43 protein-coding genes are annotated in these 47,705 nt (G+C 69.0%); 33 read left to right on the top strand and 10 right to left on the bottom strand.

All coding sequences use genetic code 11. From position 1 onward, the window contains the following. On the top strand, positions 1–851 hold an 851-nt coding region (locus VLG41_RS03015), incomplete at its 5' end, for a Gfo/Idh/MocA family oxidoreductase (protein WP_325347919.1). Positions 852–949: 98 nt separating this feature from the next. Then, the gene (locus VLG41_RS03010; protein WP_325347918.1) at positions 950–1,957 is read left to right on the top strand and encodes an aldo/keto reductase; all 1,008 of its coding nucleotides are present in this window, start codon (positions 950–952) and stop codon (positions 1,955–1,957) included. A gap of 41 nt (positions 1,958–1,998) precedes the next feature. Here VLG41_RS03010 and VLG41_RS03005 read toward each other — a convergent pair whose 3' ends face one another. Next, on the bottom strand, positions 1,999–3,108 hold the full coding sequence (locus tag VLG41_RS03005; protein WP_325347917.1) for a DUF418 domain-containing protein: 1,110 nt from the start codon (positions 3,106–3,108) through the stop codon (positions 1,999–2,001). A gap of 52 nt (positions 3,109–3,160) precedes the next feature. Beyond that, positions 3,161–3,577, bottom strand: coding sequence for a lysozyme inhibitor LprI family protein (locus VLG41_RS03000; protein WP_325347916.1), 417 nt, complete (start codon positions 3,575–3,577; stop codon positions 3,161–3,163). Positions 3,578–3,722: 145 nt separating this feature from the next. On the opposite strand from VLG41_RS03000, the gene VLG41_RS02995 reads away from it, so the two are divergent. Genes VLG41_RS02995 through VLG41_RS02980 form a run of 4 tightly spaced genes read left to right on the top strand, consistent with a single transcriptional unit; the run spans position 3,723 to position 6,553 of the window. After that, entirely contained in the window at positions 3,723–4,193 is a 471-nt protein-coding gene (locus VLG41_RS02995) for a Spy/CpxP family protein refolding chaperone (RefSeq protein WP_291020776.1), read from the top strand. An 11-nt stretch (positions 4,194–4,204) separates the two neighbouring features. Further along, positions 4,205–4,507, top strand: a complete 303-nt coding sequence (locus tag VLG41_RS02990) for a hypothetical protein (protein ID WP_325347915.1) — start codon at positions 4,205–4,207, stop codon at positions 4,505–4,507. A 10-nt stretch (positions 4,508–4,517) separates the two neighbouring features. Continuing rightward, the gene (locus tag VLG41_RS02985) at positions 4,518–5,213 is read left to right on the top strand and encodes a response regulator transcription factor (protein ID WP_325347914.1); all 696 of its coding nucleotides are present in this window, start codon (positions 4,518–4,520) and stop codon (positions 5,211–5,213) included. Beyond that, a complete protein-coding gene (locus VLG41_RS02980) occupies positions 5,210–6,553 on the top strand; it encodes a HAMP domain-containing sensor histidine kinase (RefSeq protein WP_325347913.1) in 1,344 nt (447 codons plus the stop codon). Before VLG41_RS02985 ends, VLG41_RS02980 begins: the two co-directional genes overlap by 4 nt. A 77-nt stretch (positions 6,554–6,630) precedes the next feature. Here the strand turns inward: VLG41_RS02980 and VLG41_RS02975 are convergent, their stop codons facing one another. Together VLG41_RS02975 and VLG41_RS02970 are read right to left on the bottom strand one after the other, a co-directional pair. Continuing rightward, complete coding sequence (locus VLG41_RS02975; protein WP_325347912.1) at positions 6,631–7,512, bottom strand: hypothetical protein; 882 nt, start codon at positions 7,510–7,512, stop codon at positions 6,631–6,633. A 17-nt stretch (positions 7,513–7,529) separates the two neighbouring features. Further along, entirely contained in the window at positions 7,530–7,988 is a 459-nt protein-coding gene (locus VLG41_RS02970; protein ID WP_325347911.1) for a type III secretion system chaperone, read from the bottom strand. Between the two features lie 178 nt (positions 7,989–8,166). Between VLG41_RS02970 and VLG41_RS02965 the strand changes: the two genes are divergently transcribed. After that, positions 8,167–9,339 (top strand): HD-GYP domain-containing protein, encoded by a 1,173-nt coding sequence (locus VLG41_RS02965; RefSeq protein ID WP_325347910.1) that lies wholly within the window; start codon positions 8,167–8,169, stop codon positions 9,337–9,339. A gap of 59 nt (positions 9,340–9,398) precedes the next feature. Beyond that, complete coding sequence (gene dusA, locus VLG41_RS02960; protein ID WP_325347909.1) at positions 9,399–10,406, top strand: tRNA dihydrouridine(20/20a) synthase DusA; 1,008 nt, start codon at positions 9,399–9,401, stop codon at positions 10,404–10,406. Positions 10,407–10,452: 46 nt separating this feature from the next. On the opposite strand, the gene VLG41_RS02955 is transcribed toward dusA, so the two are convergent. Then, complete coding sequence (locus VLG41_RS02955) at positions 10,453–11,331, bottom strand: TauD/TfdA family dioxygenase (RefSeq protein ID WP_325347908.1); 879 nt, start codon at positions 11,329–11,331, stop codon at positions 10,453–10,455. Positions 11,332–11,350: 19 nt separating this feature from the next. Then, positions 11,351–12,313 (bottom strand): tripartite tricarboxylate transporter substrate binding protein, encoded by a 963-nt coding sequence (locus VLG41_RS02950; RefSeq protein ID WP_325347907.1) that lies wholly within the window; start codon positions 12,311–12,313, stop codon positions 11,351–11,353. A gap of 101 nt (positions 12,314–12,414) precedes the next feature. Between VLG41_RS02950 and VLG41_RS02945 the strand changes: the two genes are divergently transcribed. Further along, a complete protein-coding gene (locus tag VLG41_RS02945) occupies positions 12,415–13,200 on the top strand; it encodes an IclR family transcriptional regulator (protein WP_325347906.1) in 786 nt (261 codons plus the stop codon). A 12-nt stretch (positions 13,201–13,212) separates the two neighbouring features. Here VLG41_RS02945 and VLG41_RS02940 read toward each other — a convergent pair whose 3' ends face one another. Next, positions 13,213–13,869 (bottom strand): GntR family transcriptional regulator, encoded by a 657-nt coding sequence (locus VLG41_RS02940; RefSeq protein ID WP_325347905.1) that lies wholly within the window; start codon positions 13,867–13,869, stop codon positions 13,213–13,215. A 149-nt stretch (positions 13,870–14,018) separates the two neighbouring features. On the opposite strand from VLG41_RS02940, the gene scpA reads away from it, so the two are divergent. From scpA to VLG41_RS02895, 9 genes are all read left to right on the top strand, one after another. Further along, a complete protein-coding gene (scpA, locus tag VLG41_RS02935; RefSeq protein WP_325347904.1) occupies positions 14,019–16,211 on the top strand; it encodes a methylmalonyl-CoA mutase in 2,193 nt (730 codons plus the stop codon). Between the two features lie 33 nt (positions 16,212–16,244). Beyond that, positions 16,245–16,532, top strand: a complete 288-nt coding sequence (locus VLG41_RS02930; protein ID WP_325347903.1) for a hypothetical protein — start codon at positions 16,245–16,247, stop codon at positions 16,530–16,532. After that, a complete protein-coding gene (locus VLG41_RS02925) occupies positions 16,513–16,932 on the top strand; it encodes a hypothetical protein (RefSeq protein ID WP_325347902.1) in 420 nt (139 codons plus the stop codon). The genes VLG41_RS02930 and VLG41_RS02925 overlap by 20 nt, the downstream gene beginning before the upstream one ends. Then, positions 16,929–17,948 carry a methylmalonyl Co-A mutase-associated GTPase MeaB gene (meaB, locus tag VLG41_RS02920; RefSeq protein WP_414652427.1) on the top strand — a complete coding sequence of 340 codons (1,020 nt, stop codon included), beginning with the start codon at positions 16,929–16,931 and terminating at the stop codon, positions 17,946–17,948. Before VLG41_RS02925 ends, meaB begins: the two co-directional genes overlap by 4 nt. A gap of 18 nt (positions 17,949–17,966) precedes the next feature. Then, entirely contained in the window at positions 17,967–19,499 is a 1,533-nt protein-coding gene (locus tag VLG41_RS02915) for an acyl-CoA carboxylase subunit beta (RefSeq protein ID WP_325347901.1), read from the top strand. A 20-nt stretch (positions 19,500–19,519) separates the two neighbouring features. Next, on the top strand, positions 19,520–21,568 hold the full coding sequence (locus tag VLG41_RS02910) for an acetyl/propionyl/methylcrotonyl-CoA carboxylase subunit alpha (protein ID WP_325347900.1): 2,049 nt from the start codon (positions 19,520–19,522) through the stop codon (positions 21,566–21,568). Positions 21,569–21,657: 89 nt separating this feature from the next. Beyond that, a complete protein-coding gene (locus tag VLG41_RS02905; RefSeq protein WP_325347899.1) occupies positions 21,658–22,266 on the top strand; it encodes a methyltransferase in 609 nt (202 codons plus the stop codon). 2 nt (positions 22,267–22,268) lie between these two features. Then, entirely contained in the window at positions 22,269–22,757 is a 489-nt protein-coding gene (locus VLG41_RS02900; protein WP_325347898.1) for a VOC family protein, read from the top strand. Positions 22,758–22,958: 201 nt separating this feature from the next. Further along, the gene (locus VLG41_RS02895; protein ID WP_325347897.1) at positions 22,959–24,473 is read left to right on the top strand and encodes a methyl-accepting chemotaxis protein; all 1,515 of its coding nucleotides are present in this window, start codon (positions 22,959–22,961) and stop codon (positions 24,471–24,473) included. A 13-nt stretch (positions 24,474–24,486) separates the two neighbouring features. Here VLG41_RS02895 and rsxB read toward each other — a convergent pair whose 3' ends face one another. Together rsxB and VLG41_RS02885 are read right to left on the bottom strand one after the other, a co-directional pair. Beyond that, positions 24,487–25,146 (bottom strand): electron transport complex subunit RsxB, encoded by a 660-nt coding sequence (rsxB, locus tag VLG41_RS02890; RefSeq protein ID WP_325347896.1) that lies wholly within the window; start codon positions 25,144–25,146, stop codon positions 24,487–24,489. After that, positions 25,143–26,489 carry a polyhydroxyalkanoate depolymerase gene (locus VLG41_RS02885; protein ID WP_325347895.1) on the bottom strand — a complete coding sequence of 449 codons (1,347 nt, stop codon included), beginning with the start codon at positions 26,487–26,489 and terminating at the stop codon, positions 25,143–25,145. Before VLG41_RS02885 ends, rsxB begins: the two co-directional genes overlap by 4 nt. A 128-nt stretch (positions 26,490–26,617) precedes the next feature. Here VLG41_RS02885 and ygiD point away from each other — a divergent pair, with 128 nt between their 5' ends. Further along, the gene (ygiD, locus tag VLG41_RS02880; RefSeq protein WP_325347894.1) at positions 26,618–27,430 is read left to right on the top strand and encodes a 4,5-DOPA dioxygenase extradiol; all 813 of its coding nucleotides are present in this window, start codon (positions 26,618–26,620) and stop codon (positions 27,428–27,430) included. Between the two features lie 101 nt (positions 27,431–27,531). Here ygiD and VLG41_RS02875 read toward each other — a convergent pair whose 3' ends face one another. Beyond that, complete coding sequence (locus VLG41_RS02875; RefSeq protein ID WP_325347893.1) at positions 27,532–28,728, bottom strand: amino acid aminotransferase; 1,197 nt, start codon at positions 28,726–28,728, stop codon at positions 27,532–27,534. Positions 28,729–28,989: 261 nt separating this feature from the next. On the opposite strand from VLG41_RS02875, the gene VLG41_RS02870 reads away from it, so the two are divergent. The 14 genes from VLG41_RS02870 to VLG41_RS02805 form a co-directional block, all read left to right on the top strand. Beyond that, positions 28,990–29,613 carry an XrtA/PEP-CTERM system exopolysaccharide export protein gene (locus VLG41_RS02870; RefSeq protein ID WP_291020798.1) on the top strand — a complete coding sequence of 208 codons (624 nt, stop codon included), beginning with the start codon at positions 28,990–28,992 and terminating at the stop codon, positions 29,611–29,613. A gap of 68 nt (positions 29,614–29,681) precedes the next feature. After that, on the top strand, positions 29,682–31,250 hold the full coding sequence (locus VLG41_RS02865) for an XrtA system polysaccharide chain length determinant (protein ID WP_325347892.1): 1,569 nt from the start codon (positions 29,682–29,684) through the stop codon (positions 31,248–31,250). A 15-nt stretch (positions 31,251–31,265) separates the two neighbouring features. After that, positions 31,266–32,195, top strand: coding sequence for an XrtA-associated tyrosine autokinase (locus VLG41_RS02860; RefSeq protein ID WP_325347891.1), 930 nt, complete (start codon positions 31,266–31,268; stop codon positions 32,193–32,195). Between the two features lie 18 nt (positions 32,196–32,213). Next, positions 32,214–33,797, top strand: coding sequence for a TIGR03016 family PEP-CTERM system-associated outer membrane protein (locus VLG41_RS02855; protein WP_325347890.1), 1,584 nt, complete (start codon positions 32,214–32,216; stop codon positions 33,795–33,797). Positions 33,798–33,800: 3 nt separating this feature from the next. Next, positions 33,801–34,934 (top strand): XrtA/PEP-CTERM system-associated ATPase, encoded by a 1,134-nt coding sequence (locus tag VLG41_RS02850; RefSeq protein WP_325347889.1) that lies wholly within the window; start codon positions 33,801–33,803, stop codon positions 34,932–34,934. A gap of 22 nt (positions 34,935–34,956) precedes the next feature. Beyond that, on the top strand, positions 34,957–35,823 hold the full coding sequence (locus tag VLG41_RS02845) for an XrtA system polysaccharide deacetylase (protein WP_325347888.1): 867 nt from the start codon (positions 34,957–34,959) through the stop codon (positions 35,821–35,823). Further along, complete coding sequence (locus VLG41_RS02840; protein WP_325347887.1) at positions 35,816–36,871, top strand: FemAB family XrtA/PEP-CTERM system-associated protein; 1,056 nt, start codon at positions 35,816–35,818, stop codon at positions 36,869–36,871. Before VLG41_RS02845 ends, VLG41_RS02840 begins: the two co-directional genes overlap by 8 nt. Positions 36,872–36,881: 10 nt before the next feature. Beyond that, complete coding sequence (locus VLG41_RS02835) at positions 36,882–38,090, top strand: TIGR03087 family PEP-CTERM/XrtA system glycosyltransferase (protein WP_325347886.1); 1,209 nt, start codon at positions 36,882–36,884, stop codon at positions 38,088–38,090. Between the two features lies 1 nt (position 38,091). Further along, a complete protein-coding gene (locus VLG41_RS02830) occupies positions 38,092–40,023 on the top strand; it encodes an XrtA/PEP-CTERM system amidotransferase (RefSeq protein WP_325347885.1) in 1,932 nt (643 codons plus the stop codon). After that, a complete protein-coding gene (locus tag VLG41_RS02825; RefSeq protein ID WP_325347884.1) occupies positions 40,020–41,180 on the top strand; it encodes a TIGR03088 family PEP-CTERM/XrtA system glycosyltransferase in 1,161 nt (386 codons plus the stop codon). Before VLG41_RS02830 ends, VLG41_RS02825 begins: the two co-directional genes overlap by 4 nt. Positions 41,181–41,239: 59 nt before the next feature. Next, positions 41,240–42,559, top strand: a complete 1,320-nt coding sequence (locus tag VLG41_RS02820) for a nucleotide sugar dehydrogenase (RefSeq protein WP_325347883.1) — start codon at positions 41,240–41,242, stop codon at positions 42,557–42,559. Then, complete coding sequence (locus VLG41_RS02815) at positions 42,556–45,009, top strand: glycosyltransferase (protein ID WP_325347882.1); 2,454 nt, start codon at positions 42,556–42,558, stop codon at positions 45,007–45,009. The genes VLG41_RS02820 and VLG41_RS02815 overlap by 4 nt, the downstream gene beginning before the upstream one ends. Next, positions 45,006–46,229, top strand: a complete 1,224-nt coding sequence (locus tag VLG41_RS02810; RefSeq protein ID WP_414652426.1) for a glycosyltransferase family 4 protein — start codon at positions 45,006–45,008, stop codon at positions 46,227–46,229. The genes VLG41_RS02815 and VLG41_RS02810 overlap by 4 nt, the downstream gene beginning before the upstream one ends. Then, a partial coding sequence (locus tag VLG41_RS02805; RefSeq protein ID WP_325347881.1) for a glycosyltransferase family 39 protein occupies positions 46,216–47,705 on the top strand: 1,490 nt, incomplete at its 3' end. The genes VLG41_RS02810 and VLG41_RS02805, both read left to right, overlap by 14 nt.

Genomic DNA, 47,705 nt, shown 5'->3' with positions numbered 1-47,705 from the left:
ACCTCGACAAGACCAAGGAGGTCGCCGCCAAGTACGGGATCGGCCACGTCACGACGAAGCTGGAAGACAGCCTGGCGCTCAAGGAAGTCGACGCCGTGATCCTGTGCACGCCCACGCAGATGCACGCTTCGCAGACCCTGGCCTGCCTGAAGGCCGGCAAGCACGTGCAGGTGGAGATCCCGCTGTGCGACGTGCTCAAGGACGGTGAAGAGGTCGTCGACGTGGCCAAGACCAGCGGACTGGTGGCGATGTGCGGCCACACGCGGCGCTTCAACCCCAGCCACCAGTATGTGCACAAGAAGATCGCGGCCGGCGAGTTCAACATCCAGCAGATGGACGTGCAGACCTACTTCTTCCGCCGCACCAACATGAACGCGCTGGGCCAGCCGCGCAGCTGGACCGACCACCTGCTGTGGCACCACGCCGCCCACACCGTGGACCTGTTCGCCTACCAGGCCGGCAGCCCCATCGTGAAGGCCAACGCGATCCAGGGCCCGATCCACAAGGACCTGGGCATCGCCATGGACATGAGCATCCAGCTCAAGGCCGCCAACGGCGCCATCTGCACGCTCTCGCTGTCCTTCAACAACGACGGCCCGCTGGGCACCTTCTTCCGCTACATCGGCGACACGGCGACCTACATCGCGCGCTACGACGACCTGTTCAACGGCAAGGAAGAGAAGATCGATGTGTCGAAGGTGGACGTGAGCATGAACGGCATCGAACTGCAGGACCGCGAGTTCTTCGCCGCCATCCGCGAAGGCCGTGAGCCCAACGCCAGCGTGGCGCGCGTGTTCGCCTGCTACCAGGTGCTGCACGACCTGGAACAGAAGCTCAACGCCCAGGGCTGATCGGCCGGGGCGAGCACCAACAGCCAATGGGGTCAGATCACTCGCCGCTCGCGGCGATGTGCTCTGACCCCATTGGCGCTGCAACGAGGAAACCACCCATGCAACAACGTCAACTCGGCCCCTTCAAAGTCTCGGCCATCGGCCTGGGCTGCATGAACATCTGCCACGCCTACGGCCCGCCCGTGCCCGAGGCACAGGCCGAGCGCCTGCTGCTCACCGCGCTGGACGAGGGCGTGACGCACTTCGACACCGCGGCGCTCTATGGCTTTGGCGCCAGCGAGACCATCGTCGGCAAGGTGCTGGCCAAGCACCGCAACCGCTTCACCCTGGCCAGCAAATGCGGCATGCAGGGCGTGGACGTGAAGGGCGATGGCCAGCTCGTGCGCGTGATCGACGGCCGCCCCGAAACGCTGCGCGCCACTTGCGAGGCCTCGCTGCGCCGCCTGCGCACGGACGTCATCGACCTGTACTACCTGCACCGCTGGGACAAGCAGGTGCCGGTGGAGGAGAGCGTGGGCGCCTTGGGCGACCTGGTGCGCGCGGGCAAGATCCGCGCGGTCGGCCTGTCGGAGGTGTCGGCTGCCACCCTGCGCAAGGCGCACGCCGAGTACCCCATCAGCGCGGTGCAGACCGAGTACTCGCTGTGGACGCGCAACCCGGAGATCGCGGTCTTGGATGCCTGCCGCGAGATCGGCGCCGCCTTCGTGGCCTTCAGCCCCACGGCGCGCGGCTTCCTCGCGATCGACCTGGACCCCGAGGCCTTCGACGCCAAGGACATCCGCCGCGCCATGCCGCGCTTCACGCCGCCGCACTGGGCAGCCAACCAGCGCCTGCTGCCCGGCTACCGGGCCATTGCGGCCGAAGTGGGCTGCACGCCCGCGCAGTTGTCCATTGCCTGGCTGCTGCACAAGGCGCCGCACATCCTGCCGCTGCCTGGCACCGGCAACGTGGACCACCTGCGCGAGAACAACGGCGCCGATGGCGTGAAGCTGAGCAGCGACGTGATGCAGCGACTGGACGCGCTGATCAACCAGCGGACGGTGAGCGGCAACCGCTACAGCGAGCAGTCCAACCGCGAGGTGGACACCGAGGTGTTCGCGGGATGAGTGCGAGCGCCCCGTCCTGATCGGGGCCGCTGGCCGGCGCGTCAACGGCGGCCGATCCACGCCTCCAGCGGCCACCGGCGATCACCACTCGCCGCAGCGGCGGCCAATGCCAGCAGCCACAGGCTCACACAGAAAAGCAGCATCTGTGCCGTGGTCAGCGCAAGCGCCAGACCAGCCCCCGAGAACAGCAGCAAGCCGATCAGCCCATGCCCCACGTAGAGCGTCAGTGTGCGCTGCCCGAGCGGGACGAACCATCGGCACCAGGCCGCCGTGCCCCCGCGCGATGCCAGTGACGCGGCCGCGAGGTAGACGGCCACCACAGGGATGGCCACCAGGTCGCCGAGCACGTCGATCCAGGGGCGAAGGGCATCGGTGGGCAGCGTCAAGGCACAGCCCAGGCCGTACGCGGCGGTCAGCACCAGCAGGGGCGGGGCCCAACGCCGCAGGCCGCGTTGCAGGGCTGCGCGCCACCGACGGTGCGTCAGCAGCCTCAGGCGCGCTGCCGCCACGCCGCAGGCCATGCACAGGTACATCACCGGCCCGGCCAGGACGATGGCCACGATCTGGGCGACGGCGTAGGTGCTGGCGTTGAGCGCCAGGAAATCCCACACGCCCTGCACGCGAGAGAGCGGCGGTCCATAGGCGGCATCGGGTTGCTCGGGGTACGCCAGCATGGACGCCGCCAGCACCAGCTTCGCCAGCACGGCCCAGACCAGCGCACGCCGCAGGTGGCGGCGCATGGCGCCCCAGGGCTGTTGCAAGCGGCCCAGCAGTCGCCGTCCCACCAGCGCGTACAGCGTCAGGATGTCACCGAAGTAGACGAAGACGCCGTGCACGATGCCCAGCCCCAGCAGGCGGCGATGGCGTACCACGCCGCGCCGCAGGGCGTCGAGCCGGGAGCGGCCACGGGTGGACAGCCACAGCGCCATGCCGAACACGAACGCCAGCATCGGGTAGCCCTTTCCGTGCAGCACGGCGGCCACGATGCCCTCGATCGCCGCCGCCCAGGCGCTGTCGGGCGGCGTGCGCAGGCCAAGGGGCGGGCCCCAGGGCGCGACGGCGTAGCCAATGGCGTTCACCACCAGGACGGAGATCATGGCGAGGGCGCGCAACACGTCCGGCAGCGCCTCGCGGGAGCGCCGCACCGTCATGGGGCGGCCATGCGGGATGTCGTCATCGTCGCTTCGTTGATGTCATGCCTTGTCATGGCCGCACCGGCCGCAGGCAGGTCAGGTCACCCTCCGGGCAGTTGAGCTGGCGGCGCAGCTCATTGGTGCGCTCGCGCGTCACGCGCGTCTGGCATTGCAGGCGCGTCATCGGTTCGGCGCTGCCGCCGCGCACCGCACTGGCCTCGAACTCGCAGGTCGAGGTGCGGTACTCCAGCCAGTCCTTCTGCGCGGTGCGCAGCAAGGTGCGGCGCGCGGTGTCCAGCCCGGCGGCCAGGTCGCGGAACACCGCCGCGTAGGCCGCCTGAGCGTGCTCGAAGTCGCGGTAGGCGCAGGCGGTGAGCTGGCGCTGTGTCTCGGCCTTGGCGCAGTCGGCCGGCAGCTCGCTCGTGGACTGCGCGGCGGACGCGGTGACCACCAGCGTGAGGCAGAGCAGGGCGGCGAGACGGCGCATGGGGTGGTCCTTCCTGGCGTAGCGAAACGAAAGGCCATTCTCCGCCGAAACAAAACGACAAGAAGCGATACCGCCGCGAGACCCGGTGTCGGCGCCCGCCGCGCACCATCACGGCCATGTTCCACCCCCTGTGAAAGGTCCCGTCATGAACCCCTGGATCAAGCGAACCCTCATCGGCCTCACCAGCGTCACCGTGCTGGCGGGCGGCTTGGCCGCCTGCGGCCACCGCGGCCAGCATGCGCAAGGCCCGGCCTCCGCCGAGCAGGTCGCCGAATGGCGCGGCAAAGCTGTGGACCGCGTCACCCGCAAGCTCGACCTCACGGCCGAGCAGCGCCAGAAGTTCGAGGTGCTGGCCGACAAGCTGATCGCGCAACGCGCCGCCATGATCGGCCAGAGCCAGGGCCCGCGCACCGAAATGAAGGCGCTGGTGGCGGGCGAGAAGTTCGACCGCGCGCGCGCCCTGAACCTGCTCGACGAGAAGACCCGCGTGTTGCAGATGAGCACGCCCGAGGTCATCACGGCCCTGGCCGATTTCTACGACAGCCTCAACCCCGCCCAGCAGGCCGAGGTGCGCGAATTCCTGGAGAAGCGCCGCGGCTGGTTTCGCCGCGGCTGATGGGGACCACCATGTCGCCCGCGCTGCAAGGCTTCGCCCGCCCCTTGCGTGAGCACGGCCCCGCCCTGCTCGCCGAGGTGAACAACCCGCACGACGAGATGCTGGCCCTGGTCTGGGGCCCGCGCTTCGACCGCGAGCATGCGATGTGGCTGTGGTCGCGCCTGTCGCGGCGTGCGCCGCAGCAGGCTGTGCCGGTGCTGCCCGCGCTCATGAACGCGGCCGAGCATTTCGACGCGCTCGACGGCAGCGACCAGCGCAGGGTGCGCCGGCTCATCCTGCGCCACCGCGCGCTGACCGGCGCGGTGGCGGTGTGAGAATGCGCGAATGCCCCGCATCCTGCTGATCGACGACGACACCCAGTTGGGCGCCCCCCTGGCGAGTTACTTCCAGCGCTTCGACCTGTCGCTGGTGCAGGCGCACAAGCCCAGTGAAGGCCTGGAGTGGCTGCGCCGGGGCGGCTTCGACGCCGCCATTCTGGACGTGATGCTGCCCGAGATGGACGGCTTCGAGCTGTGCCGCACCATCCGCAAGGACAGCGACATTCCCATCGTGATGCTCACCGCGCGCGGTGACGTGATGGACCGGGTGGTGGGCCTGGAACTCGGCGCCGACGACTACCTGCCCAAACCCTTCGAGCCGCGCGAGCTGGTGGCGCGCGTGCAGACCGTGTTGCGCCGCCGCCAGCCCGCCGCGGCGGCGGCAGACCCTGGCGTGCTGGCTTTCGAGGGCCTGAGCATCGACCCGGCCCGGCGCCAGGTGCTGCGCCAGGGCGAGGCGGTGGAGCTCACCGGCACCGAGTTCGAATTGCTGCACCTGCTGGCGCGTGAGGCGGGGCGCGTGCTCAGCCGAGACGACATCCTCAATCACTTGCGCGGGCACGAGGCCGAACTGCTCACGCGCGCGGTGGACATCGTGGTCAGTCGCCTGCGCCGCAAGCTCGAGCCGCTGGACTGCATCAAGACGCTGCGCAACGCGGGCTACTCGCTCGCGTTGCGCCGTGCGCCGTTGCCGCGCCCATGAGAAAGCCCACCGACCCGCGCCCAGGCTGGCGGCACTCGCTCAAGCTGCGCCTGCTCGGCGTGTTCCTGGTGCTGGCCTTTCTGGTGGCCTTCATCTTCATTGGTGGCGCGCAGAAGGCCTTCACCCTGGGCTGGAAGGAGGCCGGGCGCCCGCTGCTGATGGACTACGTGAGCCGCCTGGCGACCGACATCGCACCTCAGGGCCGGCCCGACATCGACAAGGCCCGTGCGCTGGTGGAGCGCCTGCCCATCATCACCATCGACATCACCGGACCCGCGGTGCAGTGGCGCTCGCACCCGGACACGCCGCGGCCGCACTGGCGGCAAGAGCCTGGCGCCGACGACTGGGGCGATGATCAGAACTGGCGCGCGCTGGTGCAGCGGCGCACGGCGGACGGACACGTCATCGAGTTCGGCTTGAACGACGCCGCCGTCGAACGCCGCCCGCGCATGTTCCTGTTCGCGCTGGTGGCGCTGCTGGTGGTCACCACGCTGGCCTTCTGGTACGTGCGCCGCCTGCTGCGCCCCCTGGACGCCATCCGGGCGGGCGCCATGCGTTTCGGCGCGGGCGATTTCTCGCAGCCCATCACGGTGCGCACGCACCACTGCGACGAGCTGGGCCAACTCGCCCAGACCGTGAACACCATGGGTCGCGACATCGAGCAGATGCTGCAGGCCCAGCGCGCGCTGCTGCTGGCCATCAGCCACGAGCTGCGCAGCCCGCTCACCCGCGCGCGCCTGAACACCGAGTTGCTGCCCGAATCACCCGAGGTGAATCCGCAGCGCGAGGCGCTGCTGCGCGACCTGAACGAAATGGCGCGCCTCATCAGCGACCTGCTGGAGAGCGAGCGCCTGGCCAGCCGCCACGCGGCGCTCAACCGCGAAGCCACCGAACCCGTCACGCTGGCGCGCGAGGTGATCGACGAACTCGCGGCCACGCGAGCCGAGGCGCGGCGCATCGCCTTGCGGGTTGATGACGACCTGCCCGACGTCTCGCTAGATCGCGTGCGGGTGCGCCTGCTGCTGCGCAACCTGCTGGACAACGCCTTGCGCCATGGCGCCGATGCTCAGACGCCGCCAGAGTTGCGCGTGGAACGCGCGGGCGAAGAGGGGATTCGTTTCGTGGTGCGCGACCACGGCCCCGGCGTACCCGAGGACCAGATCGCGCAACTGGCCCAGGCCTTCTACCGCCCCGACAGCGCCCGCACCCGGCACGCGGGCGGGGTGGGGCTGGGGTTGTATCTGTGCCGCCTGGTGGCACAGGCGCACGGTGGGCGCTGCGAGATCCGCAACGCCCACCCGGGGCTGGTGGTGAGCGTCACGCTGCTGGTGGGCCATTAGGCCGCCTCAGGTCAGGCGGCCGCTGGCGCTTCCGGTGCCCCTGGTGCGGGCTCAACGTTCAGGTTCTGCCGTTGCCACTAGGCCTGGCTCGGTTCGGGAACTGGCTCCGTCGGTGCCGATACGGCAACCTTGGGGTTCCGCAGTTCCTCCAGATATTGCCGGTGCCACGCGTCTTCGATGGCGGAGGGCGTTCCATCCGTCGATGCCGCCACGCGAGCTTTCAGGCGCTCCACTTCCTGCCGGTATCCCTCCGCAACGGTGTCGACGGGAGGTTCGTTCAAGGCTGCTTGATACGCCTGAAAGTCGTAGGGCACCGCGGCGGCGACGGAGTCGTGCGGCGCTTCTCGTCGATGCTCCGCCTGGAGGCCGGCTTCCTCGGCAAGGTGCTCGGGCGTCGGGGCCGCGACTGTTTCGGTTGACGCCAACCGTTCCTTTCGAAGCTTCTTCAGCTCATCATCGATTGACTGCCGCGGGGAGAGGGGAATGCCCGAAGCCTCTTGACCGGCGCGTGACGGCAGGTGGGACCACGATGGGCCGCTACGGGAGGCGTGGGCTTTTTCCCCAGACGGTGCTTGCTCGACGGTCGAGCGCGAAGGGCTTGGGACGGGTTGGGCTCGCTCGGTGAAGTGGAGGACGAAGGGGCCGTCGAAGCGGAACAGGGTGAGCAGGGTGCCCATCACGATCGCAGCCTCGTGCTCGCGCTGGGTGCCGGAGAACTTGACCTCGATGCCGCGAGACGAGTGGCTTGGCCCCTGTGGCGCCGGGAATCGCGGCTCCGGGGAAGCGTCGAGGGGCGGAAAGCCCAATAGGAAGCCGATGAAGGCCTTGACGGCAGCGATCGCAGGATCGGTTTTCACGACGAAGGACGGCTTCGTGTCCTGATCGTCGACGGGCTTTTTCTCGAACTTGACGATGGCCGTCTTGACTCCGGTTTGCTTCCAGCTGGTGTGAACGCTCATGCGGGGACTCCTTGGGGTTACGAAGGGAAAGTGGAAGAAGTGGTCTGGCGGGCTTCCTGCGCGGTCAATGCCTCGCGCCATGAGCCGGACACCGCCGCCAGCGAGCGCAAGGCATCGCGCAGGCCGTCCAAGTGCAGGGACTCCAGCGGCAGGTCGCGCAGCAGGTACAGCGCGCGGTCCGAAGCGCTGAGGGCCATGCGCGCCCCGCGGCTGTCGGCCGACAGCAGGTTGAACATGAGCAGGCCTTCCAACACCTCGCGCGCCACCAGCGGGTCCAGTCGGGTGATGCGGGCCAGCAGCTCCAGCCGCGGCGGGCTTTCGAGCCAGGTGACCTGGAGCAGCGAATCGTCGCGGAAGCTGACGGTCCAGGCGTTGGTGTCGTTCTGGACCACGGAGGCGACGTCGGCGCTTTGCGGACCGAGGTCCTGCAGCAGCCAGGTCACCGCGTCAGGCGGGGTGGGGGTGGGGAGGGGCATGGGGCTGGTCTGCAGTGGATGACGCGGCTGAGTGGCTGTGTGGTGGGGCGGGTTCCGCAACGGCCCGCCATGGGCCGTTCTGCGGCGGTTTTCCACCGGTTTTCGACCGATTGGCCGACACGCTCACCGCCTAGAGTCGGGGGCTATGTATCGGCCACTGCCTCTGGACTCCTTTGCCTTGCATGAACCCGTTCCGGTCAACATCTGGGACGCCAAGGGCGTGCTGCTGCTGCGCAAGGGCGAGGCGATCACCTCGGAGCAGCATCGCGGCGTGCTGATGCTGCATGCACCGCTGGTGCTGGCCGCCGACTGGCAGGCGCTGAACTACGGCTACACCACCTCGCTGGACCGCATGGTGCGCGGCAACGAATCGCTCATCCGCATCGCGGGACTCAATGCCCTGTCGGCGGCGCCGGCTTCGCCCGAGTGGCGCGACGAGACACCCGCACCCGACGCCTGGGCCGACCTGCACGCCACGCTGGCGGCGCTGCTGCACCAGGGGCCGGAGGCCGGCCAGTTCCTCGAACGCCTGCTGCGGGTGCAGGCGCGTGGCGATCAGCTGTGGGACGAGCAACCAGACAACAGCCTGCTGGTGCTCGTGCAACTGCTGTTCGACACGCGCGTGTCCTACAGCGCCACACACGCACTGCTGGCCGCCGGCCTGTGCGCCATGGTGGCGCCCCTGGCGGGCATGGACGAGGCGCAGCGGCGCGCGCTGGTGCTGGCCGCGCTGACCATGAACCTGGGCATGACCCGCGAGCACGACGAGATGGCGCGCCAGCCCGGGCCGCTCACCTCGGCGCAGCGCAAGATGGTGCGCGAGCACCCGCAGCGCAGCGTGGCTTTGCTGCGCCAGCTCGGCGTGATGGACGCCGAGTGGATCCGCCTGGTGGCCCAGCACCACGAGAAACCCGACGGCACGGGCTACCCCAAGGGCGAGCGCGTCGACCGCATCACGCACCGCCTGCTGCAGATGGCCGACGTGTACGTGGCCTGCATCAGTCCGCGCAAGAGCCGCGGCGGGCTGCTGTCGCAGCAGGTTGCGCGCGAGCTGTACATGGGAGGCCACCGCACGCCCGACCAGCTGGGCGCGCTGTTCGTCAAGAGCGTGGGCTTCTACCCGCCGGGCAGTTGCGTGCGCCTGGCCAGCGGAGAACTGGGCGTGGTGGTGCGCCGCGGGGCCAAGGCCAATGAGCCCAAGGTGTTCGCGCTGGTGGGGCGCCAGGGCTTGCCGCTGGGCGAGCCCGTGCTGCGCGACACGGCCGACCCGGCCTGGGCGGTGGCGGCCAGCCTGCCGCCGGGCGAGATGAAGGTCATCGTCAACGTGGACAAGCTGATCGCGCGCTGCTGAGCGCGGGGCTTTGGCCCATGGGTACCGACGGCGCGGGGCCCGGCTGGGATAATCGCCCGATGCCTTTGCCCACCCCACCGTCCCCCTGGCGCCTGTCCGTCGCGCCGATGATGGACTGGACGGACCGCCACTGCCGCTTCCTGCACCGCCTGCTGACGAAGCACACGCTGCTGTACACCGAGATGGTGACGACCGGCGCGCTGATGCACGGCAGCGTGCAGCGCCACCTGCGCTTCAACGCCGAGGAGCACCCCGTGGCCCTGCAACTGGGCGGCAGCGAGGCCGATGAGTTGGCTCGCGCCGCGCGCATGGGCGAGCAGTGGGGCTACGACGAGATCAACCTGAACTGCGGCTGCCCCAGCGAGCGCGTGCAGCGCGGCGCCTTCGGCGCCTGCCTGATGGCCGAGCCGCAGACCGTGGCCGATGGCGTGAAGGCCATGCGCGATGCGGTGTCGGTCCCGGTCACGGTCAAGCACCGCATCGGCATCGACAAGACCGAGAGCTACGACTTCGTGCGCGACTTCGTGGGCACCGTGGCCGAAGCGGGCTGCGAGGTGTTCATCGTGCACGCGCGCAACGCCTGGCTGCAGGGGCTGAGCCCGAAAGAGAACCGCGAGGTGCCGCCGCTGCGCTATGAGCTGGCGCACCGGCTCAAGCGCGATTTCCCCCGACTCACCATCGCGGTCAACGGCGGCTTCACCACCAACGAGCAGATTGCCCAGCACCTGCAGCATGTGGACGGCGTGATGCTGGGCCGCGAGGCCTACCACCACCCCTGGCTGCTCACCACCTGGGACGAGGCCTTCTTCGGCGCACCACCCAGCACCGTGGACCGTGACGCCGTGGAAGACGACATGGTGCGCTACATGGAGCGCGCGCACGCCGAGGACGGCTGCCCCTGGTACGCCATCGCGCGCCACATGCTGGGCCTGCGCCACGGGCTGCGCGGGGCGCGCAAGTGGCGCCAGGTGTGGAGCGACCACCGCCTCAAGCCGCTGCCGCCGCGCGAGGTGTGGCGCATGGCGCGCGCGCACGTGAGCGACGAAGCCGAGTCGCTGGCCGCCTGAAAAGAAAAGGGCCGCGTCACGCGCGGCCCTGGTCTGCGGCCTTCGCTCAGGCCGCCAGCAGCATCGCCTCGGGGGTGTCGTTGATGGTGGTGCGGCGCAGCTCGCGCCGCTCGGTGATGTCGTAGCGCCGGCCGCGGTGCAGGGTGCTGCGGTTGTCCCAGATCACCAGGTCGCCGGGCGTCCATTCGTGCACGTAGACGTTCTCGCGCCGCGTGGCGTGTTCCAGCAGGTCGCTGAGGTACATGCGGGCTTCGGCCACTGGCCAGCCGAGGATCTCGCGCGCGTGCACGCCGACGAAGAGCACCTTGCGGCCCGAGCCGGGGTGGGTGTCGGCCAGCGGCCAGACCGCGGGCGGGATTTCCTTCTTCTGGTCGTCGGTGTAGGCGTCGTCACCGAGCAGGATGCGGGTGTGCAGGGCGAAGTGCTCGGCCTTGAGGTCCTGGATCTCGGCCTTGGTGCGCTCGTCCAGCGTGTCGTAGGCGTGGCGCAGGTCGGCGAACTCGGTGTTGCCGCCCCAGCTCGGCTTGATCACGCAATGCAGCATGGAGTACGCCGCGCGCGGGTTCATGAAGGAGCTGTCGCTGTGCCAGAGCTGGTTGGCGAAGTTGGACAGGTTCTTGGGCGAGTCGCGGCGCGCGATGTTGCCCTGCGCGTCGACGTTGGAGATGTCGATCAGGCGCTCGTCCTCCAGCCGCTCGGGGCGCTTGAAGACGCGCTTGAGGCCGATGTCCAGCGGGCCGAAGTGCTTGGCGAAGTCGAGCTGCTGTTGCGCGGTGAGCGGCTGGCCACGGAAGACCAGCACGGCGTGCTCGTTCATGGCCGCGTTGACGGCGCGCACGTCGGCGTCCGACAGCGGCCGGGTGAGATCGAGGCCGCTGGCCTCGGCGCCAAAGACGGGGTGCAAGGGTTTGAGTTGCAGGCTCACGGTGCGATGTCCTTCCGGGTCATTCCTGTTGGATGTTGGCTTCGGTGACGATGCGGCCCCAGCGCTTCATCTCGGACGCGATGAGGGCGTCGAACTGCTCGGGCGTGGAACCCACGACCTGCAGACCGAATTCCTGCGCGCGCTTCTGAACGTCCGGCGTGGCCAGGGCCTTGGCGGTGTCGGCCTGGATCTTCTGCAGCACCGGCTTGGGCGTGCCCGCGGGCGCGACGAAGCCGAGCAGGGCGCCGACGTTGAAGCCGGGAATGGTTTCGGCCACGGTGGGGTAGTCGTGGCCGGCCACGCGCTTGTCGCCCATGGTGGCGATGATCTTCATGCGCCCGCCCTGCACGTAGGGCAGGATGGACAGGAAGGGGTCGACCACCAGGTCGAGCCGCCCGCCCATGAGTTCGGTGTGCGCGGGGGCGCTGCCCTTCATGGCGATGTGTTGCATCTCGAAGCCGGCCTCGCGCTTGAGCAGTTCGGCGCCCAGGTGGGTGGTGCTGCCGGCACCCGGGGTGCCGTAGTTCAGCTTGCCGGGGTTCTTCTTGGCGTAGGCGATGAGTTCGCGCAGGTTGTTGAAGGGCGCGTCGGGGTGGGCCACGATGGCCAGTTGCATGTTGAAGAGCTGCGTCACGCCGGACAGGTCCTTCTGCGTGTCGTACGGCAACTTCTTGCGCAGCGTGGGGTTCACGGCAAGCGAGGAGTTCACCATGCCGATGGTCTGGCCATCCGCGGCGGACTTGGCGACGAAGTCGGCACCGATGACGGTGCCCGCGCCCGGCTTGTAGTCGACGATCACCGGCTGCCCCCAGGTTTCCTGCAGCTTCTGGCCCAGCAGGCGGGCCACGGTGTCGGTGGGGCCGCCGGGTGGGAAGGGCACGATGAGCTTGACGGGTCCCTTGGGAAAATCCTGCGCGCCGGCGGGTGCCAGGGCGCTCAGGCCAATGGTGAGGGCGAGTGCGGTGGTCTTGATCCAGTTCAAGGTGTGTCTCCTGTTGTGTCTCTAAAATGGAACGATGTCTCGAAATTATATGAGGTCAGAGGAAAAATGGAACAAAGTTCCAAAAAATGGAGATGATCGCCATGGCCGATGAACCGCTCACCCAGGGCAAGGACGAGGTCAGCGCCCTCGCGCGGGGCCTGGCGGTGCTCAAGGCCGTGGCCGACGCCGACCAGCCGCTGTCCAACCGCGAGCTCGCCGAAGGCACCGGCATCCCCAAAGCCACCGTGTCGCGCCTGGTGGCCACGCTGCTGTCCGCCGGCTACCTGCGCCAGGCGCCCGGCAGCGAGCGCTACAGCCTGGGCTCGGCCACGCTGCAACTGGGCAACGCCTACCTGCGCACCTTCGACTTCCGGCAGACGGCGCGCCTGCACCTGGCGGAATTGGCCGAGGCGGCCGGCGCCAACGTGCACCTGACGGTGCGCGACGGGCTGGACATGCTGCTGATCGACACGCTGCGCCCGCGCTCGGCGCTGATCCTCTCGCGCATGGACGTGGGCTCGCGCATGACCATGGCCACCTCGGCGGCCGGGCGCGCCTACCTGGCGGCGCTGCCGCCGGCGCAGCGCGAGGCCGCGTACGAGGACATCCGCGCGTCGGTGGGCGAGGGCGCCTGGCCCCCGGTGGCCGCGCGGCTGGCGCAGGCGATGGAGGAGCACAGCAGGCTGGGTTTTTGCAGCTCCTTTGGCGAATGGCACCCCGACATCCACGCCCTGGGCTTCAGCCTGCGCGGCATCGAGGGCGAGTTGTACGGCGTGAGCGTGGGCGGGCCGGCCTACAAGCTGCCTCGCGAATGGCTGCTGGAGAAGGTCGCGCCGGCGCTGCTGGAGACCAAGCGCGCCATCGCGCGGGAGATCGGCGAGGGCTGAGCCGGGCCGGGCTCAGGTCGCGGCTTCGAGCCCGCTGGCGAAGTGCTCGCGCATGCGCCGCATGGCCAGCGCGCCATCGTGCGCGCGCAGGGCGGCCATCACGGCGCGGTGTTCGGCCAGCGACTCCTCGATGCGCCCCGCCTTGAACAGCGAGTGGTGGCGGTTGAGCTTCATCACCTTGCGCAGGTCGCTCACCATCTGCAGCCGCCAGCGGTTGTCGGCCAGCTCCAGCAGGCGCAGGTGGAAGCGCTCGTTGATGGCGAAGAAGCGGTCGCGGTCGTGCACGGCGGCTTCCAGCTCGTCGTGCAGGGCACCGAGTTCGCCCAGCGCGGCGGCCTGGCCCTGGGCCGCCACCTCGCCGGCGGCGTCGGATTCGAGCAGCGACAGCAGGTGGTAGACGTCGCGCAGGTCCTTCTCGGACACTTCGGTGACGTAGGCGCCCCGGCGCACCTTCATGGTCACCAGGCCTTCGGCCGCCAGCACCTTCAGGGCCTCGCGCAGCGGGGTGCGGCTGATGCCGTATTCCTCGGCGATCCTGAGTTCGTCGATCCAGCTGCCGGGCTCCAGCTCGCGTTTGAAGATGCGCTGGCGCAGCAGCTCGGCCACTTCCTCGTAAAGCGCGCGCGGGGCCAGGGACGGGGCGGTGGGGGCGGCGGTGTCGGTGTCCATGCAGGGCCGATTCTAAGGCCGCATGGAAATTCTGCATCAATAATTATGAATGATGTACACTCCCCGTGGTGTCCCCGCCGCATTCCCTTGGCTATCCCGTTGGCGTTTGCGCCGCCGACGTTTCCGATTTCGCTGCCGATTCCGCTGCCATGAGCCCATCCCCTGATGACTTCGCGCGCGCCACCTTGTCCGACTGGGCCAAGGCCGCCGCCAAATCCGCCCCCGGTGGCCAGCTCGACGCGCTGACCTGGACCACGCCGGACGGCATCGCCGTCAAGCCGCTGTACACCGCGGCCGACCTGCAGGGCCTGCGGTACACGGACACGCTGCCCGGCTTCGAGCCCTTCATCCGCGGCCCGCAAGCCACCATGTACGCGGTGCGGCCCTGGACGATCCGGCAGTACGCGGGCTTCTCCACGGCCGAAGAGTCGAACGCCTTCTACCGCAAGGCCCTGGCGGCCGGCGGGCAGGGCGTCTCGGTCGCCTTCGACCTGGCCACCCACCGCGGCTACGACAGCGACCACCCGCGCGTGACCGGCGACGTGGGCAAGGCCGGCGTGGCCATCGACAGCGTGGAGGACATGAAGATCCTGTTCGATGGCATCCCGCTCGACAAGGTCAGCGTGTCCATGACCATGAACGGCGCGGTGCTGCCGGTGCTGGCGGGCTACGTCGTCGCGGCCGAGGAGCAGGGCGTGGCGCAGGACCAGCTCAGCGGGACCATCCAGAACGACATCCTCAAGGAGTTCATGGTCCGCAACACCTACATCTACCCGCCCGAGCCGAGCATGAGGATCATCGGCGACATCATCGAGTACACGGCCAGCCACATGCCGAAGTTCAACTCGATCTCGATCTCGGGTTACCACATGCAGGAAGCCGGCGCCAACCAGGCGCTGGAACTCGCCTTCACCCTGGCCGACGGCAAGGAGTACGTGAAGACCGCCATGGCCAAGGGCCTGGACGTGGACGCCTTCGCCGGGCGCCTGTCGTTCTTCTGGGCGATCGGCATGAACTTCTATCTGGAGATCGCCAAGATGCGGGCGGCCCGCCTGCTGTGGTGCCGCATCATGAAGGGCTTCGGCGCGAAGAACCCCAAGAGCCTGATGCTGCGCACGCACTGCCAGACCTCGGGCTGGAGCCTGACCGAGCAGGACCCGTACAACAACGTGGTGCGCACCACCATCGAGGCCATGGCCGCGGTGTTCGGCGGCACCCAGAGCCTGCACACCAATGCGCTGGACGAAGCCATCGCGCTGCCCACCGAGTTCAGCGCGCGCATCGCGCGCAACACCCAGCTCATCATCCAGGAAGAGACCCACATCACGAACGTGGTGGACCCTTGGGCCGGCTCCTACATGATGGAGACGCTGACCCAGCAGATGGCCGACGCCGCCTGGGCCATCATCGAGGAAGTGGACGCCATGGGCGGCATGACCAAGGCGGTGGACAGCGGCTGGGCCAAGCTCAGGATCGAGGCCGCCGCGGCCGAGAAGCAGGCGCGCATCGACTCGGGCAAGGACGTCATCGTCGGCGTCAACAAGTACAAGCTGAAGAACGAGGACCCGGTGGACATCCTCGACATCGACAACGTGAAGGTGCGCGATGCGCAGATCGCGCGCTTGAAGCAGGTGCGCGCCAAGCGCGATGATGCGGCCGTGAAGGCCGCGCTCGCCGCGTTGAGCGAGGCGGCCGAATCGGGAGCAAAGCCCGGCGGCGCCACTGGCGCTGCGGGCAACCTGCTCGACCTGTCCATCCGCGCCGTGCGTCTGCGCGCCACCGTCGGGGAGATCAGCGATGCGCTTGAAACCGCTTTCGGCCGCCACCGGGCCGACACCCAGAAGGTGACCGGCGTGTACGCCGCCGCCTACGACAGCGCCGAGGGGTGGGCGCAACTGCAGCAGGAAATCGCCGCCTTCGGCGAACAACAGGGTCGCCGCCCGCGCGTGATGATCGCCAAGCTCGGCCAGGACGGCCACGACCGCGGCGCCAAGGTGGTGGCCACGGCCTTCGCCGACCTGGGCTTCGACGTCGACATGGGCCCGCTGTTCCAGACGCCCGAGGAATGCGCGCGCCAGGCGATCGAGAACGACGTGCACGCCGTGGGTGTGAGCACCCTGGCCGCGGGCCACAAGACGCTGGTGCCCGCGATCATTCAAGAATTGAAGAAGCAGGGCGCGGACGACATCGTGGTCTTTGTGGGCGGGGTCATTCCGCGCCAGGACTATGACTTCCTCTACGAGGCCGGCGTCAAGGGCATCTACGGCCCGGGCACGCCGATCCCGGCCAGCGCGAAGGACGTGCTGGAGCAGATCCGCAAGGCCCACGGCGCGGCTATGTGATACCGTAATACGGTCTCACACCAGGAGCGCACCATGGCTGTTTCCGTCCGCATGGACCCTCTGCTCGAGAAAGAGCTCGAACTGGCGGCGCGCCGCCAGGGCATCACCAAATCGCAGTTCATCGTGGACGCGGTGGAGCGGGCGCTTGGCCGCAAGAATCCCTACGAACTGCTGATGGCCTTGAAGGTGGAGGAACAGTCCGCCGCGTACAAGGCCGTTGGCGAGGCCTTTCAGGGCGAGGAAAAGCCTTACGCCACCGCGCGCTCGCGCGCCGCCATCGTGAAAAAACTCAAGGCCAAGCATGGCGGCCGCGCTGGTTGACGCAGGCCCCATGGTGGCGCTGTTCGGGACCCGCCAGCCCCGCGCACGGCACTACCTCGATCTGTTCAAGACCGCGTCGGATCAGCACTGGTCGCTGTCGACCACCTGGCCTTGCGTGGTGGAGGCCAGCTACCTGCTGGCGCCGCCGCAGCGCTACACCTTCTTGCGTTGGGTGGCAGCGGGTGCGCTGGCCGTGTTTCCCTTCCAGCAGGACGCGCTGGAAGACTTTGCCGGTCTGATGCACCGCTACACCGAAGCCCCGCGCACCGAGATGGATTTGGCTGACGCCTCTCTGGTCTGGCTCGCGGCTGACACCGGCATCACCACCATCATGACCACCGACGTGCGCGACTTTTCTCGCTACCGCCTGCCCGACGGACGAGGCTTCGACATCTTGTGAGTGCTTCGCCGTTCTTCCTCGACGACAGCGTGCGCGCCCTCACCCAGGGTGAGGGCATGGCGCAGCGCCGCGCCATGGCCAAGGCCATCACGCTGCTCGAGTCCACCCGGGCCGATCACCGCGCGCAGGGTGACGAGCTGCTCACCGCGCTGCTGCCGCACACGGGCAAGGCCTTTCGCCTGGGTCTCTCCGGCGTGCCGGGCGTGGGCAAGAGCACCTTCATCGAGGCCCTGGGCCTGCACCTCATCCGGCAAGGCCACCGCGTCGCGGTGCTCACGGTCGATCCGTCGAGCACCGTCTCGGGCGGCTCCATCCTGGGCGACAAGACGCGCATGGAGCAGCTCTCCATGGACGAGCGCGCCTTCATCCGCCCCAGCCCCAGCGGCGGCACGCTGGGCGGCGTGGCCGAGAAGACGCGCGAGGCGCTGCTCGTCTGCGAGGCCGCGGGCTACGACGTGGTGATCGTCGAGACCGTGGGCGTGGGCCAGAGCGAAACGGCTGTGGCTGGCATGACGGACTGTTTCGCGCTGCTGCAACTGCCCAACGCGGGTGACGACCTGCAGGCCATCAAGAAGGGCGTGATGGAGATCGCCGATCTCGTGGTCATCAACAAGGCCGACATCGACCCGGACGCCGCGACGCGGGCGCGCGCCATGATCACCTCGTCGCTGCGCCTGCTGGGCCAGCACGGCCGGCCCGAGCACGCGGCGCACGACACCACGCACTGGCACCCCACGGTGATGCAGCTCTCGGCGCTCAAGGCCCAGGGCATCGACGCCTTCTGGGCCGAGATCGAACGTTTTCGCGCCCTGCAGACCGCCAACGGCGAACTCGCCGCGCGCCGCCAGCGCCAAGCCAAGGCGTGGATGTGGGAGCGCATCGACGCCGGACTCAAGCAGCGCTTTCGCGAGCACCCAGCGGTGCGCGACGCGCTGGCCGACACCACCTCACAAGTGCTCGCAGGGCAACTGCCCGCCAGCACGGCGGCGCGGCAACTGCTCGCGCTGTTCGACTGATTCCTCCGGAGAAGAACCATGCAAGACATCCTGCAACAGCTCGAAGACAAGCGCGCCCGCGCGCGACTGGGCGGTGGCATCAAACGCATCGAGGCGCAGCACGCCAAGGGCAAGCTCAGCGCGCGCGAGCGCCTGGAGGTGCTGCTCGACGAGGGCACGTTCGAGGAATGGGACATGTTCGTCGAGCACCGCTGCACCGACTTCGGCATGCAGGACAACAAGATTCCCGGCGACGGTGTGGTCACGGGCTACGGCATGATCAACGGCCGCCTGGTCTTCGTCTTCAGCCAGGACTTCACCGTCTTCGGCGGTGCGCTGTCGGAAGCGCACGCCGAGAAGATCTGCAAGGTGATGGACCAGGCCATGAAGGTGGGCGCACCCGTCATCGGCCTCAACGACTCCGGCGGGGCGCGCATCCAGGAAGGCGTGGCCTCGCTCGGTGGTTATGCCGACGTGTTCCAGCGCAACGTGCTGGCCAGCGGCGTGGTGCCGCAGATCAGCATGATCATGGGCCCCAGCGCGGGCGGCGCGGTGTACTCGCCGGCCATGACGGACTTCATCTTCATGGTGAAGGACTCGTCGTACATGTTCGTCACCGGCCCCGAGGTGGTAAAGACCGTGACGCACGAGGAAGTGACCGCCGAAGAACTCGGCGGCGCCGTGACCCACACCACGCGCAGCGGCGTGGCCGACCTGGCCTTCGACAACGACGTCGAGGCGCTGCTGATGCTGCGCCGCCTGTTCAACTACCTGCCGCTCAACAACCGCGAGAAGGCGCCCGTGCGGCCCAGCGGCGATCCGATGGACCGCATGGAGCTGAGCCTGGACACGCTGGTGCCCGACAACCCCAACAAGCCCTACGACATGAAGGAGCTGATCCTCAAGATCGTGGACGACGGGGACTTCTTCGAGCTTCAGCCCGAGTACGCGAAGAACATCGTCATCGGCTTCGCGCGCATGGACGGCCAGACCGTGGGCATCGTGGCCAACCAGCCGCTGGTGCTGGCGGGCTGCCTGGACATCAAGAGCTCCATCAAGGCCGCGCGCTTCGTGCGCTTCTGCGACTGCTTCAACATCCCCGTCGTCACCTTCGTGGACGTGCCCGGCTTCATGCCCGGCACCAGCCAGGAGTACGGCGGCATCATCAAGCACGGCGCCAAGCTGCTCTACGCGTACGCCGAGTGCACGGTGCCCAAGATCACCGTGATCACGCGCAAGGCCTACGGCGGCGCCTACGACGTGATGGCCTCCAAGCACCTGCGCGGCGACGTGAACTTCGCCTGGCCCAATGCCGAGATCGCGGTGATGGGCGCCAAGGGCGCGGTGGAGATCATCTTCCGCGAGGAGAAGAAGGACCCGGCCAAGCTCGCGCAGCGCGAGGCCGAGTACAAGGCCCGCTTCGCCAACCCCTTCGTGGCCGGCGCGCGCGGCTTCATCGACGACGTGATCCTGCCGCACGAGACGCGCAAGCGCATCTGCCGTTCGCTGGTGATGCTGAAGGACAAGAAGCTGGAGAACCCGTGGCGCAAGCACGGGAACATCCCGCTGTGATGGCCCGAGGAGAAGACAAGATGTTCAAGAAGATCCTGATCGCCAACCGCGGCGAGATCGCCTGCCGCGTCATCGCCACCGCGAAGAAGCTGGGCATCGCCACGGTGGCCGTGTATTCCGACGCCGACAAGGAAGCGCGCCACGTGCAACTGGCCGACGAGGCCGTGCGCCTGGGCCCACCGCCTTCGCGCGAAAGCTACCTGCTCGGCGAGGCGATCATCGCCGCCGCGAAGCAGACCGGCGCCGAGGCGATCCACCCCGGCTACGGCTTCCTGTCCGAGAACGAGGACTTCGCGCGAAAGGTGGAGGAAGAGGGCCTGGTCTTCATCGGGCCCAAGCACTACTCCATCGCGGCGATGGGCGACAAGATCGCCTCCAAGAAGCTCGCGAACGAGGCCAGGGTCAGCACCATCCCGGGGCACAACGAGCCCATCCAGTCGTCCGAGGAGGCGGTGGCCATTGCGCAGAAGATCGGCTACCCGGTGATGATCAAGGCCAGCGCGGGTGGTGGCGGCAAGGGCCTGCGCGTGGCCTTCAACGACAAGGAATGCTTCGAGGGCTTCAGCAGTTGCCGCAACGAGGCGCGCAACAGCTTCGGCGACGACCGCGTGTTCATGGAGAAGTTCGTCCAGGAGCCGCGCCACATCGAGATCCAGGTGCTGGGCGACGCGCACGGCAACGTGATCTACCTGAACGAGCGCGAGTGCTCCATCCAGCGCCGGCACCAGAAGGTGATCGAGGAGGCGCCGTCGCCCTTCATCAGCGAGGCCACGCGCCAGGCCATGGGCGAGCAGGCCGTGGCCCTGGCCAAGGCAGTGAAGTACCAGAGCGCGGGCACGGTGGAGTTCGTGGTCGGCAAGCACCAGGACTTCTACTTCCTGGAGATGAACACCCGCCTGCAGGTGGAGCACCCTGTCACCGAATGCATCACCGGGTTGGACCTGGTGGAGCTGATGATCCGCGTGGCGGCCGGCGAGAAGCTGCCGCTGAAGCAGGCCGACGTGAAGCGCGAGGGCTGGGCCATCGAGTGCCGCATCAACGCGGAGGACCCGTTCCGCAACTTCCTGCCCAGCACGGGACGGCTGGTGCGCTTCGCCACGCCGCCGCAGAGCATGTGGCAGGCCGACGCCGAACACCGCTTCGGCGTGCGCGTGGACACCGGCGTGCAGGACGGTGGCGAGATCCCGATGTACTACGACTCGATGATCGCCAAGCTCATCGTGCATGGGAAAGACCGGCTCGAGGCCATCGCCAAGATGCGCGAGGCGCTCAACGGCTTCGTCATCCGGGGCGTGCAGAGCAACATCCCCTTCCAGGCCGCGCTGCTGGCGCACCCGAAGTTCGTGGCGGGCGATTTCAACACCGGCTTCATCGCCGAGCACTACGGCCAGGGTTTCCGCGCCGAGGACGTTCCGCACGACGACCCCGACTTCCTGGTGGCGCTGGCCGCCTTCGTGCGCCGCAAGAGCCGCGAGCGCGCGGCCGGCCTGTCGGGCCAGTTGCCGGGCTACGGCGTGAAGGTCGGTCTGGACTACACCGTGATCCTGCTCGACAAGGCCGGCGCGCACCGGCACGTGAAGGTGCACGTGGACGAGGTGCTGGGCCAGGTGGGCGCGGCCGTGGTGATGGTGGGCGGGAAGCGCTACGCGTTCCAGAGCCCGTCCCGGCTCAACGACGTGTGCACCGTGGGCACGTGCAATGGCCAGCCCTTCACGGCGCAACTGGAGCGCGGTACGCCGCGCAACCCGCTGGCCCTGGTGGTGCAGCACAACGGCACCCGCATCGAGGCCATGGTGGTCTCGCCGCGCATGGCCGAGCTGCACGCGCTCATGCCTTTCAAGGCGCCGCCGGACATGAGCAAGTACGTCCTGTCGCCCATGCCCGGCCTTCTGGTGCAGGTGGCGGTGCAACCGGGCCAGAAGGTGCAGGCCGGCGAGCGCGTGGCCGTCATCGAGGCCATGAAGATGGAGAACGTGCTGTTCGCCTCGGCCGACGGCACGGTAGGGAAGGTGCTGGCGAAACAGGGAGAGTCCCTGGCGGTCGATCAGCCCATCGTCGAGTTCGAGTAAAGGCCGTGCACGCTGTTGCGTTTGATGACGCGACAAGCCGGGCGGGCTCGGTTACGCTGCGTGCTCCACGGCTTCATGGAGCACGGCACATGGCGGACGAACGCGGACAGGGTTTGGGCGGTTTGGCGTTTGCATTGGCCTGGGTGCGCGACCCGCGGCGGGTGGGGGCCATCGCCCCGGCCTCGCGGGCGCTGGCGCAGGCCATCGCGCGTGAGGTCTCCCGTGTGGGGCCCGAACTGCTGCTGGAGATCGGCGCCGGCACCGGCGCCATCACCCAGGCACTGGCTGATCTGGGACCGCCGCCCGACCGCTTCTTCGTCGTCGAACGCGACCCGGGCCTGGTGCGCCACCTGCACCACCGCTTCCCCCGTGCCGAGGTGCTGCATGCCTGCGCGACGGGGCTGCAGGCCTTGCCCCTGCCGCCAGCCGCTTCGCTCATGCTGGTGTCCTCGCTGCCGCTGCTGTCCATGCCGCGCGACGAGGCGCGGCGCTGCGTGCAGTCCATGCTGGCCTTGATGGAGCGAACGCCCAATGCGCGCCTGCTCCAGTACACCTACGCCGCGCGCCAGGTGCGCCCCTTCGATCAACTGCCGCCCGGCTGGCGCTGGCGGCGCGTCACCACCGTCTGGGCCAACCTGCCGCCCGCGACCGTCTGGTCGCTGGAGCCGGCGGCCCATCCCACCCAAGGCATACATTGACCATGACCGCGTCCTCCCGTCCTTTCCGCGTGCTCGGCGTACAGCAGATCGCCATCGGCGGCCCCGACAAGCACCGCCTGCAGACCCTGTGGGTCGACATGCTGGGCCTGGAGGTGACGGGTACCTTCCGCAGCGAGCGCGAGAACGTGGACGAGGACATCTGCGCCATCGGCAGCGGTCCATTCAAGGTCGAGGTCGATCTGATGCAGCCGCTGGATCCCGAGAAGAAACCCGCCGTGCACGCCACGCCGCTCAACCACATCGGCCTGTGGATCGACGACCTGCCCGCGGCGGTGGAGTGGCTCACGGCGCAAGGCGTGCGCTTCGCGCCGGGTGGTATCCGCAAAGGTGCGGCGGGTTTCGATATCACCTTCCTGCACCCCAAGGCCAGCGAGGAATTTCCCATCGCAGGCGAAGGCGTACTGATCGAGCTGGTGCAGGCCCCGCCGCAGGTGGTCAGCGCCTTCGGCGCGCTGGCCGCAACCGCCTGAGGGGCCTGCGCCAGCGCTGACTCGTTCACGCCGGCGACGGGCTCGGCGCTCGGGCTCTGTTCGCCGGTCCGCCGTGCCGCGCGGGGCAGGGGGACAAATGGGCGGCTTTCGGGGTTCTGTTTTCTCCTTTGCGCCAGCCAGAGGGCCCCTACAGTGACGACCAAGCCCCTGTGGGCCTGACCGGTAGAGGAGCACGATCCCATGACCTCATCTTCAAACCCGCTGCTGCGCCCGGGTGTGTGGCTCATGCGCCAGTGGCGTCTGGGCGGCAAACTCGCCTGCCTGGCGCTGGCCGCGACCTGGCCGCTGGTGACGGCATTGGCGCTGAACGCCACGGAGCGCCAGGGTGCGATCACCCCGGTGGCGATCGTGGGACTGGCCCTGCTGACCTACCTGCTGCTGGCCTTTCGCTCGGCTTTCCTGGGTGACTTCCAGGGCGTGCTCGACGCCATGAGCCACACGGCGAGCGGCAACCTGCGCGCGCAACTGCGCGTGGGAGGCCGCGACGAACTGGCCGACCTCGCGCGGCTGCTCGATCGCATGATCGGCAACCTCTCGGCCATGGTGGCCGAGGTGCGCAGCAACTCGGCGCTGGTGGCGCACGCCGGCCGCAGCCTGGCCGTGGGCAACCGCGACCTCGCCGAGCGCACCGAGCAGCAGGCCGCCAACCTCGAACAGACCGCGGCCAGCGTGCAGCAGCTCACCGGCGCGGTGGCGCAGAACGCGCAGACCGCGGGCGACTCCGACCGCCAGGCCGCGCAGGTGCGCGACGTGGCCGAGCGCGGTGCGGGCTCCATGCACCAGGCCGTGCAGACGATCGAGGGCATCCAGAAGGACGCCGCGCAGATGAACGAGATCATCGGCGTCATCGACAGCCTGGCCTTCCAGACCAACATCCTGGCGCTCAACGCCGCCGTGGAGGCCGCCCGTGCGGGCGAGCAGGGCCGAGGCTTCGCGGTGGTGGCGGGCGAGGTGCGTTCGCTGGCCCAGCGCTCGGCCGCGTCGGCGCGCGAGATCCGCGGGCTGATCGAGGCCTCGCGCGCCCAGGTGGAAAGCGGGGCTTCGCAGATCCGCGACGCGGGCCAGAGCATGGGCCGCATCGTCGAGGGTGTGCGCGGCGTGGCCGCCAATCTGTCATCGATCTCCGCCTCCAGCGCCGAGCAGAGCACCGGCCTGTCCGAGATCAGCACCGCCGTGAGCCAGCTCGACCAGATCACCCAGCGCAACGCGCAGATGGTGGAGCTGGCCGTGCAGCAGGCGAACCGGCTGGAGCAGCGCGCGGCGCACCTGTCTCAAGCCGTGAGCCGCTTCGTGCTCCAGCAGGGCACGGCCGAGGAAGCCATGGCCCTGGTGGACAAGGCCCTGGCGCACCGCCGCCAGGTGTCGGCCGAGGTGTTCGTGCGCGACCTGACGGAGCCTGCGCGTGGTTTTCACGACCGCGACATGTACGTCTTCGCGCTCGACGCCGCGGGCGTCTACCGCGCCTTCGGTGGCAAGCCCGAAAAGCTGGGCAGCCGCGTGCACGACATCGCGGGCGTCGACGGCGCGGCGCTGCTCGCGGCCATCGTGAATCAGGCCGAATCGGGGCCGGGATGGGTGGAATACGACATCGTCAACCCGGCCAGCGGCGCGGTGCAGGCCAAGATGTCCTACGTGGTGAAGGTGGACGCGCTCTACGTGGGGTGCGGCGTCTACAAGACGGCGGCGGCGCGCTGAAGCGCCCGACGGCTCATCCGCCGGGCTGGCGTTTCGCGCGGGCGCGCGCCAGCGCCGCCTCGATGACGGCGCGTTTGCGGTCCAGCACCTCGGGGTCGGTGATGGCCGAGGCCGCGGGCAGGTCGGCGAGCTTCGCTTCGGCCTTGGCCTGCAGCCGGGCGTCATGCTCCACCTTTTCCCGCGCCAGCCGCTCGCGTCGCGCGCCGTAGCGCGCCTTGCCCATGGCCGCCTGCGCGGCCGACCAGCCGGCCCAGCCCGTGCGCTCGCCACTCACGTTCTCCAGCGAGATGCAGTCGACCGGGCACACGGGGATGCACAGCTCGCAACCCGTGCAGTAGGGCTCGATCACGGTGTGCATGCGCTTGTTGGCGCCGGCGATCGCGTCGGTGGGGCAGGCTTTGATGCACAGCGTGCAGCCAATGCACCAGTCTTCATCGATGATGGCCACGGTGACGGGGCCTTCGATGCCGTGCTCGCGGCTCAGCGGCAGGGCGGGGCGTCCGGTGATGGCCGCGAGGCGGGCAATGCCTTCGGCGCCGCCGGGCGGGCACTGGTGGATGCCGGCCTCGCCCTCGGCCACGGCCTGCGCGTAGCTGGCGCAGTCGGGATAACCGCAGCGCTGGCACTGCGTCTGCGGCAGGGCGTCGTCGATGCGCCGGGCGAGCTCGTTCATGCGCTCCTGGCGCGGGCCTTGGCCGCCGGCCGGGCGGGGGCCTTTGCGGCGGGCCGGGCAGGGGCCTTCGCCGCCGGCCGCACCTGGTGCGCCGCGATGAAGGCCTTGACCACCGGGTACACCATCTCGCGCCAGCGCCGGCCGCTGAAGATGCCGTAGTGGCCCGCACCCTTGGCCTCGTAATGCAGGCGGTGCGACTGGGCGATGCCGGTGCACAGCTCGTGCGCGGCGGCCGTCTGGCCCGAGCCCGAGATGTCGTCGAGTTCGCCCTCGATGGTCAGCAGGCCGCAGTTGGTGATGTCCTGCGGGCGCACGCGCTCAAGCGTGCCGTGTTCGTTGCGCACCTCCCAGGTGCCCTTGACGAGATCGAAGTCCTGGAAGACGGTCTTGATGGTGTCGAGGTAATAGTCCGCGTCCATGTCGAGCACGGCGTTGTACTCGTCGTAGAACTTGCGGTGCGCCTCGACGCTGTCGTTGTCGCCCTTGACCAGGTCCTGGAAGTAGTCGTAGTGGCTGGAGGCGTGGCGGTCGGGGTTCATGGCCACGAAGCCGCTGTGCTGCAGGAAGCCCGGGTACACGCGCCGCCCGGCACCCGGGAACTTGTCCGGCACGCGGTAGATGACGTTGTTCTCGAACCATTCGTAGCTGCGCTGCATGGCCAGGTTGTTCACGGCCGTGGGCGACTTGCGGGCGTCGATGGGGCCGCCCATCATGGTCATGGACAGGGGCACCTTCTCGCCCCGGCTGGCCATCAGCGACACCGCCGCCAGCACCGGCACCGTGGGCTGGCACACGCTCATCACGTGGCAGTTGCCGTAGATGCCCTGCACGTGGCCGATGAACTCCTGCACGTAGTTGATGTAGTCGTCCAGGCGGAACTCGCCCTCGGACAGCGGCACCAGGCGGGCGTTCTTCCAGTCGGTGATGTAGACCTTGTGGTCCTTGAGCAGGGTGCGGACCGTGTCGCGCAGCAGCGTGGCGTAGTGGCCCGACAGCGGCGCCACCACCAGCACCACCGGCTGGCCCTTGAGCCTGGTCAGTGTGTTGGGGTCGTCGGTGAAGCGCTTGAAGCGGCGCAACTCGCAGAAAGGCTTGTCGATGTCCACGCGCTCGTGGATGGCCACGTCCACGCCGTCCACGTCCACCGTGTGGATGCCGAACTGGGGCTTTTCGTAGTCCTTGCCCAGCCGGTGCATCAGGTCGTAGCCGGCCGAGATGCGCTGCGCCATCGGCAACTGGGCGAAGGGCAGCTGGGGGTTGCTGAACATGCGCGAAGCGACTTCGGCCAGATCGGCGAAGGGCTCCATGATCGAGCGCTGGGTTTCGTAGAGTTGGTACAGCATGGATCACGCTTCCGTGAAATGTTGCGGTGCAATGTAGCAGGATGCGAATGACCCCGATGTGGGGAGAACACGCAGGTAAAGACCCTAGCTGTCGCCTTTGTGAACCGCGCTGACCGACAATTCCGGGCATGAATACCCCCCATCGACTGCCGGTGCTGTTCGTCGGCCACGGCAGCCCCATGAACGCCATCGAGGACAACCACTGGCGCCGCACCTGGCAGGCGCTGGGGCCGCAGTTGCGCCAGCGCGCGCCCGATGTGCGCCTGATCCTGTGCGTGTCGGCGCACTGGCTCACCCACGGCTGGTGGCTCACCGGCATGGACCGGCCGCGCACCATCCACGATTTCGGCGGCTTCCCGCAGGCGCTGTTCGATCAGCAGTACGCGGCGCCCGGCGCGCCCGGGCTGGCGCGGGAGATCGCGCAGTCATTGACGCTGCCCGAGCAGCAGGGCGAGGTCGGCATCGACGAGGGCGAATGGGGCCTGGACCATGGCGCCTGGTCGGTGCTCAAACCCCTGTTCCCCGAGGCCGACATCCCCGTGGTGCAGCTCAGCATGGACTACGGGCGCCCGCCCGCCGAGCACCTGGCCATCGGCCGCCAGCTCAAGGACTGGCGCACGCGCGGCGTGCTGATCGTGGCCAGCGGCAACATCGTGCACAACCTGCGCGTGATGCGCCGCGACGTGCCCGACAACCAGGCCTACGACTGGGCGGTGGACTTCGACACCCACATCGCCGGGCTCATCCAGGCGGGCGACGCCGACGGCCTGGCCGATTTCCAGGCGCAGGGCGAGATGGCGAAGCTGTCGCAGCCCACCTGGGAGCACTACCTGCCGCTGCTGTACGCGGCCGGCGCGACGGACCCGGACGAGCACGTGGAGTTCTTCAACGAGGGCTTCCAGGCCGCCGCGATATCCATGCGCTCAGTCATTTGGGGATGACGGCGGCCTGCGGCACAGTCAAGGGGCGCCGCGGAACCGGCTTTGCCGGGCTGCAGGCGCCGCCCCCTTGAAGGGGGACGCGCGCAGCGCGGCGGGGGTGGTCAAATGACCGCCGCAATGGAGCGGCAGACGTGGCCGATGTTCTTGCCGTTGAGCGCGGCCACGCACATGCGGCCGGTGTCGGTTCCGTACACGCCGAACTCGCTGCGCAGGCGCATCATCTGGTCCTTGGTGAGGCCCGAGTAGCTGAACATGCCGATCTGGTCGGTGATGAAGCCCATGTCCTGCTTCACGCCAGCGGCCTTCAGGCCGTCCACCAGTTGCTGGCGCATGGCCTTGATGCGCACGCGCATCTCGCCCAGTTCCTTCTCCCACAGGGCGCGCAGCTCAGGGTTGGTGAGCACCGCGGCCACCACCGCGCCGCCGTGGATGGGCGGATTGGAGTAGTTGGTGCGGACCATGATCTTGAGTTGCGAGAGCACGCGGTCGGCCTCGGCCTTGTCGGCGCACAGCACCGACAGCGCGCCCACCCGCTCGCCGTACAGGCTGAAGCTCTTGGAGAACGAGGTGGAGACGAAGAACACCAGGCCGGCCGCCACGAACTTGTTGATCACCGCGCCGTCCTCGGCGATGCCGTGGCCAAAGCCCTGATAGGCCATGTCCAGGAAGGGCGTGAGGCCCCGCGCCTTGACGACCTCGATCACACGGTCCCACTGGGCGGGCGTGATGTCGTAACCGGTGGGGTTGTGGCAGCAGGCGTGCAGCACGGCGATGGTGCCGGGCGCGGCGGCCTGCAGGCTGGCCAGCATGCCGTCGAAGTCAACGCCACGCTTGGCGGCGTCGTAATAGGTGTACGTGCCGACCTCGAAGCCGGCCTGGGTGAACAGGGCGCGGTGGTTCTCCCAGCTCGGGTCGCTGATCAGCACCTTGGCGCTCGGGTTGAGGCGCTTGAGGAAGTCGGCGCCGATCTTGAGGCCGCCCGTGCCGCCCAGGGCCTGCACCGTGGCCACCCGGCCGCTCTTGACGGGCTCGCTGTCGGCACCGAACACCAGCCCCTTGACCGCGTTGTCGTAGGCGGCGATGCCGTCGATGGGCAGGTAACCGCGCGCGGAGGGCTTGTCCATCATGGCCTTTTCGGCGGCCTGCACGCACTGCAGCAGCGGCAGCTTGCCGTTCTCGTCGAAGTACACCCCCACCCCCAGGTTGACCTTGTCGGGGTTGCTGTCGGCGGCGAATTGCTCGTTCAGACCCAGGATCGGGTCGCGGGGGGCCATTTCAACGGCGGAAAAGAGGCTCATGAGGAAGCGAAGGGAAGAGGTGGAAGACCCGGAATTCTAGAGCCCGCGCCACCGCACGGCCGGGGGTATGGGGTCTTCGTCAGGTGTCGACCTTTGACTTGCTTTCGGTCCTCATGATGTACTGCGCGTGCAGTACTGCATGGTGTCCCCCGATTGAATGACTTTCCCGAGGCGCGAAGGTGGTTCGCCATAGGGTGGTGGGGTATATTCGCCGACTGTTTACTTTTATTAACACTTGTCCCTTCTTTGGAGGCCGTGAGCATGCAAAAACATACGTCCATCCGCTTCCGCGTGGCCATGTTGGCGGCAGCGGCCATCCTGGCTGGTTGCGCCAGCGGCGGTTCGTATCCGCCCGCGCCTCCGGTGGCGTCCAGTGCCGCGTCGTACAACTACCTCATCGGCCCGGGCGACACGCTGTCCATCAGCGTCTGGCGCAACCCGGAGCTGTCGGCCGTGGTGCCGGTGCGCCCCGACGGCAAGGTCTCGGCCCCGCTGGTCGATGAGCTCGTGGCGCAGGGCAAGACCTCGCAGGAAATCGCCCGCGACGTCGAGAAGGCCCTGGGCAAATACGTGCGCGATCCCGTCGTCACCGTGATCGTCACCAACTTCGTCGGTTCGCACAGCGAGCAGGTGCGTGTGGTGGGCGAGGCCGTCAAGCCCCAGGCCCTGCCGTTTCGCCACAAGATGACCGTGATGGACGTGCTCATCGCCTCCGGTGGCCTGACCGAATACGCCAGTGGCAACAAGGCCACCATCGTGCGCGCCGCCGAGGGCAACAAGCGCTACAGCGTGCGCCTGGACGACCTCGTCAAACGCGGCGACATCTCCGCCAACGTCGAGATGCTGCCCGGCGACGTGCTGATCATTCCTCAGGGCTGGTTCTGACCGAACCACCCCGGTGATCACCGTCGCCCGACGGTGGTCGTGCTCGCATCGATCGTCCCGGACTCCGCATGCATGAACTGATCCATCAACTCGCCAACGCGCTGCGCGGCATGTGGCTGTACCGCCGCACCGGCGTGGCCGTGGCCTGGGCCGTGGCCCTGCTGGGCGCCGCCGCCGTGATGTTCATCCCCGACCGCTTCGAGGCGTCGGCCCGGGTGTACGTCGACACGCAGTCGATCCTTCGCCCGCTCATGGCGGGCCTCACGATCCAGCCCGACGTGGAGCAGCAGGTGGCCATGCTGGGCCGCACGCTCATCAGCCGGCCCACCATCGAGAAGCTGGTGCAGACCGAGGACCTCGGCGTGCCCCTGGCCGGCAAGCCCGAACGCGACGCCCTGGTCAGCCGCATCATGGGCAACATCCAGCTGCGCTCGACGGGCCGCGACAACCTCTACACCATCTCCTACCGCGACGAGAACCCGCAACTCGCGCTGCACGTGGTGGATGCGCTGATGAAGACCTTCATCGCCTCGCGCGAGGGCGCCTACACCGCCGACGCGCAGAACGCGCGCAAGTTCATCGAAGAGCAGATCCGCAACTACGAGAGCAAGCTGACCGAGGCCGAGACGCGCCTGAAGGACTTCCGCCTGCGCCACATCGAGATGCAGACCCAGGGCGGCATCGACATGGCCGGGCGCATGGCCGAAATCAGCACCGTGCTCAGCCAGGCGCGGCTTGAGTTGCGCGAGGCCGAGAGCGCGCGCGAGGCGGCCCGCCTGCAACTGGAGCAGGCGCGCTCGGCGGCTCGCAACGCCGCCGCCACCGTGCCGGCCCAGACGTTCTCCACCCCCGAGATCGACGCCCGCATCGACGTGCTGCGCCGCAGCCTCGACGGCCTGCTGCAACGCTTCACCGAGCAGCACCCGGACGTGCAGAACACGCGCAAGCTCATCGCCGAGCTCGAGCAGCAGAAGGCGCGCGAGGTCGAGGTGCTGCGCAAGCGCGCCCAGCAGGCCGAGGCCAGCGGCCGCCCCATGCCCGACGCGAACCCGGCGACGCAGGAGATGTCGCGCACGCTCGCAGCCACCGAGGTGCAGGTCGCCTCGCTGCGCGCCCGCGTGGCCGAGTACGAAGGCCGCGCCGCTCGCGTGCGCGAACAGGCCAAGGTGGCGCCCCAGGTCGAGGCCGAGCTGGCCCAGCTCAACCGCGACTACGACGTGCACCGCAAGAACTACGAAGACCTCGTGGCCCGGCGCGAAACCGTGGCACTGAGCGACGAACTGCAGAGCGACTCGAACGTGGCGCAGTTCCGCGTGGTGGAGCCGCCGCAGGTGTCGCGCCGCCCCGTGGCGCCCAACCGCGTGGTGCTGCTGCCCGGTGTGCTGCTCCTGGCGCTGGGCGCCGGCGTGGCGGTGGCGCTCATGGTGAGCAATCTGCGGCCGGTGTACTTCGACGCCGCCGGCCTGCGCACCTCGGTCGATCTGCCCCTGCTGGGCGTGGTCACGCAGGTGCGCAATGAGGTGATCCGTCACCGCCAGGGGCGCAGCATGCTGCGGCTGATCGTCGCGATCGGCGCGCTGGTGCTGCTGTTCGGGCTGGGCATGGTCGCCCTGTCCATTCACCAGTCATCCTTGTGATCGGGGTGTGAACAGATGGCAAGTCTGATCGAAAAAGCAGCACAACGGCTGGAGCAGCTGAGGCAGGCCGGGGCCGATGTGCCCGACATGCCCGAGGCCGTGCCCGCATCGGCGGCGGGCGCCGCGCACGCACCGGCGGGGATGCCACGGCCTCCCGTTCAGCCCCAGCGCCCCCCGACCAGCTCCAAGGTGGTCCAGCTCGATCTGGACGCGCTCACCGAGGCCGGCTTCGTGACGCCCAAGGCCCAGCGCTCGCTCACGGCCGAGCAGTTCCGCGTCATCAAGCGGCCCCTGCTGAGCAACGCCATGGGCAAGGGCGCGGCGCCCGTGACCCACGGCAACCGCATCATGGTCACCAGTGCCATGGCCGGCGAAGGCAAGACCTTCACCGCCATCAACCTGGCGATGAGCATGGCCATGGAGCTCGACCACACGGTGCTGCTGGTCGACGCCGACGTCTCGCGGCCGTCGGTCATGAAGACCCTGGGCCTGCCGTCGGGCCCGGGCCTGCTCGACCTGCTGCTGGCCAATGAGACCGAAATGTCGGACGCGCTGCTGCGCACCAACATCGACAAGCTCACGCTGCTGCCCAGCGGCACGCCGCACCAGCGCGCCACCGAACTGCTGGCCAGCGATGCGATGAGCGCGCTGGTGGAGGAGATGGGCCGCCGCTACCCCGAGCGCATCATCATTTTCGATTCGCCGCCGCTGCTGATGACCACCGAATCGCGCGTGCTGGCCACGCACATGGGGCAGATCGTGATGGTGGTGCAGGCCGGCCAGACGCAGCGCGCCCAGGTGCGCCACGCGCTGGAGACCATCGAGAACTGCCCGATCAAGCTCATGGTGCTCAACCAGGTCCGTGAAGAGGAGCGCAACTCTTACGGTTATGGATACGGCTACGGTTCCGAGCAGGCCGCGGCCGCGGCGGACACCTCCGCCTGAGCGGAATCGAGGCAGACCATGCGCCTGACCACGAGCCCCTCGACCCCGCGCCGGCGACCGCTGCGATTGAGTGCCGTGGCCCTGGCGGCCCTGGCCCTGGCGGGCATGGCGCGCGCGCAAGTGCCCGTGGAGGTGCCGGCCGCCGAAGGGCAGGACGCCATCACGCCGCAAGGCCCGCCGCCGCGCGTGTGGATCGAGCCGCGTGTGTTCGCGCGCCAGTGGTACTCCGACAACTACCTGCTCACGCCCACCGACCGCCAGGCCGAATGGACCACCGAGCTGGGCGCGTCCGTGATGGCGGTGTTCAACCTGCCGCGCCTGACCGGCAGCGTGGACTACTCGCTCAGCGCCCTGTACCAGGCGCGCGGCGTGGGCGACGAAGACCACCTGCAGGGCCTCACCGCCGATCTGCTGCTCGACGCCTGGAACAACACCGCCTTCGTCGAGTTCAACGGCAACATCGGCCGCAGCCGCATCTCGGCTTTCGACGTGCAGCCGGCCGGCGATTTCGAGCGCCCGAACCTGGCGGAGACCAAGCAGTTCCGCGTGTCGCCCTACCTGCGCGGCAGCTTCAACGACGCCGTCGACTACGAGCTGCGCTACAGCCGCTTCACCTCGCGCACCGAGGCCGACACCCGCTCCGACATCGACGAGAGCACGGTCTCCGCCCGGGTGGGCAGCAGCGAGGGCCTGTCGCGCCTGGGCTGGGCGCTGGAGGCTTCGCGCAGCGACTTCGACTACAGCCTGGGCCGCGAGGTCAAGCTGCAGCAGGTGATCGGCCAGCTGAACTACGCGCTGACCCCGACCCTGTTGGTCTTCGCCCAGGGTGGCCGCGAATCCAACGACCTGCTCACGACCGACATGGAGTCCTACTCCACCTGGGGTGGTGGCTTCGACTGGCGGCCCACCCAGAACGCGCGCGTCGCCCTGGGGGCCAACAAACGCTTCTTCGGCCACGACCACAACCTGCAGCTGGAATACCAGATGCGCCGCTCGGTGGTGCGCTTCACGGACTCGCGCGACATCTCCACCAGCCAGTTCGGCCTGGGTGACGAGAACACCACGCTGTCGGGCCTGCTCGACGCCCTGTACGGCGGCTCCATTCCCGACCCCGTGCAGCGCGCCCAACGCGTGCAGTCCGAACTCGATCGCCTGGGCCTGCCCGGCGATCTCACGGATTTCCCGGGCTACCTCACCTCATTCGTCACCGAGCAGCGCACCCAGGAGCTCTCCTTCGTGATGCTGCTCAGCCGCGGCGCCCTCACGGCCGCCATCAATCGCACGCGCTCGAACCAGCTCAACACCGGCCTGGCCGCCAGTGACGACTTCAGCCTCGCGGGCGAGGTCCTGGAGAAGGGCTGGACGGTGGGCTACGCGCACCGCCTCACGCCCCGCACGGCGGCCAGCATCGTCTACCAGCGCCAGGACAACGAGGGCGTGGGCACCGCGCTGCGCAACCGCCTCGATTCGATCACCCTGGGGCTGACCTCGCGCCTGAGCGCGCGCACCACCGGCGTGCTGCTGCTGCGCCGTTCGGCCTTCGACGCAACCTTCCCCTACCGGGAAACGGCCATCCAGGCCATGGTTTCCCATCGGTTCTGACCCATGTACGAAGCCTTCTACGGGCTCAAGAGCAAGCCGTTCCAGCTCAACCCGGACCCGCGTTTCTATTTCTCGGGCAAGCCGCACCGCCGCGCGCGCTCGTACCTCGTGTACGGCGTCATGCGCGGCGAGGGCTTCATCGTCATCACCGGCGAGGTCGGTGCCGGCAAGACGACCATCGTGCGCGACCTGCTCGACAGCCTGGAAAACGGCTCGGTGGTGGCGGCGCAACTGGTGAGCACGCAACTGGGCGCCGAGGACGCGCTCAAGCTCGTGTGCGGTGCCTTCGGCGTGTCGGTCAAGGGCACGGGCAAGGCCGACATGCTCATGGCCCTGGAGGCCTACTTCATCACCCAGGTCTCCCAGGGCAAGCGCTGCCTGCTCATCGTCGACGAGGCGCAGAACCTGCAGCCCCAGGCGGTGGAAGAGCTGCGCATGCTCTCCAACTTCCAGTTCGGCGACCAGGCCCTGCTGCAGACCTTCCTGATCGGCCAGCCCGAATTCCGCGACATCCTGCAGAGCCCGCGCATGCTGCAACTGCGCCAGCGCGTCACGGCGCGCTGCCACCTGGGCCCGCTCGACGAGGAGGACACGCGCGGCTACGTGGAGCACCGCCTCAAATGCGCGGGCGCCACCGACAGGCCCAGCTTCGATGAGGCCATCTTCGCGCAACTGCATCACGAGACGGGCGGCATCCCCCGGCGCATCAACCTGCTGATGGACCGGCTGTTGCTGCAGGGCTTCCTGGCCGAGGCGCCGCACCTCACGATCGAGGCCTTCCAGGAGGTGGTGAACGAAGCCAAGGCAGAGACCGCGGCCTCGCCCACGCGCACCTCGCCCGACGCCGAACGCTGGGGCCCGCTGGCCGAAGTCCACCCGCGCGGCTTGCCGCCCACGCTGACCGATCAGGTCGAAGCCCTGGACCTGGACCTGGACCCGGCCTTGATCGAGGGCATGTCCGAGCAGCTCACGCAGGTCACGGCCGAACAGCTCAGCGCGCGGCTGCTGCGCATCGAACGCAGCGTGCTGCGCCAGGAACGCATCAGCCTGGAAATACTCAGCTCGCTGCGGCGCATCGTCGCGGGCGCCCGCAAGGGACGCAACGGCGCCAGCCCGTCGAACGACACGCCCGGCTGAGGCGACTTCAGGGGAGAACCTCATGTTGATGAAGACCGATCGAAAGAACGCGCTGACCATCGACGTGGAAGACTACTTCCAGGTCTCCGCCATGGCGCCCTACATCCGGCGCAGCGACTGGGACAGTTGCGAGTGCCGCGTCGAGCGCAACGTCGACCGCATCCTGGCCATCCTGGCCGAAGAGGGCGCCCAGGCCACCTTCTTCACCCTGGGCTGGGTGGCCGAGCGTTACCCGGCCATGGTGCGGCGCATCGTCGAGCAGGGCCATGAACTCGCCAGCCACGGCTATGGGCATCAGCGCGTGAGCGACCTCGACCAGACCGACTTCCGCGACGACGTGGTGCGCGCCAAGCGCGTGCTCGAGGACACCGGCGGCGTGGAGGTGCTGGGCTACCGCGCGCCCAGTTTCTCCATCGGCGAGCGCAACCTCTGGGCGCTGGACGTGCTGGCCGACACCGGCCACCGCTACAGCTCGAGCATCTACCCGGTGCGCCACGACCACTACGGTTCGCCCGATGCGCCGCGCTTCATGCACACGGTGCGCGAGGGCCTGATCGAGGTGCCGCCCACCACCTTGCGGCTGTTCAGCCGCAACCTGCCGTCCAGCGGCGGCGGCTACTTCCGCCTGCTGCCCTACAGCCTTTCGCGCTGGATGATCGAGGCCGTCAACCGGCGCGACGGCGAGTCCGCCATCTTCTACTTCCACCCCTGGGAGATCGACGCCGAGCAGCCCCGCGTGCCCGGCATCGACCTGAAGACGCGCTTTCGCCACTACGTGAACATCGAGCGCAACGAGGCCAAGCTGCGCCGGCTCCTGAAGGACCTGCCCTGGGGCCGCATGGACCAGATCTTCCTCGGGCGCCGGCAGGCAGAGGTGGCGCTTGCCTGATGCCGCGGCGCTGAGCCTGCACCGCCTCGACGGCAGCCGCGCCGAGGAGGCGGCGCGCTGGGACGCCTTCGTCACGGCCTGCCCCGAGGCCACCTTCTTCCACCGCGCGGGCTGGGAACGCATCACCCGCGAGGTACTGCGCCACGACACGCACTTCCTCTACGCCGAGTCGCACGGCCAGATCCGCGGCGTGCTGCCGCTGGCCCGCGTGCACAGCCGCCTGTTCGGCCACTCGCTGAGCAGCCTGCCGTTCGCGGCCTACGGTGGCGTGGCCGCGCTCGACGACGAAGCCCGCGCCGCGCTGGAGGCCGAAGCCCAGGCGATCGCCCAGCGCCTGGGCGTGGAGCACCTGGAGCTGCGCCACATCGAACGCCGCCACCCCGACTGGCCCGCGCAGGACCAGCTCTACGTCACCTTCCGCAAACCTATCGAGCCCACGGAAGAGGCCAACATGCAGGCCATTCCGCGCAAGCAGCGCGCCATGGTGCGCAAGGGCATCAAGCTCGGCCTGGTCTCGCACATCGACCCCGGCGTGGACCGCTTCTTCGCGCTCTACGCCAGCAACGTGCACCGCCATGGCACGCCCGCGCTCTCGCGCCGCTACTTCCAGGCCCTGCGCGACACCTTCGGTGACGACTGCGAGGTGCTCACCGTCACGTCCGCCGACGGCCAGCCCCTGACCAGCGTGCTGAGCTTCTACTTCCGCGACGAGGTGCTGCCCACCTTCGCCGGCGACGACCCGGCCGCGCGCGACCTCGCCGCCAACGACTTCAAGTACTGGGAACTCATGCGCCGCGCCTGCGCGCGCGGTCTCAAGGTGTTCGACTACGGCCGCAGCAAGGTGGGCACCGGCCCGTATCACTTCAAGCGCAACTGGGGCTTCGAGCCCACGCCGCTGCACTACGAGTACCGCCTGTACAAGCGCGAGGGCATTCCGCAGAACAACCCCGCCAACCCCAAGTACAGGCTGATGATCGAGACGTGGCGGCGCCTGCCCTTGCCCGTGGCGAACTGGCTCGGCCCCCATATCGTCAGGAACCTGGGATGAGGGCAGGGCGATGACACCGCTGCTGTACCTCGTCCACCGCATGCCGTACCCGCCCGACAAGGGCGACAAGGTGCGCTCGTACCACCTGCTGCGCCACCTGCAGCAGCGCCACCGCGTCTTTCTGGCTACCTTCATCGACGACCCCGCCGACGAAGCGCACCTGGACGCCCTGCGCACCCTGTGCCCCGACCTGTACGTCGCGCGCCTGAACCCGCGCTGGCGCAAGCTGGCCAGCGCGCGCGCCCTGCTCACGGGCGAGGCGCAGTCGCTCGCCTACTACCGCCACGCCGGCCTGCGCCGCTGGGTGCGGCAGGTGGCGGCCCAGCACCGGCCCGCCGCCAGCGTGGTGTTCTCCTCCACCATGGCGCCGTACGCGCACGAGTTGCTGCCCCAGGTGCCCATGCTGGTCGATCTGGTGGACGTGGACTCGGCCAAGTGGACGCAGTACGCCCCCGCGCACCGCTGGCCCCTGTCCTGGCTGTACCGCCGCGAAGGCCGGCGCCTGCTCGCGCACGAGCGCGACATGGCCCTGGCCGCGCGCCGAAGCTTCCTGGTCACGCAGCAGGAAGTGGAGCTCTTCGACTCGCTCGCGCCCGAATGCGGTGGCCGCGTGGAAGCCGCCGGCAACGGCGTGGACGCCGAGCGCTTCCGCCCCGATCCGGCGCTGCCGTCGCCCTTCGCCGCGGACGAGCGCGCCATCGTCTTCACCGGCGCCATGGACTACTGGCCCAACGTGGACGCGGTGCAGTGGTTCGCCAGCGAGGTGCTGCCGCGCGTCCGCGAGCGCGAGCCGCGCGCCAGTTTCTGGATCGTGGGCCGCAACCCCACGCCGGCCGTGCAGGCGCTGGCCAGCGAGGCCGTGCACGTCACCGGCACCGTGCCGCAGGTGGAGCCCTACCTGCAACACGCCGCGGCCGTGGTCGCGCCGCTGCGCGTGGCGCGGGGCATTCAGAACAAGATCCTGGAGGCCATGGCCATGGGGCAACCCGTGATCACCGTCTCCTCCTGCGCCGAGCCCATCGGCGCCTCGGCCGAGCAGGGCCTGTGGCGCTGCGACCAGGCCGACTGCTTCGTGCAGGGCGTGCTCGCCTGGCTGGCCGACCCCGTGCGGCGCCAGCGCCTGGGCGTTGCCGCGCGCGAACACGTCGTCAAGAACTTCAGCTGGCAGGCCAATCTCGATCGCCTCACGGCCTGGCTGCCTCGTACGGAGAGCACCTGATATGTGCGGCATCGCCGGCCTGTTCGACCCCGTGGGCCTGCGGCCCTTCGACCCCGCGCTGATGCGCCGCATCAACGACGTGCAGTCCCATCGCGGCCCCGACGGCGACGGCCTGCACCTGGAGCCGGGCCTGGCCTTCGGCCACCGCCGCCTGGCGGTGATCGATCTGTCCACCGGCGACCAGCCGCTGTTCAGTGAAGACGGCAGCGTCGCCATCGTCTTCAACGGCGAGATCTACAACTTCCAGCAGCTCGTGCCCGAGCTGCGCTCGCTGGGTTTCAAGTTCCGCACGCGCAGCGACACCGAGGTCATCGTCAACGCCTGGCGCGCCTGGGGACCGGCCTGCGTGCAGCGCCTGCGCGGCATGTTCGCCTTCGCGCTGTGGGACCGCCACCAGCAGACGCTCTTCCTCGCGCGCGACCGCCTGGGCGTCAAGCCGCTGCACTACGCCTGGCTGCCCGATGGCAGCTTCGTCTTCGGTTCCGAACTCAAGGTCATCACCTCGCACCCGGGCTTTGAGCGCCGCATCGACCCGCTGGCCGTGGAGGAGTACTTCTCGCTCGGTTACGTGGCCGACCCGCGCTGCATCTACCAGGGCGTGCACAAGCTGCCCTCGGCCCACACGCTGACGCTGCGCCGCGGTGGCCCGGCGCGCCCCGAACCCCAGCCGTACTGGGACGTGCGCTTCACCACCGACAACCCCATCAGCGAGGCCGACGCCCAGGCCGAAGTGCGCGAGCGCCTGAAGGAATCGGTGCGCCTGCGCATGATCGCCGACGTGCCGCTGGGCGCCTTCCTCTCGGGCGGTGTGGATTCCAGCGCCGTGGTGGCCAGCATGGCCGGCCTGTCCGATGCGCCGGTGCACACCTGCGCCATCGGCTTCGACGACCCGCGCTTCAACGAATCGGACTTCGCGAAGATGGTGGCCGACCGCTACCGCACCGACCACACGCTCGACGTGGTGGGCAGCGAGGACTTCGACCTCATCGACACCCTGGCCTGGCTGTACGACGAACCCTTCGCCGACAGCTCGGCCATTCCCACCTACCGCGTGTGCCAGATGGCGCGCCAGCACGTGACCGTGGCTTTGTCGGGCGACGGTGGCGACGAGAGCTTCGGTGGCTACCGCCGCTACCGCCTGCACCTGGGCGAGGAGGCCCTGCGCCGGCGCCTGCCGCTGGGCCTGCGCCGCCCGGTCTTCGGTCCGCTGGGCCAGATCTACCCCAAGGCCGACTGGGCGCCGCGCCCGCTGCGCGCCAAGACCACCTTCCAGGCCCTGGCCATGGACAGCGTCGAGGCCTACCACCACAGCATGTCGCACCTGCGCGCCGATCAGCGCAGCGCGCTCTTCAACGCGGGCTTCAAGCGCCAGCTCAATGGCTACAGCGCGCTCGACGTCTTCACGCACCACGCCGAGCACGCGCAGACCGACGACCCACTGGCGCTCATCCAATACCTGGACTACAAGACCTGGCTGGTCGGCGACATCAACACCAAGGTGGACCGCGCCAGCATGGCGCATTCGCTGGAGGTGCGCGAGCCGCTGATGGACCACGAGTTGATCGAGTGGTTGGCCACGCTGCCCAGCCACCTCAAGATCGACGGCAGCGAGGGCAAGGCCCTGCTCAAGCGCGCCATGGAGCCCATGTTGCCGCACGACGTGCTGTACCGCCCGAAGATGGGCTTCTCGGTGCCGCTGGCCGACTGGTTGCGCGGTCCGCTGGCCGGCCGCGTGAAGGAAGCCGTGTTGGGCGAGCGCCTGCGAGACTCGGGCTATTTCGAGGAGCGCCAGCTTCGGCGCCTGGTGGACGAACACCAGCGCGGTACCGGCGACCACGCCACGCCTCTGTGGATGCTGGTGATGTTCGAGGCCTTCCTGCGCCACCATGAGGCGGGCGCGAAGGCCGAAAGCGCGGCGGGGGCGCTCGCATGACGACTGCGCCCTCGCGCCCCTTGCGGGTGCTGCACGTGGTCTACCGATTCGACATCGGCGGGCTGGAGAACGTCATCGTGGAGCTCATCAACCGCTTGCCAACTGCGCGTTTCGAGCACGTGGTGCTGTCGCTCACCACGGTGGGCGAGTTCGCGCAGCGTGTGGAGACGCCAGGCGTGCGCTTCATCGCGCTCGACAAGCCGCCCGGCCACACCTTCGGCCAGTACCACCGCATCTGGCGGCTGATGCGCGAACTGCGCCCCGACGTGCTGCACACCTGCAACATCGCGCCGCTGGAGGTGGTGCCGGTGGCCTGGCTCGCCGGCGTGCCCACGCGCGTGCACGTCGAGCATGGCTGGGACGCGCCCGACCTGCAGGGCGAGAACCGCAAGTACCGGTGGATGCGCCGCATCTACCGGCCTTTCGTGAGTCATTTCGTCTCCGTGTCGGCGGATCTGGACCGCTACCTGGAGGCGGGCGTGGGCGTGCGCGCCGACAGGCGCTCCGTGATCAGCAATGGCGTCGACACCCAGCGCTTTCGGCCCGGTGCGGATACCTTGCCGCCCGACTGTCCGTTCCGCCCGGGCGAGCACTGGATTGTCGGCGCAGTGGGCCGCATGGTGACGGTCAAGAACCAGACCCTGCTGGCCCGCGCGTTCGTCCGCCTGCTGCAGCAGCGCCCCGAACTGGCCCGGCGGGCCCGCCTGGTCATGCTGGGCGACGGCCACCTGAAGAGCGATGTCGAGGCCATCCTGCGGGAGGCGGGCCGGCTCGAACTGGCCTGGCTGCCCGGCTCGCGGCGCGACGTCGCCGAGGTGCTGCCCGGGCTGGATGTTTTCGTGCTGCCCTCGCTGGCCGAAGGCACCTCTTGCACATTGCAGGAAGCCATGGCCTGTGCGCGGCCGGTGCTGGCTACCGCGGTGGGCGGCACGCCCGACCTCATCCGCCATGGCGTGGATGGCCTGTTGGTGCCGGGGGAGGATTCGCAGGCCATGGCCGATGCGCTGATGGTCCTGCACGACGACACCGCCCTGGCCGAGCGGCTCGGCGCGGCGGCCCGGCGCAAGGCCGTCGAGACCTTTTCCGTCGATGCCATGGTGAATGGCTATCAGGCGTTGTTTGCGAAGCACCACAGTGTGTCGCCCATGCCGGTGTGAGCGGGGCACCAGCACCCGGCCAGGCCACCGTTTCGAGGTCCCAGAAAGGAAGGAACGCCATGAACGTGTCGGTATTCGGACTGGGATATGTCGGCGCCGTCTCGTGCGCGTGTCTGCCGGAACTCGGCCACGATGTCGTCGGTGTCGATATCTCGCCGCGCAAGATCGAGCTGATCAACAGCGGGCAGTCGCCGGTGGTGGAGCGGGGCATCAACGAGTTGATCACCGCGGCGGTGAACGCGGGCCGGCTGCGCGCCACCCAAGACGCGTTCGCCGCCGTGCGCGACACCGACGTCTCGCTGATTTCGGTGGCCACGCCGGCCAATGACGACCAGACCCCCGACCTGAGCGCCGTGCTGACCGTGGTGAAGTCCATCGGCGAGGCCATCGCGGCCAAGGAGGGGCACCACACCGTGGTGCTGCGCAGCACCGTGCAGCCCGGCACCACGGCCGAGCGCATCGCGCCGGTGCTGCAGGCCAGCGCGGGCCGGCGCATCGGCGAGCGCCTGTCGCTGGTGTTCAACCCCGAGTTCCTGCGCGAGGGCTCCTCGGTGGAGGACTTCCACCGGCCGCCCCAGACCGTCATCGGTTCGCTCGATCCGTACGGCCACGAGGTCATGGACCGCCTCTACCATGGCCTGCCCGGTGCCGTGGTGCACACCACCGTCGAGGTGGCCGAGTCGGTGAAATACCTGTGCAACGTGTTCCATGCGCTCAAGATCGTCTTTGCCAACGAAACCGGGACCGTGCTGAAGGCGTGCGGACTCGACGCGCGGGAGGTCATGAGAATCTTCTGCCAGGACCATCGGCTCAACATCTCGCCGGCCTACCTGCGGCCCGGTTTCGCCTTCGGCGGCTCCTGCCTGCCCAAGGAGGTGAAGGGTTTCCTCACCCTGGCGCACGAGAAGAACGTCGCCATACCGACGATCGGCGGACTGCTGGACAGCAACGCCGCGCACATCGAGCGGGCCTACCGCATGATCGCGCGCGATGGCCGGCGCAAGGTGGCGCTGTTCGGCCTGGCCTTCAAGCCCGGCACCGACGACCTGCGCGACTCCCCCCTGGTGGTGCTCGCCGAACGCCTGATCGGGCGCGGCTTCGACATCGCCATCTACGACAACTGCGTCGAAATCAGCCGGCTGCTGGGCAAGAACAAGGAATTCATCCAGCGTGAAATTCCTCACCTGAACCGCCTGTTGGGCGACACGCCCGCCGCCGTGCTCGAGGGCGCGCAGATCGTCGTGGTGGGCCACGCGGACGCTCAGGCGCGCCAGGCCGTCATCGCCGCGGCCCCGGGCAAACGCATCGTGGACCTGTCGGGCTATGCGGACATTCGCGAGGCGGCCACCGACTTCGACTACGAGGGCATCTGCTGGTGAAGAAGCCGCATCTGCTGTTCGTCTCGCCCGTTTTCCTGTTCCCGAACGACGCGGGTGGGAAGATTCGCAGCACCAACATCCTGCGCGGCCTGCGCTCGGGCGCGTTCGAGCTGACGCTCATGAGTCCCGCCTCGCCCGATCAGTTGACGCGCTGGAAGACCGAGCTCGAGGGCGCGGCGGACCACTTCATCGCATGGCGCCCGTCGCCGCCACGCCCACGCTGGCGTCGGGCGATCGACCTGATGGGCACGCTGCCCGTGAACGTGGCCGCCGACGACGACCCGGTGGCGCGGTCCGCCGTGCGCGACGCGTTGCGATCGCGGCGCTTCGATCTGGTGGTGTTCGATTTCGTGCACGCGGCGGTGCTCGCGCCGCCGGACCTCACCGTTCGCAGCGTCTGTTTCACCCACAACATCGAGGCCGAGATCTTCGAGCGCCACGCCCAGCAGGCGCGCCGGCCCTGGATGCGGCACATCTGGAGCGCGCAGCACGGCAAGATGAAGCGCTTCGAACAGCAGGCCCTGAGCGCCTTCGACGCCGTCATCACCGTGTCCGGGCGCGACGCGCGGGCGTTTCGCGCGGACTACGGCCTGCGCCGCGTACACGACATCCCGACCGGGGTCGATCTGGACCATTTCACCGCGTCCCTGCCGCCCCCGGTGACGCGCGAGCAGCCGCCGGTGGCCGTCTTCACCGGGGCCATGGACTGGGCGGCCAACATCGACGGCGTGAATCATTTTCTCGACCACGTCTGGCCGCGGGTGCTCGCGCGGTGCCCCGAGGCCCGTTTCGTGATCGTGGGCCGGCAACCGCCCGCCGCCCTGCAGGCGCGCGCGCGAGACCTGCCCGGCGTCACCTGCACCGGCTACGTCGACGACGTGCGGCCCTACGTGCGGGCGGCCCAGGCCTTCGTCATCCCCTTGCGGGTGGGCGGGGGAACGCGCATCAAGGCCTTCGAGGCCATGGCCATGGGCTGCCCGGTCGTGTCGACGACGATCGGCATGGAAGGCTTGGACGTGCGGGATGGTGAACACTACCTGTGCCGCGACGATCCGCATGCGCAAGCCGACGCCGTGCTCGAGCTGTTCCAGGACGCGGCTCTGCGCGAACGCTTGTCGCGAGCGGCGCGTCAATGCGTCGAGACCCTCTTCGGGCACCGCAAGGCCGCCAGCGTGTTCGAACGCATCTGCCTCGAGGTCCTGGGGGCGGCCGTGGCACCATCCCCCGCCGATGCCTTTTCCCCACCGGGTCCCCATGCCCTCAGCGACCGCCAAAGGCCCATGCGCATCCTGTACCACCACCGCACCGCCAGCAAAGACGGCCAGGCCGTACACATCGAGGAAATGATCGAGGCCCTGCGCGGTCTGGGCCACGAGGTGCGCATCGTCGCGCCCGCCGTGGGCGGAGACGAGGGCCGCATGGGCGATGACGTGGGCTGGGTGCACCGCCTCAAGGCCATGCTGCCGCGCGCGATCTACGAACTCATGGAGCTGGGCTACAGCCTGGTCGCCTACCGCAAGCTCGTGGCCGCCGCACGCGAGTTCCAGCCTGACGTCATCTACGAGCGCTACAACCTGTTCCTGCTGGCCGGTCTCATGGCCAAGCGCAAGCTCGGCCTGCCGCTGCTGCTGGAGGTGAACGCCCCGCTGGTGCTCGAGCGCGAGCAGCACAGCGGCGGTCTGTCGCTCAAGCGCCTGGCGCGCTGGGCCGAAGGCACGGCCTGGCGCGGCGCCGACGCCGTGCTGCCGGTGACGGCCGTGCTCGCCGAGCACGTGAAGGCCTATGGCGTGCCGGCCGAACGCATCCACGTGGTGCCCAACGGCATCAACCGCGCCCACTTCGACGAGGCGCCCGCGCGCGACGAAGCCAAGCGGCGCCTGAACCTGCAGGGCCGCCTGGTGCTGGGCTTCACCGGCTTCGTGCGCGAATGGCATGGCGTGGACCGCATCATCGACTGGATGGCCACGCCCGACGCGCCGCCCGAGTCCCACCTGCTGATGGTGGGCGACGGCCCGGTGCGCGGCGCGCTGGAGGCGCAGGCCGCGCGCCTCGGGCTGTCCGATCGGGTCACGTTCACCGGCGTGGTGCACCGCGACGCCGTGCCCGCGCACGTGGCGGCCTTCGACATCGCGCTGCAGCCCGCCGTCACGTCCTACGCCTCGCCGCTCAAGCTGATGGAGTACCTGGCCCTGGGCAAGGCGGTGGTGGCGCCGGCCACGCCCAACCTCATGGAGGTGCTCACGCACGAGCTCAACGCGCTGCTGTTCGACGAACAGGGCCGTGGCGCATTGGAGGCCGCGCTCACCCGCGTGTGCCGCGACGCCGCGTTGCGCGAGCGCCTGGGCGAGGGCTCGGCCCACACCATCGAGCGCCTGCAGCTCACCTGGTTGGGCAACGCGCGGCGCGCGGTGGCCCTGGCACAGGCGGCCCAGGGCAGGGGAACGGCGTGAAACCGATCAAGGTCCTGCTCTTCTCCTCGCTGTTTCCCAGCAGCGTGCGTCCCATCCACGGCATCTTCGTCGAGACGCGGCTGCGTGAGCTGGTCAAGAGCGGCGAAGTCGAGGCCAAGGTCGTCGCGCCCGTGCCCTGGTTCCCGTCCACCGCGAAACGCTTTGGCGAATACGCGCAGTTCGCCGCCACCTCCCGGCATGAGCACCGCAACGGGCTGGAGGTGTTCCACCCGCGCTACCTGCTGCTGCCCAAGGTGGGCATGAACCTGGCGCCCTGGGCCATGGCGCTCGCGGCGCTGCCACTGCTCAAACGCATCCGGCGCGAGGGCTTTGACTTCGACCTCATCGACGCCCACTACTACTACCCCGACGGCGTGGCCGCCGGCCTGCTCGCCAAGTGGCTGGGCAAGCCTTTCGTGGTGACGGCGCGCGGCACCGACCTCAACCTCATCCCGCAGTACGCCTACCCGCGTCGCCTGATCCTGGAGACGGCCGCGCGTGCCAGCGGCTCCATCGGCGTGTGCCAGGCGCTCATGGATTCGCTGCGTGATCTGGGCGGCGAGCCGTCCAAGCTGCACGTGCTGCGCAACGGCGTCGACCTCGAGCGCTTCGTGCCCGAGCCGCGTGAACGGGCGCGTGAGCGCCTGGGCCTGGCGGTGGACGGGCACTACCTGTTGTCGGTCGGACATCTGATCGAGCGCAAGGGCCACCACATCGCCATCGAAGCGCTCACGCAACTGCCCGGTGTCACGCTGCTCATCGCCGGCTCCGGCCCCGACCGGTCGAAGCTGGAGGCCCTGGCCAAGCGCCTGGGCGTGGCCGATCGCGTGCGCTTCGCCGGCGTGGTGCCGCAGGCCGAGCTGAAGTGGTGGTACGCCGCGGCCGACGTGCTCACCCTGTGCAGCAGCCGCGAAGGCTGGGCCAACGTCTTGCTGGAAGCCATGGCCTGCGGTACACCCGTGATCGCCACCAACATCTGGGGCACGCCCGAGGTGGTGAGCACGCCGGACGCGGGCCGCCTGATGCGTGATCGCGACGCGGCCTCGCTGGCCGATGCCTGGCGTGAGCTCATGGCGGCGCTGCCGGCGCGCGAGGCGGTGCGCCGGCACGCGGAACGTTTCTCGTGGGAGGAGACGACCCAGGGGCAGCTCGATCTGTTCCGGTCGGTGATCAGGCCCCCGTCTCTTGTGGTGCGAGGACAAGGACATGACATCGCGTAGTTCCTGGTGGCTCGCCAGCGCCGCGTTGATCGCGGTGCTGGCCCTGCTCTGGTGGCAGTCGCCGCGCGGCGGCGCCTTCTGGTGGAGCGACGCCGCCCGCCACGCGCTCAACGCCGCCTTCGTGACCGACCTGCTGCGCGACCTGCCCTGGCAGGACCCGGCGGGCTACGCCTACCGCTACTACGCGCAGTACCCCGCGCTCACCATCCTGTTCTACCCGCCGCTGCTCTATGCGCTGACCGCGCCGTTCTATGCGTTGTTCGGCGTCTCACACGAGGTGGCGCTGGGGGTGGTGTTCCTGCACTACTTCGCCTTCGGCCTGGGCTGCTGGCGCCTGGCGCGCTGCTGGCTCGATCCGCTGCCCGCGCTGGCTTTCGCGCTGCTGATGGTGCTGCTGCCCGAGATCGCGCTGTGGGGCCGTCAGGTGATGACCGAGGTGCCGGCCTACGCCTTCCTGGTCTGGAGCGCGGTGGCCTTCGTCGAGCACCGGCGCAGCGGACGTTTCGGCCTGCTCTACCTGGCCGCGGCCCTGCTGGTGCTGGCCATGTACACCAAGATCACGGTGGGTTTCGTGGGCCTGGTCTACCTCGTGGTGCTGGCGCGGGAGCAGGGCGCGGACCTGTGGCGGCGCAAGCACCACTGGGCCATCGCCGCGCTCGCTCTCATCGGCCTGGTCCCGCTGATCGTCATGACCCTGAAATTCGGGCAGGCCAACGTGCAGTCGGTGGCCGGCGTGGCCGATGCGGCCGCCTCCCGGGCGAGCCTGCAGGGCTGGCTGTGGTACCTGCGGCAGATGCCATCGCAGATGGGCTGGCCGCTGCTGGCCGTGGCGATCTGGGGCGCCTGGCGGGCCTGGCGCCAGCGCGCCACGCTGCCGTGGCTGGGCCTGTGGCTCACCTGGTTCGTGGTGGCTTACCTGTTCTTCTCCCTGATCGACCTCAAGGAAGCGCGCCACAGCGTATTCCTTCTGCTGCCCGTGGCTTTCGTGGCGGTGTGGGCCGTGCAGGACCTGCTGCCGCACGCGCCGGGACACCTGGCGCTGCTGTCGCTGGTGCTGTCCACCGGCGCCATCACACTCGGCTGGCGCCCCGTGCCCTACGTGGACGGCTACGCGCGTGTGGTCGACGAGATCGCGCGCCGCGCGCCGCACGACAGCGTGGTGCTGTTCTCCGGCTACCGCGACGGCTCCTTCATCTTCAACCTGCGCGCGCGCGAGGACCGGCGCGACCTGAGCGTGCTGCGCGCCGACAAGCTGCTGCTGCGCGTGGCCGTGCGCCGCGAGCTCGGCGTGGAAGAAAAATCGCTGAGCGAGGCGGAACTCGGCCAACGGCTCAACGATCAAGGCGTGCACTACGTGGTGATGCAACCCGGCTTCTGGACCGACCTGGAGGCCATGCGCCGCTTCGAGCGCCTCATGGCCAGCCCGCAGTTCGAAGCGGTCGCGCGCATCCCCACGCCCGCCAACCACCGCGCCCA

It is taken from the genome of Hydrogenophaga sp. (genome assembly GCF_035481345.1).
Lineage (GTDB): Bacteria > Pseudomonadota > Gammaproteobacteria > Burkholderiales > Burkholderiaceae_C > Hydrogenophaga.
This window is presented reverse-complemented; position numbering and strand designations above follow the sequence as displayed.

Bases quoted from the DNA above. Each gene is read 5' to 3' on its own strand.
- VLG41_RS02830 (WP_325347885.1), top strand. From the start codon at position 38,092: ATGTGCGGCATCGCCGGCCTGTTCGACCCCGTGGGCCTGCGGCCCTTC.
- VLG41_RS02835 (WP_325347886.1), top strand. From the start codon at position 36,882: ATGACACCGCTGCTGTACCTCGTCCACCGCATGCCGTACCCGCCCGAC.
- VLG41_RS02915 (WP_325347901.1), top strand. From the start codon at position 17,967: ATGCAAGACATCCTGCAACAGCTCGAAGACAAGCGCGCCCGCGCGCGA.
- ygiD (WP_325347894.1), top strand. From the start codon at position 26,618: ATGAATACCCCCCATCGACTGCCGGTGCTGTTCGTCGGCCACGGCAGC.
- VLG41_RS02875 (WP_325347893.1), bottom strand. From the start codon at position 28,728: ATGAGCCTCTTTTCCGCCGTTGAAATGGCCCCCCGCGACCCGATCCTG.
- VLG41_RS02905 (WP_325347899.1), top strand. From the start codon at position 21,658: ATGGCGGACGAACGCGGACAGGGTTTGGGCGGTTTGGCGTTTGCATTG.
- VLG41_RS02895 (WP_325347897.1), top strand. From the start codon at position 22,959: ATGACCTCATCTTCAAACCCGCTGCTGCGCCCGGGTGTGTGGCTCATG.
- VLG41_RS02850 (WP_325347889.1), top strand. From the start codon at position 33,801: ATGTACGAAGCCTTCTACGGGCTCAAGAGCAAGCCGTTCCAGCTCAAC.
- scpA (WP_325347904.1), top strand. From the start codon at position 14,019: ATGAGCCCATCCCCTGATGACTTCGCGCGCGCCACCTTGTCCGACTGG.
- dusA (WP_325347909.1), top strand. From the start codon at position 9,399: ATGCCTTTGCCCACCCCACCGTCCCCCTGGCGCCTGTCCGTCGCGCCG.
- VLG41_RS02995 (WP_291020776.1), top strand. From the start codon at position 3,723: ATGAACCCCTGGATCAAGCGAACCCTCATCGGCCTCACCAGCGTCACC.
- VLG41_RS02825 (WP_325347884.1), top strand. From the start codon at position 40,020: ATGACGACTGCGCCCTCGCGCCCCTTGCGGGTGCTGCACGTGGTCTAC.
- VLG41_RS02925 (WP_325347902.1), top strand. From the start codon at position 16,513: ATGGCGGCCGCGCTGGTTGACGCAGGCCCCATGGTGGCGCTGTTCGGG.
- rsxB (WP_325347896.1), bottom strand. From the start codon at position 25,146: ATGAACGAGCTCGCCCGGCGCATCGACGACGCCCTGCCGCAGACGCAG.
- VLG41_RS02970 (WP_325347911.1), bottom strand. From the start codon at position 7,988: ATGCCCCTCCCCACCCCCACCCCGCCTGACGCGGTGACCTGGCTGCTG.
- VLG41_RS02980 (WP_325347913.1), top strand. From the start codon at position 5,210: ATGAGAAAGCCCACCGACCCGCGCCCAGGCTGGCGGCACTCGCTCAAG.
- VLG41_RS02855 (WP_325347890.1), top strand. From the start codon at position 32,214: ATGCGCCTGACCACGAGCCCCTCGACCCCGCGCCGGCGACCGCTGCGA.
- VLG41_RS02865 (WP_325347892.1), top strand. From the start codon at position 29,682: ATGCATGAACTGATCCATCAACTCGCCAACGCGCTGCGCGGCATGTGG.
- VLG41_RS02900 (WP_325347898.1), top strand. From the start codon at position 22,269: ATGACCGCGTCCTCCCGTCCTTTCCGCGTGCTCGGCGTACAGCAGATC.
- VLG41_RS03005 (WP_325347917.1), bottom strand. From the start codon at position 3,108: ATGACGGTGCGGCGCTCCCGCGAGGCGCTGCCGGACGTGTTGCGCGCC.
- VLG41_RS02985 (WP_325347914.1), top strand. From the start codon at position 4,518: ATGCCCCGCATCCTGCTGATCGACGACGACACCCAGTTGGGCGCCCCC.
- VLG41_RS02820 (WP_325347883.1), top strand. From the start codon at position 41,240: ATGAACGTGTCGGTATTCGGACTGGGATATGTCGGCGCCGTCTCGTGC.
- VLG41_RS03000 (WP_325347916.1), bottom strand. From the start codon at position 3,577: ATGCGCCGTCTCGCCGCCCTGCTCTGCCTCACGCTGGTGGTCACCGCG.
- VLG41_RS03010 (WP_325347918.1), top strand. From the start codon at position 950: ATGCAACAACGTCAACTCGGCCCCTTCAAAGTCTCGGCCATCGGCCTG.
- VLG41_RS02990 (WP_325347915.1), top strand. From the start codon at position 4,205: ATGTCGCCCGCGCTGCAAGGCTTCGCCCGCCCCTTGCGTGAGCACGGC.
- VLG41_RS02870 (WP_291020798.1), top strand. From the start codon at position 28,990: ATGCAAAAACATACGTCCATCCGCTTCCGCGTGGCCATGTTGGCGGCA.
- VLG41_RS02975 (WP_325347912.1), bottom strand. From the start codon at position 7,512: ATGAGCGTTCACACCAGCTGGAAGCAAACCGGAGTCAAGACGGCCATC.
- VLG41_RS02910 (WP_325347900.1), top strand. From the start codon at position 19,520: ATGTTCAAGAAGATCCTGATCGCCAACCGCGGCGAGATCGCCTGCCGC.
- VLG41_RS02845 (WP_325347888.1), top strand. From the start codon at position 34,957: ATGTTGATGAAGACCGATCGAAAGAACGCGCTGACCATCGACGTGGAA.
- VLG41_RS02930 (WP_325347903.1), top strand. From the start codon at position 16,245: ATGGCTGTTTCCGTCCGCATGGACCCTCTGCTCGAGAAAGAGCTCGAA.
- VLG41_RS02940 (WP_325347905.1), bottom strand. From the start codon at position 13,869: ATGGACACCGACACCGCCGCCCCCACCGCCCCGTCCCTGGCCCCGCGC.
- VLG41_RS02860 (WP_325347891.1), top strand. From the start codon at position 31,266: ATGGCAAGTCTGATCGAAAAAGCAGCACAACGGCTGGAGCAGCTGAGG.
- VLG41_RS02885 (WP_325347895.1), bottom strand. From the start codon at position 26,489: ATGCTGTACCAACTCTACGAAACCCAGCGCTCGATCATGGAGCCCTTC.
- VLG41_RS02945 (WP_325347906.1), top strand. From the start codon at position 12,415: ATGGCCGATGAACCGCTCACCCAGGGCAAGGACGAGGTCAGCGCCCTC.